Origin of the sequence: Vibrio sp. TMPB1044, assembly GCF_030442075.1 — a bacterium.
GTDB lineage: Bacteria > Pseudomonadota > Gammaproteobacteria > Enterobacterales > Vibrionaceae > Vibrio > Vibrio satsumensis.
Window position 1 is genome coordinate 230,685 of record NZ_JAUJED010000015.1, and the last position, 57,671, is coordinate 288,355.

Consider the following 57,671-nt stretch of genomic DNA (forward strand, 5'->3'; position numbering starts at 1 on the left):
CTTGGCAAGATGCTTTAGATGATGAACAATTCCGCTACGTTATCAAACTCATGTTTTTCCATGCATCTCAGGTTAAAAGCCCTGAAGAGTTCGACCTCAGCTCAAATGGTGAATTTCGTGAGAAGATGTTTGAGAGCTTTGGAACAGACTCCATTAGGATTATTGAAACCGTGGTAGGACGTTCTATGCTCTACCTTACGAACTTCAAGCAGCACTAAACCAAATGCTCTGAAGTAGAAAAAGGGAACCATAAGGTTCCCTTTTTTGTATTTCGACTACGTGAATTATATTACGAATTCAGCTTATAGAATACCGTCGATAGCGGCGGTAAACGCAACTCAATCGATGTATCCAGACCTTCGCTTTCTAGTGATTCGATCTCAGCAGTCTGCTTCACTTCAAAACCACTGCCGGCGTAGTCAGTCGAGTCAGTATTCAACAATAGTGAGTACTTACCTTGTACTGGTACACCTAAACGGAAGTGCTCGTTAGGAACTGGCGTAAAGTTAGATACCACCAATATACGCTCACCAGATTCACTGATACGTTCATGCGCTAGAATACTCGCTTCTGCGGAATCTTGAAGACGCCATTCAAATCCTTTCGGATCAAAATCAAGATCGTGCATTGCAGCTTCAGAGCGATACAGGTTATTCAGGTCTTTCGTTAAACGCTGAACACCTTGATGACGTTCGTAATCCAGCAAGAACCATTGCAGTTGGTCATCATGGTTCCATTCGGCCGTCTGACCAAATTCTGCACCCATGAAATTCAGCTTCTTACCCGGCTGCGCATACATGTAACCCATATAAGCACGCAGGTTAGCGGTTTGCTGCCATTCATCACCCGGCATCTTGTTGTGGATAGAGCCCTTACCGTAAACCACCTCATCATGAGACAGAGACAATACATAGTTCTCACTGTGTGCGTAAACCAGTGGGAACGTAATCGTATCGTGGTGATATTTACGGTTAATTGGGTCTTCTTGAATGTAAGACAAACTATCGTGCATCCACCCCATGTTCCACTTAAAGCCGAAGCCTAAGCCGCCCATAAAGGTTGGTGCAGAAACGCCAGGAAAAGCGGTCGATTCTTCCGCAATGGTCATTGCATTCGGGAAGTGTTTGTACACTTCTTCGTTCATCCATTTAAGCGTTGCAATAGCGTCATAGTTTTCGTTGCCGCCGTCTGCGTTCGGAATCCATTGATCATGGCTGCGCGAGTAATCGAGGTACAGCATCGAAGCTACTGCATCAACACGGATGCCATCGATGTGGAATTGCTCGAACCAGTACAGTGCATTAGAAACTAAGAAGCGACGAACATGTTCACGACCTAAGTCATAGATGTACGAGTTCCAGTCTTGGTGCCAACCACGACGTGGGTCTGGATCATGGAATAACGGCGTACCATCAAAATTAGCTAAACCGTGATCGTCACTTGGGAAGTGAGCTGGAACCCAGTCAAGCACAACGCCAAGGCCCGCTTGGTGACATTGGTCTACAAAGTATTTGAAGTCATCCGGTGAACCGAAACGGCTGGTTGGTGCGAAAAGGCCAACAGGTTGGTAACCCCAAGAGCCGTAGAATGGGTGCTCTGAAACAGGCATCAATTCAACGTGCGTATAGCCAAGATCCGTTAGATATGGAATCAGTTCTGCCGCTAGCTCACGGTAATTTAGGAATTCGCCTTCAGCATTACGCTTCCATGAACCGGCATGCAGCTCATAGAACGAAAGCGCTTCTTTACGCTTTTGCGTTACTGGGCGATTCTGCCACTTAGCATCTTGCCACTCGTAACGAGCGTGATCGTAAGTCACAGAAGAAAATGATGGGTATTGCTCAGAGTAGAAACCCCATGGGTCAGCTTTATGCGGTAAGCCTTCGCCATCAGGTCCTTTTAATTCAAACTTGTATTGAGCGCCCTCTTCCAGTTCAGGAATGAATAGGCCCCACATACCATAATCGAGACGCTGCATTGGGTGGCGACGACCATCCCAAGCGTTGAAGTTACCTACCAAGCTTGCCGCTGTTGCGTGCGGAGCATATACCAAGAAACGAGTACCTGAAATCGTCTGTCCATCACGCTCTAACGTAATAAACTGAGCCCCCATGTGATGGTACATATCCTTAGGTGTGTGAAGATCTTCATAGCTCGCGTACAAATCATGATACTGGTATGGATCATCAATGATCTGCTCTACTCCAGCCCAATCAACTGCAAGCTTATAGTGAGTGAAACGTAAGTCTCTCTCTTGCTTAAGAATGAAACCACTTTCACCCTCTCGCGCTAACTCAATACGAGGTTCCTTTCCAACTATCAACTCGACTTTATCTGCCCCAGGAATCCAGACACGTAATGCACCTTGCTCAGAAGGTAAGTATGGCCCTAAAAACGCAAATGGGTCTGTGAAACAAGCCTGTGATAGTTGGGTATATATTTGTTTTTGCTTTGAAATCGAACTTAGTTCCAAAACGTTTCTCCCTAACCAAACATCCAAAAAACATAATACAAAAATGCCCGCTATTAGTGCGGGCAATATAACGACGGTTTATTCTACCAGATGAGCATTCATTATTGAGTGACCGAGGTTGTAGTTTCGTACGGCGTAAGCAAAAAACCACCTAATTTCAAGTCACTCAACGTCATTACTTACCTGCTTTTTCTCGAACTTCTGTGAGCTTAGAAGCGATACGATTAACGCCTTCGTGAGCAAAGATTTCGTCCAAGTTCATTGATAGTTTACGACGCCAGTTAGGGTACTCATCGACCGTGCCAGGAATGTTTACCGGCTTATCCATCTCTAACCAATCTTCCAGCTGAACACTCAGTAGTGTTGAACCACCAGCTGCTACGTGCAGTTGAAGAGCTTCAGCAAGGTAAGAATCCATCGGCACTTGGCTCGCATCGCGACCAACACCTTCAGGTAGGAAACCATGCCATGCCACTGAGTCTAAGATACCTTGTTTGCACTCAAGACGGTCATCGAACAGAGTTTCTAGCTGTGCTGCGTCTGGGTATAAACCAATCTCTTGCCCCATCTTCAAGTCATCACAGTGCCAGAAGCCACGCAATGTTGGCATATCGTGCGTACACAGTGCCGCCATTGATTGTGATGCATAGTGTTTCGGTGAGATGAAACCACCGTCTTCTTCTGATGTTTCAAAGAAGAACACTTTGTAAGAGTGCACGCCAGCATCTGCTAGGATGTCTACGATCTCATCAGGTACCGTACCTAAATCTTCACCGATAACGCTACATTGGTAACGGTGAGATTCGAGCGCAAGAATCGACAGCATATCTTGCACTGGGTAGTAGATGTAAGCGCCTTTGGTTGCGTTTTCACCCTTTGGAATCCACCACAAACGCAGTAGACCTAAAACGTGGTCAATACGCAGTGCACCACAGTGCTTCATGTTCGCACGAAGTAGCTTGATATAAGCGTCGTAGCTTGTTTCTTGAAGCACTTCTGGGTTTAGAGGAGGTAGACCCCAGTTCTGACCCAAAGGACCAAGAATATCAGGTGGAGCACCAATGCTCGCATCCATAACTAAGTTGCCTTCGTCAGCCCAAGTTTCGCTGCCTGAATCTGCAACACCTACCGCTAAGTCACGGTACAGACCAACTGCCATGCCCTTCTCTTCTGCAAGAGACTGTGCATCGTTGATCTGGCAATCTGCTAGCCACTGTAGGTACATGTACAGATGAACGTTTTCTAGGTTCTCTTTGATGTACTTCTGTGTCGCTGGGCTGTCGAATGTACGGTACTTCTCAGGGAATACCGGCCATCCCCACATGCCAGAATCTTCAGCGTGTAGTTCACCATGTAGAGCATCAAACGCGGCTTGATGCATTAGGCTGTCGCCACCCTCTTCTACGAAGGCTAAGAACGCTTGAGCACGGTCGCTGTTCTTGTCTAGATGACGAGTCTTAAATTCTGCGAATAACAGAGGCAAGATACTCATCTTAAGTTCAGACACTTCGGTGTAGTTTACCCAGTGTGCTTCACGCGCTTTTTGTAGACGTTGTTGGAACTCTGCGCTGCCTACCGTTTGTTGTGCTTCTGCACTTAGTGCGAATTCAGGTACTGAGCTCACATCAATGTATAGGATGTTCAACCAGCGACGAGAAGACGGGCTGTATGGGCTCGCGCCTTCAGGGTTCGCAGGGAACAATGAGTGGATTGGGTTTAGACCAACGAAATCCCCACCGCGAGAAGCGATATCAGCAACAAGCTGTTTTAGGTCACCGAAATCACCAATACCCCAGTTGTGCTGAGTTCTTAGTGTGTAAAGTTGAACACTTGGTCCCCACAGCTTTTTGCCTTGCTCGATTGGTGACTGCTTGAAACACGCTTTTGGCGTAATAATCAGTGTCATCTCGTAAGGCTTCTTACGGCGCTTACGGCTCACAATTAGCTTGTGATAACCCCATGCCAAATCACTTGGCAATGCAAACACTAAAGGGCCACCCTCGGCACGCTCGTCACGAACGACTTGAGATTGAAGATAGCCTTCAAGTACCTCTCCTTGCTCGGTTTCTAAGCGCCAGCTGAACTCACTTTCACGAGCACTCACACCTAGATTAAGCGCCACTTCTACTGGCTCACCGTCACGCAAGACAAGAACTGGGTCTAGTACATCTTTTTTGTGTTTTCTTTCTGCTGACTTAAGCAGTGCATCATCGCTGCTTGTATCGTAGCCCAACGAAGCCAATAGAGACGTAATCGTCTCGTCTGATACTTGTGCTTCATCGCCCCACGCACTAACGTAACTGTCGGCAATGTTTGCCATTTCTGCGACTTGTTTTAATACGGTCTGTTCTTTCATCGCTCTCTCCGAAAACGTTCTGACGCTTTCTATTTTGTAGGGTTGTTATCTAATTTGTTACTAATCAATTAGCTTGTGGCAATCAGTTTGTAAGCATTGCTACCGGATAAGCCATCTGTTTGCTCACAAGCTAATTGAGCCAAGGCAGAAACTGCCTTGGCTACTTTTGGAACTATTAACGGTTAACCGCTTCAAGTTTCCAGATGTTGTTCACGTAGTCGCGGATAGAGCGGTCTGATGTGAACTTACCAACCAATGCTGTGTTAAGAATCGCTTTCTTAGCCCAACCTGCTTGGTCTTTGTATTGCGTGCCCATGTCTTCGTGCGCTTTCACGTAAGATGCGAAGTCAGCAAGACATAGGTATGGGTCACCACCGTCTAGCAGGCTATCAAACGTTGCACGTAGAAGACCTGGTTGACCTGGAGTGAACTCATCGCCAGTCAATAGATCTAGAGATGCTTTCAGTAGTGGATCTGCATTGTAGTAGTCGTATGGGTTGTAGCCCTGAGCTTTCAGTGCTTGAACGCCATCAACGTCTAGGCCGAAGATGTAGATGTTCTCATCGCCAACTTCTTCACGAATCTCAACGTTCGCGCCATCCATCGTACCGATAGTTAGAGCGCCGTTTAGAGCCATCTTCATGTTGCCCGTACCTGATGCTTCTTTACCAGCCAGTGAGATTTGCTGAGAAACGTCTGCTGCAGGGATGATGATTTCAGCCATGCTTACACGGTAGTCAGGGATGAATACCACTTTAAGCTTGTTGCCGATGCGAGGATCGTTGTTGATCTTCTCTGCAATCTTGTTAACTGCGAAGATGATCTCTTTCGCTAGGTGGTAACCCGGTGCTGCTTTCGCTGCGAAGAAACATACGCGAGGCTCACACTCGAAACCAGGTTCGTTAAGAATACGGTGGTACAGAGATAGAATGTGTAGCAAATCTAGGTGCTGACGCTTGTATTCGTGAAGACGCTTGATTTGAACGTCGAAAATAGCGTTAGTATCTAGCTCGATACCCATGTTCTCTTGAACCCAATCAGCAAGACGCTGTTTGTTTTCTTTCTTAACAGCCATGAATTCTTTTTGGAATTTCGCGTCTGTTGCAAACTTAGCGATGCCTTCTAGCTGCTCAAGTTTTGCAGGCCACTCAGTACCGATCTTGCCAGTAATTAGTGTAGATAGACCTGGGTTACAGAACTTCAACCAACGACGTGGCGTGATGCCGTTTGTTACGTTAGTCAGTTTACCTGGGAAGATTTCGTTGAACTCTGGGAACAAGTCTTTCTTAACCAGTTGAGAGTGAAGTGCAGCTACGCCGTTTACTTTGTAAGAACCAATCACACATAGGTTTGCCATGCGAACCATGCGGTGGAAACCCTCTTGGATGATAGAAAGCTTCGCTTGCTTCTCACCGTCACCAGGCCACATCTTGCGAACTTCTTGCATGAAGCGGTGGTTGATTTCAAAGATGATTTCCATGTGACGTGGAAGAAGACGATTGATCAAAGATTCAGACCAAGTTTCTAGCGCTTCTGGAAGTAATGTGTGGTTCGTGTAAGCGAACGTGTGAGCACTGATTTCCCATGCTTGATCCCAAGATAGACCTTTCTCGTCAATCAGGATGCGCATTAGCTCAGGAATCGCAATCGTTGGGTGCGTATCGTTAAGCTGAATCGTTTCTTGCTTAGGCAGATCTTCTAGAGCAAAACCTGCTGCTTCGTGGCGACGTAGAATATCGCGAACCGATGCTGCTGAGTGGAAGTACTGCTGCATTAGACGCAGTGTTTTACCTTTCTCGTGGTTGTCATTCGGGTAAAGAACCTTAGTAATGTTACCTGCATCGATTAGCGAGTGTTGCGCTTCGAAGTAATCACCGTTATTGAAGCTTGCTAGTGAGAATGGTGCGATTGCCTGACATTCCCAAAGACGCAGCGGGTAAACCGTGCTTGACTCGTAACCTACGATTGGTAGATCCCAAGGCATTGCTTTTACTTCCATACCTGGAACCCAAGTACGTACTTCTTTACCGTCGATGAATTCAACTTCTACATGACCGTAAAAACCAATGTGTTGTGCTAGTTCTGGACGAGCAACTTCCCATGGGTAACCTTCAACACCGCGCCATGCGTCTGGTGCTTCTTGTTGGCGACCGTCTTGGAAAGACTGTTTGAATAGACCGTATTCGTAGTGAAGACCGTAACCTACTGTTGGGTATTCTTGAGCGGCACAAGAATCCATGAAACAAGCAGCTAGACGACCAAGACCACCATTACCTAGTGATGGGTCGCGTTCTTCTTCTAGAAGGTCAGTTAGGTTTTGACCTAGTTCTTCCATTGCATGAGTGATTTGCTCATACAGGCCCATGCTGATTAGGTTGTTACCTGTCAGACGGCCAATCAAGAATTCTAGCGAAAGGTAGTTAACACTCTTCGCGTTTTTGATTTTTTCATCGTTTTCTGTTTCTAACAGATCGAATGTCGTTAGCTCAGCAAGAGCACGACCCATTGCTAAATACCATGAACGGCTGTCAGCGGTTTCTACTGTTGTTGCGTAGGTTGCAGATAGATGTTTCTTAACACTCTCTTGGAATGACACTTTATCGAAAGTTTTTTGCTGAGTTGGTTTCATTTCAGAAATCTCGCTTTTAATAGTTCTAATTCATCTGTGACATATCGTGCATGGTCACCATAAACTAAACATCCTCCCGCTAACGCGACTAACTAGGAGTAGATGGGAGGGCGTAGGGGGCGTACCGACTTAGGGTTAGTGATCTGACTCTCATGTTCTGACTTCGAACAAAAACTTGAAGTGACTAAGATCACAAGCTCCCGTTCGATAACTTAACTTCAATTAATGTGACTTTTATTTAACCAGATTAAAGTCATTGTCAAATCTGAGTTTCAGATCACGAAAATAATTTCCAGCTCTCATCTTTTGCATAGATCCCCGTGTAGGTAGGAACGAAGTCACATTCACAAACCAACCCACAACGTGAGCAAAGTCTCAAATAAAGGGCGTAGACACCCAAAAACATGCAGGAGCGCAAGGTTTCTGAGGAGGATCATAGTCGGTAACGTTTTGCTTCACGTAATATGAGTAAAGACTTAAGTAATTAGGCTAATGTCATTGGAATGCACTCAACAATAGATTGGGATATTCCAGAACATAGCCACGGAATAGGTGTAAAACTTCGATATGTGGATCCCTTCGAAACTGACTCGTCCCGGCCGCTTACATAATGCAATCCTACGACCTAGGGTTCTCGATCTGCTTCACAATGCAGATTGCTATAAGCTTGTGTTGTTCCGCTCTCCAGCGGGCTACGGTAAAACCACCATGGCTGCACAATGGCTGGTAGATAAACCCAATGTGGGTTGGTACAGCATTGATGATAGTGACAACGATGCCTTCCGCTTTATCAACTACCTACTTCAATCACTTAATAAAGCGACTCAAAATGCCTGTCCGAATGCCCAAAAACTGGCAGAAAAACGACAGTTTTCATCGCTGCATTCTTTATTGAGTGAAGTGTTCGCCGAGATGTCGGAATTCCATCACGAATGTTTTCTGGTGTTGGATGACTATCACTTGGTCAACAATGACGACATCCACGAAGCCATGCGCTTCTTCCTCAAACACATGCCCGACAACCTAACGTTGGTTGCTACCAGTCGAGGTACCCCACCACTTGGTACAGCAAACCTGCGCGTTCGTGACTTAATGATCGAATTAGGTAATGACTCGTTGGCGTTTGATACCGAAGAAACCACACGCTTTTTCAACCAACGCGTAGCTGACGGCATTGATGACACCACTGCAGACAGTATTTGTAGTTATGTAGAGGGTTGGCCTTCTGCATTGCAACTTATCGCGCTACAGGCACAACACCAAAAACGCACCCTGGCACAGTCCGCAGAGTCTTTCTCTCACTTTAACCACGCCCATCTTTGGGACTATTTGGTTGAAGAAGTATTCGACCTGCTAGACAAAGAAACCCGACAGTTCTTGATGCAATGTTCTGTGCTTGATCACTTCAACGATGAGCTTGTGTGTGCACTTACACAGCGTGAAGATGCGTTAGGTATGATCGAGTCACTCAACCGTTTTGGTTTGTTCATCTACCCGCTTGAAGGTGAAAAGAACTGGTATCGCTTCCATAACTTGTTTGGTGAATTCCTCGCACATGAGCGTCAAGCTCGAATTCCTCAACAGGAAGCTGAACTGCATCGAAGTGCTGCAAAAGCGTGGATCAAGCAAAACACTCCACACCAAGCTCTGCGTCACGCACAGCGCGCTGAAGATCCAGAACTGATCATTCAAATCCTGACTGAGCACGGTTGGCCGATGTTCAACCAAGGTGAGCTTTCATCTTTAGAGATGGCGATCAAGCAACTGACTACTGATCAACTCTACAGCGAGCCAAAGCTTTCAATGCTGCGCGCATGGTTGGCACAAAGTCAGCACCGCTATGACCAAGTGGGTACTTTGTTGGAAGAGGCTGAGACTCAATATCAAGCTCGAAACATTGAACTCGATACTCAACAGCAAGGCCAATACAACGCCTTACGTGCACAAGTTGCCATTAACAGCAATGAGCCTGAAAAAGCATTGGAATTGGCTGAGCTTTCGTTGAGCCAACTGAACACCACCGTTTATCGTAGCCGCATTGTCGCAACCTCAGTTGTGGGCGAAGTGAATCACGTAATGGGTAACCTAAGCCGTGCGCTACCGATGATGCAACAAACCGAAAAACTGGCACGTCAGTATCAGGTTTACCATCAGGCTCTATGGGCGATTCTGCAACAAAGCGAAATCTTGATTGCTCAAGGTTATGTTCAAGCTGCATTTGAACTGCAAGACAGTGCATTCAAATTGATTGAAGAACATCAGCTTCAATACGTACCTCTGCACGAATTCTTATTGCGTGTCCGCGCTCAGATCTTCTGGTGTTGGAACCGATTGGATGAAGCGGAAGAGTGCTGCTACAAAGGCTTAGATATCCTTGGCCACCACTCTCCGAGTAAACATCTGCACAGCTATTCTATGCTGGCTCGTATTTCACTAAGTCGCGGCGAGATTGATAAAGCGTCGAAATTTATTGACCAAATCCAACACCTTCTGCGTCAATCGACTTACCACGTAGATTGGACAGCGAATGCGTCACTTTCTCTGATCTTATTCTGGCAAGTGAAAGGCGATAAAGACGCAATCCGCGACTGGTTGAGCGTTGCTGTTCGACCTGAATCGGCAAGCAACCACTTCTGCCAGCTTCAATGGAGAAACATCGTTCGTGCTCACATCATCCTTGAGCAATACGAAGAGGCCGAAGAAGCGCTGACTTTCCTTAAGAGTGAAGCCCAGCGTTCGCACCTGATTACAGACACCAACCGCAACTTGATCGTTGAAGCCGTGTTACGTACACAAATTAACGATGAAGACAGCGCACGTGTACTGCTTGAAGAAGCGCTTCATATGACTAACCAAACCGGTATGGTCGGTAACTTCTTAGTAGACGGTGGGACTATCGGGCATATCTTGGATAAGTTGAGCAACAAGCCTGGCTTAGGTGACTTAGAACGTCACCGCGCACAACAAATCATGAAGGATATCTCCACCACCCAGCGCAGTCGCTCGGTTCACTTCGATGAAGACTTTGTTGAGAACTTGGTTAATCACCCGAATATTCCTGAGCTTGTGCGCACTAGCCCACTCACCCAGCGTGAATGGCAAGTACTTGGTCTGATCTATTCAGGGTTCAGTAATGAGCAGATCGCTCAAGAACTCGATGTAGCAGGTACCACGATCAAGACTCACATCCGTAACCTTTACCAAAAGCTCAACATTGCTAACCGTAAAGAAGCGATCAGCACAGCGGAGAACTTGCTGCAGTTGATGGGGTACTAAAACAGGTTCACGATTCGAGATTGATCCGAGATTGATTCGAGAAAGCATAAGCTAGTCACCGATGGTGGCTGGCTTTTTTTTCGCTTGGAAAATGAGGGATAACCGATAAAAACTAGAGATAACCAAACGACAGGCAAAAAAATAGCCAACCGCAATAATCGCGATTGGCTCTATATATTTGTGAACAAATCATAAGTTCACTAACAACGTCAGTTGGCTAGGTGACCCTCGGCTTAAGAAGGGTCAATATACATAATGCAGTTAGCGTGCCAACTTTTATTCGACGTTTTATAAGCCCTGCATCGCATAAAAACCATGAATTTGTCATGCGAATTGCAAAGTGCATTTGCATAATGCAACCAAGATGCAATATCGATAAGAGATCAGTTTCATCTCTGCTGTTAATGACAAATTACTAAGTGGTTGTATTTTAAATGTTAGGCAAATGTTCACTTCAACTTATTGCCTTACAGTTAAGAGAGTAATAAAAGCCCTTCCCCAATGGCATATTCATACTTTTTTTACACTAAAGTTTGTATACTGCACAAAATCACCCTCAACTCTATGAAGCAATGAACTACTTAAGTACTTTTTTCAAAGGCATGGCGATGGGCGCAGCAGACGTTGTTCCTGGCGTGTCGGGCGGAACCATCGCATTCATCACTGGTATCTACGATACGCTGCTAGAAAGCATTCGAAGAATTAACCCTAGCGTACTTGGCTTATGGAAACGTGAAGGCTTCAAAGCCGCGTTTAATCACATCAATGGTTTCTTCCTAATTTCACTGTTCGCAGGCGTATTCACGAGCATTGCGACATTTGCAAAACTGATTTCTTGGTTGTTGGTCACCCACCCCGTTCCACTGTGGTCTTTCTTCTTTGGCCTGATATTGGTGTCGGTTTTCCATATTCTTAAGCAAGTAGAAAAGCGCGATATGATTCGATTCGTGTTTTTACTGCTTGGCATTGCTTTCGCTTACAGCATTACCGTGCTTAAGCCGCTGCAAATGGAACCAACCAGCATCAATGTTCTGATTGCGGGTGCGATTGCGATCTGCGCGATGATTTTACCGGGTATTTCAGGCAGCTTTATCCTGCTTCTAATTGGCATGTATGGCCCAGTACTTGGCGCCGTTAAATCGTTTCAAATCGATGTGCTTGCCCTATTCCTTGGCGGCTGTGTGATTGGTCTACTGACTTTCTCACATGTACTGTCTTGGCTATTGCGTTCATTCCGCGACTTCACGCTTGTGTTCTTAACCGGTTTGATGATCGGTACGCTACCTAAGATTTGGCCGTGGAAAGAGACCATTAGCTGGCGCATCAACTCGAAAGGTGAGCAAGTACCACTTATTCAAGAGAACCTATCTCCGTTCAATTTCGAAGCGGTAACCTCTCAACCTTCTCAGTTGGTGTTGGCAATTGTGATGATGCTTGTAGCCATTGCCTTAGTTCTAGGGCTAGAGAAATTTGCAGAGCGTAACGCTGACTAATCATTCGGCGTACTTCTGGAACATGTTCAGAACGGATAGAACTTAGAAATACTAAGTTCACCTCTCTATTAAGCAGACAAAAGCGAAGCCAATGGCTTCGCTTTTTTAGTTCTACCATACGCACAAAATTGCTTTTTGATACAAGCACGTATTGAGGGGTATGATAACATCGCCGCTCTTATAAAATTAGATGAGAACACGACATGCACTCTGCATTAAAGGTTGCTGCTGTTGGGATCGCTCTCGTGGCAGGCTTTTATGGGCCGCAAGCAATTCAGCAATTTAAATCAGCGATGGAGCAAGCCTCTGCTGACGTTAACTTAGATGATTACTGCATGCTTTCAACCACATCGTGTGAGCAAAATGCGGTTGCGATGACACTCGATAGTGAAACGGCTCAGCCACTCGTTCCAAGCAAAATCAAAGTAGTTTGGGAAGGCGCAGCTTCTGACACATTAATGCTGTCGCTTATTGGCTTAGAAATGGAAATGGGATCTGCTCGTTTTCAATTAAAGAGCATTGGCAATAATACCTATGAAGGTGATGTGATTTTACCTGTATGCACTTTAGATAAGATGACATGGATCGGTGAGCTCACTGATGGTGTCGATACTGTAAACCCTGCAATAAGGATGGCAAGATGAGTAGAAATTGGTCGTTAGCATTGGTTGTTGCTTTTGTACTTGGCTTTGGTATCAAAAGTTATCTTGATGGGCAAAACGAAACTCAAGAAAAACACGCTGCAAAACAAGAGTTCTCCGCAACGACTCTTTTCGGTAAAGATAACCAGCCAACGGAAATCTTTGACCAAACCGATGACAGAATCCGTATCGTTTACTTCGGTTTCACACGCTGCCCAGATGTCTGCCCTACCTCACTAGCAATGTTAGCTGGCGCACTTAACCAAGTCTCTGACGAAGCAAAAGCGAAGATTCGCCCGATGTTTGTCTCGCTTGACCCTGAGCGTGACGCCGCAGAAGCTTCTTACGAATACGCACAATACTTCCACCCAATGATGGAAGGGTTAAGTGGCCCGTTAGATGTGACAACAACGCTTGCACATAACTACGGTGTTATTTTCAGAAAGACCAAGCTTGAAGGTTCAGAGTTGGAATATACCCTTGACCACAGCTCATATTTTTATTTTTTAAAGCCCGACGGTACCTTGATTACTAAAGTACCGCACACGTTAACACCTGCACCAATTGTTGACGCTATCAACAAGCTGACGCAGTAAAACGTAACAACAAAGAACTTAACGAATAAAGTTCAAACCTAAAGTCAGGTCCCAGACCAAAACATAAAAATTAAGGACAACAACATGAAGTTAAAAGCACTTGCTCTAGCAGGCTTATTGCTCACTCCCTTTGCTCACGCGAATAGCGACATTATGGTTCACGACGCGTACGCACGTGCAACACCGCCTTCAGCAGTGAACAGCGCGGTATTCACGACTCTGATGAACCACAGTGACAAAGATCGCGCTATTGTTTCTGCGACTACACCCGCAGCAGGCAAAGTAGAGCTTCATGATGTTATCGTTGATGGCGACGTAATGAAGATGCGCCAAGTTCATGAGATCACAATTCCTGCGAATGGTGAAGCGGTACTTAAACCTGGCAGCCTGCACATTATGTTGTTCGACCTAAAAGATGGTCTAAAAGAAGGTGAGCAGATCGAGATGACTCTGACTTTCGCTAACGGTGAAACGCAAACCTTTGAAGCGCCAGTTAAGAAAGTAATGAGCGGCATGAAAAAGATGAATCACGATCATCACTAATCGGATTCACAATCAATGAAATAAATTAAGCCACGATGACTTCTCGCCATCGTGGCTTTTTGCTAAACTGAGCTCGCTTTTTATTCAAAGCCTGACCACATTAATAACCAAGGAGAATAGAAGATGATTGTAATGAACACACTAAAACTGGCAGTAAAAGTAACGCGTTAATTTGTTTGGTTAATCAAACTTAAACACCGAGCTACCAACTTATCGTCATCCATTGACGACCGCACACTTTTACCCGGTTTACACTTGCTCGCACATGATCAAGGCATGCACATGACGCATGAATCAATCCGGGGTCCTATCTATTTGAATTCGACCCAAACTCTAAAGCATTTTTGACGTTTCGACGCTTTTAAATTCATACCATCAAAGCTCGCACGTCTGGGTAAATAGACATGAATTCACAAAACGCATTTTCTCATCCAATGTCACTTCAACAACTTGGATGGCAACCTGTATTCCAACAACAACTGACACTCGAAGACTATGACCATTCCGCCATTGCTCGTATCGTCGCACATCACCGCAGTGGCTATACATTAGCATCAGAGCAAGGTGAAATTGTTCTACCCATCCACCAAAACCAACCGGCAATGACCGTTGGCGACTGGGTGATTTTGAACTCTGATCTGCAATTCGACCGCTTACTAGACCGTCAATCGCTCTTCCGCCGTAAAGCTGCTGGCAGTCGCGTAGCTGAACAATATATTTCAGCCAATATCGACACCGTTTTTATCGTGGTTTCGTTAAATAACGACTTTAATCTAAGCCGCATCGAGCGTTATCTCGCTCTCGCGAATGAGACGCACGTTGAAGCCGTTATCGTACTCACCAAGAAAGACTTGTGTGACGACTACCAATACAAAGTACAACAAGTGCAAAGCTTAGATTCTATGCTAATGATCGAAGCGGTAAACAGCCTAGACCAAGACTCAACTCAAGTATTGTCACCTTGGTGTAAAACGGGCAAAACTGTTGCTTTGATGGGTTCGTCTGGCGTCGGAAAATCTACGCTCGTCAATTCATTGCTCGGTGAAACTCAGCAAGCGACCGGTGGTATTCGTGAAGACGACAGTAAAGGCCGTCATACAACTACATCACGCTCACTCCACTTGCTAACATCAGGTGGTTTACTGCTCGATACTCCAGGAATGCGAGAGCTACAACTTGCAGACTGCGCTGAAGGCGTGAGTGAAACCTTTTCTGATGTCGAAGAGTTAGCCATGCATTGCCGATTCTCTGATTGTCATCATGAATCAGAGCCAGGGTGCAAAATACGCAAAGCTATTGAGAGTGGTGAGTTGTCCGAACGACGATTTAATAACTATCAAAAGCTATTGCGAGAGCAAGCCAGAAATGGCGCCTCATTGGCAGAGCAACGCGCGAACAGCAAACAGCTTTCCAAGATGTACAAAACCGTGCAATCAGAAAGCCGCAACATTAAAAAAGCTTCTGACTAAACCCTTGAGGTAATCACAATAAGCTTTATTTAAACAACTAAGCCCCACCTTATTAAAGACGTGGGGCTTTTTGTTTCAACTTGGTCGTAGTGTGACTATTTATGCACACAATGTTCTTATTAGTAGTGATTTACATTTCGATGTTTTCACTATAATGAGTTAACCAAATGCCACATTGCAGATTTATAGCCCATTAAGAATACATTTATTTAACATTTAGCTCTAAAAACACCACGTAGCGCAAACAATCACCCTAAAAGTAAACTATTCCTAGACACCCTCTTAGATCCCGCTAATATGACCGCCCATTCCACTAGTGTATAGTCGGATTTGGTACAACTTTATAAAAAGATACATCACTATAATAAATTAACAATTGCAGGTATTTTATGCAAAATCACAACATGCTCGCCCGCATCGCTCGTGGAAATCTCGTTCTACAGATCCTTGCTGGTATTGTTTTCGGTGTCGTTCTCGCCATGGTTTCTCCTTCAACAGCTCAAGACGCAGGCCTACTAGGTAGTCTGTTTGTTGGTGCTCTGAAAGCTGTTGCCCCAATTTTAGTATTCATTCTTGTTGCAGCTTCTATCGCAAACCAAAAGAAAGGTCAGCATACCCATATGCGTCCAATCATTGTGCTTTACCTGATTGGTACGTTCTCTGCTGCACTGACCGCAGTAGTATTGAGCTTCATGTTCCCGACCACTTTGACACTGGTTGCTGGCGCTGAAGGTGCTAACCCACCTCAAGGTATTGCGGAAGTTCTTCATACCCTATTATTCAAACTTGTAGATAATCCAGTTAGCGCGCTAATGAACGCGAACTACATCGGTATTCTTGCTTGGGCAATCGGCCTTGGTCTTGCACTGCACCACGCATCTGCAACAACCAAAGCAGTTTTCGAAGACCTTAGCCACAGTGTTTCACACATTGTTCGCTTCATTATTCGTCTTGCGCCATTCGGTATCTTCGGTCTTGTTTCGACAACATTCGCAACAACGGGCTTCGATGCACTTGCAAGCTACGGTCAACTTCTAGCGGTTCTACTAAGCTCAATGCTGATTATTGCTCTTGTGGTTAACCCACTGCTTGTCTTTGTAAAGACAAAACAGAATCCATACCCACTTGTACTGCAATGTATTCGTGAATCTGGTGTAACGGCATTTTTCACTCGTTCAAGTGCTGCAAACATCCCAGTGAACATGAACCTTTGTAAGAAACTAAACCTAGACGAAGATACTTACTCTGTATCTATCCCACTAGGTGCAACAATCAACATGGCGGGTGCTGCAATCACCATCACTGTGTTGACACTTGCAGCTGTACACACAATGGGTATTGAGATTGATATCTTCACGGCGATTCTACTAAGCCTTGTTGCTGCAGTATCGGCATGTGGCGCATCGGGTGTTGCTGGCGGTTCACTACTGCTTATCCCACTAGCATGTGGCCTATTCGGTATTTCTAACGATGTAGCGATGCAGGTTGTAGCGGTTGGTTTCATTATCGGTGTGATTCAAGATTCAGCTGAAACAGCGCTTAACAGCTCAACTGACGTCGTGTTCACTGCGGCTGTATGTAAAGCTGAACAAAACAAAGCTTAATAAGCTCTTAGGTATTAGCTCTAAGCTCTAAGCTCTAAGCTCTAAGCTCTAAAAGCAAATAGCACATAAATAAAAAGGGAAGCATCAGCTTCCCTTTTTGTTGCCTTGAGTTTCTCGATTAGAGCTAAAGCTATATGTCGACTAATCGCAAGTTGCTCCATAGAGAATCGTACACAGCTAATGAGCACAACTTACTGGTTTCTGTTCCAGCTAGAGTCAACCGCAGACTGACTAAAGTCTAGAGAACCACTATTCTGACTAGCTTGTTTATCTGTTGGTACCTGCTCGATATTCACCTGTTGGCTATAATCAACGTTAGTCTCTTGCTCACTAGGCGCTTGAGTCTCTATGCGACTCGTATCTACATTCAACTCGTTACCTTCTTCATCGAGCACTTCTTTCACTTTCTTAGGAACAGGTACATTGCGTTTGTAGAGCTTATTGAGCGCTTTAATTATTGAGTGCTTAGTGATTGCTTCTTGTGTCAGCTTAGTCATTATCGGCTTAGTCAGAGCCTGCAAGCCCACGACGGCATCCACACCAAGCTCCCCGCCGACCTTATCCCTTAAATGCTTTGCTTCTGAGTAACCAAAATGAGCTGAGAGGAATAACCAGATATAAGCGATGGCATTACCGTGTTCGCCATGGTCGATCCATGCTTCGCCCGCTCTAAACATCGCTTCTGCACTGTTCTTTTCTGCAGCCGTCTCAAACCAGTAAACAGCCTCGCCATGGTTAGGCTCAACACCCACACCGTTCAAATAGCTCATACCCAGTTTGATCTTGCCGTCTAGGTTATTTTTTTCGGCGGCTTTTTGGTACCACTCAACAGAGCTCTCAGCAGAATAATCTGGATTTTCTTTATCTAGACACCAGTCACCGATAAACAACATCGCTTCGGTATTACCACCAGCCGCAGACTCTTCGATATAGGTATAGCCTTTAGGGATGTTCTTATCGGTTCCACGACCAAAGACGAGCGCTTTACCCATCTCGAATTTCGCCGATACATCATTGTCTAAAGCAGAGATTGCTAGCTGCCAAAAGTTGGCTTTCTCTCTTAAAATCAGGTCTTCTTTGCGCTTCATGCTTAGGCGTACAATGCCGTACATACCATTGATATTATCGAGTTGCGCCGCTTTGTCGTACCAATACAGAGCTTCCTTAATATTGTTACGTTCAGCTTCTTTAGCCAAATACAGAATCGACGGTACATGCCCAGTTTCGGCTTTAAAGTGACGCTCTTTTTGCTCTTGTATGCGCGCTTTTTCAATCGCTTTTCGGTAAGCGACAGCACGAGCCTTACGTTCTTGTTCCAAGCGCTGCTTTCTTAGCGATAAAGAGATCAGCCACACCGCGACAAGTATTAACGAAAGAGCCGTCGCACCAATTGCGATTCCCATTGTACTCATAAAATATTTTAACCTAACTCGGCTGATATCAGCCTCGGTATCGAGGAGTTATCAACCTATAGTGAATGTTTCGAATTACAGGGAAACGCGCCGTTATTAAAACGTTCCGCCCTAAAATGAACTTAGTTCAGTATCTCAGGAATACATAGCGATAAAAAGCCTCCTAAGACCCATCCTTATGCACTCCATAAATGGTGTGATCTTGCTTCAATATCGATTACTGATGAAGACCACCTGTCATCAGAGAATCAGTGGTAAAAGTAATGATTCCCCATCCCTAATACCTTACATCTATGCTTAGGTAAGCTGCCCATAAATGTATGCTAGCTCAGCAACTGTTTTCGCAGAAAACTTCTTCATCAAACTCGCTCGGTGTACTTCCACAGTTCTCATGGCGATGCACAATTCATCAGCAATTTTCTGGTTACGCTTGCCGTCGATAATTTGTTTGAGGATGTCTATCTCACGCTCGGTTAACGATGCGTACGCTTGGCGATACACATTCATTTGTAAGTGCTTTTCAGAAGCGTCCAAACCTTGTTTGATTGCCTCGGCTAACTCATTACCTTTGACAGGCTTTTGAAAGAAGTTAACCGCGCCAGCTTGTAGGGCTTCAACCGCCATTGGCACATCACCATGGCCCGTCAGGTAAATCACCGACAGTGGGCTCTGCGCTTTCACCATAAACTCATGAACTTGCTGCCCTCTCATCTCTGGCATTCGGCTGTCTAATACCACACACCCCGGTGCACTCAAATCTACTGAGTCCAAAAAACTCGGGCCATCTTCAAAAGCTGACACGGTGAAATCATGCTCTTCTAATAGGAACACCAACGAGTCGCGCATCGACTCATCGTCATCAACCACATAAACAGGAAGCCTTTGATGAAGTTCAGACATAACAAGATTCCTTATGAATCACGTGAAAGAGAGAAAGGCAGTGTCACCGCAACATGACATCCATGTGGGGTAAGTGACGTGATCGTCATTTGCCCACTGTGATCTTCAATGACATCTTGGCAAATCGCGAGCCCTAACCCCAAGCCGTTTTCTTTGCTGCTCACAAAAGCTTGAGTCACTTCTTGTTCAGTGAAATCTAAGCCCGTGCCGTTGTCGATAATCGACAACATCATTTTATCCGGTTGATACTCGGTAATCACTTTAATTGTCGATGGTTCGTTATTTTTGTTGCCAATATCAGACATAGCGCTTTGTTCGCGATGCATCTGAGCATTACACGCATCAGTCGCATTGTTGATCAGGTTTACAACTACCTGTTGCAAGCCCACTGGGTCAACATTTAGCTTGATAGGTTTGCCCACCGCATAACGTTCAATGCTGATCTTGTGCTTCTGTAATCGGAATTGCAGTAACTCAATGGTGTCTGTTAGTAACTGCTCAATATCTGTCTGAGACTTCTCTGCTGAGCGTTTTTTTATCATGTTTCTTAGGCGCTGAATGATCGCGTCTGCACGATCCACTTGTGATTGGATCTTCTCAAAGACAGGCTCAATGTCGGTGATTGGTTTGTTTTTGGAAATACGCAGCAGACCACCTTCACTGTAGTTTCGAATAGCCGCCAAAGGTTGATTGATCTCATGTGCGAGGCTGCTCCCCAGTTCGCCCACGACTGCAATGCGTTGAGAATGTTCTAACTGTTCACTCTTACTCTTTAGCTTGTTAAGTGTCGCTTCTAACTGCTTTTTGCTGCGACTGAACTTGTACTCCAGCCAAAAGTGGTAAGCATTCAAGAACACCACTAGCAAGAAAAACGCCCATGCCCATTGCTGATTGTACTTGAGCCAGATTAACGCTTCTTTCCACCAAGGTTGTTGTAGTGGATGCATGTCGAGTTGTTGGTAGAGCTTGTCGATAGGCAGCAAACTGGTTGGTGAAGTCCAGCCTGAGGCATTCGCTGCAATGGCAGGCGCGCTGCTTTTCGGCATCGCAAATAGCACCTGACTCATTTGCTTAGCCAGTGAAGAAGAGGCTCGCTCTGTTTTGGCAAACGACCAGTTAGGGTACAAAGGCGTAGACACCTGACATCGGAACCCTTCTGGTGCTTCATTGTCGATAACACGATATTGACTAGCCACCAGTAAACCTTCGCTGATCATGCTCTCGACCAAACACGCAGGCACCACCGCAGCTTCAATGTGCCCTTCACGCAGTTGATACAAGCTGGCATCAATAGGGAAACCTAAGAACTGAGTATTAGAGAAAAAGTGATTGGGGTTGAGCCCTTGTTGCATCACTTGGTAACGCATAGTGAGGTAACCACCAAAAGCATTTTCAGATACTGCCGCAATCGGCTTACCGCTCAATTGTTCTAGAGAGATATAAGGTGACATTCTTCTGACCACTAATGCAGACCCGATACTACGCGTGCTGCTCACACCTTGATCGTTGTAGTTGTGGCTAGTCATAGTCGCCATCCAAGAGAGGTCATACTGACGTCCTAAACGAACCGCCTGACCTGGATTAGTGATTACAAAATCGACCTCGACCTTCTTTACCGCTTCGGCCATCTCTTCCAAGTTAAAGGGCTTGAGAACAAAGTGTTTTCCCGGGATACGCTCAGACAACCAGTCCATCGTTGGTTGCCAGCGTTGTTGCGCTGCAAGTTTGCCCCTGATAGCTAAAACACCCACTTCAATCGTCTGTTCTGATTCAATCGTATTTATCGCTACCGAAACGGGCTCCGTTTGAGCAGCGACACAATTACCTGCACTCAAGCTCAGCCAGCACGTACTGATGAATGTGATGAGGTTGCGAGCGGTCATGGACATCTCTTTATTCAATCGGGTTACCTATTCAATGATTTATCAACGCGTTGAAGCACTTTTAAATAAAGCATAACAGCTAGATAGCGAAAACCACATTTGTTCTAGATCAACTTTGATCTGGGAATGTGGAAATCCACAATACCCCGTGTAGGGTCAAAATCTGACAATGAACTCAACAGAACCAATACCCATTTATAGGTACCAATATGGACTCATTGAAAAGACGGTTTCTCAGCCAGTTCGGCAACGTTTCCGCGGGTGCTGCACTCATTCCCATTACCGGAATCAATACCGCAGTCGCAAGCACAGCCATTCGCAATAACAACCAACCTGACCGCAAAGGCGAAATAGGTAAACGCTACGCCATGGCGGTTGATTTACGTAAATGTGTGGGCTGTCAGGCATGTACAGTGGGTTGTAGCGTTGAAAACCAAGCACCAATCGGCCAGTTCAGAACCACCGTAAAACAGTATGAAGTCTCCCTTGATGATGGTTCGACTGCTCAACAAGACGTGAAATCTTTCATGTTGCCTCGCCTCTGTAATCACTGTGACAACGCTCCCTGCATCAAGGTTTGTCCAGTTCAAGCGACCTTCCAACGCGCAGATGGCATCGTGATGGTCGACAATGAACGCTGCGTAGCCTGTGCTTACTGCGTTCAAGCCTGCCCTTACGACGCTCGATTCATCAATAACGACACCCTTACCGCAGACAAATGCACCTTCTGCGCACACCGCCTTGAAGATGGCTTGCTGCCCGCCTGTGTAGAAACCTGTGTTGGTGGCGCGCGTGTCATTGGTGACCTCAAAGACCCAAACAGCGAAATTAACCGCCTGCTCAATGAAAACCAAGACGACATCAAGGTGCTTAAACCAGAGCAGAATACCAACCCACATGTTTTCTATATCGGCATGAACGAGCGATTCGTTAGTCACATTGAAGGCCAACCTGCGATTTATGATCCTGCCGCCATTGATAACTCATCTTCTAGCAAACAAGGAGAGACAGCATGAATATCACCGAGGTGTTAGTTCCCGCTCAAGAGATTGCTTGGCTACCGTGGGCGGTTCAATATTTCTTCTATATTGGTTCAGCTTACGCAGCGGCTATTCTGTTTTTGATTGCACTGTTCTTCAAAAACTCTACCAGCCATCAATTCCGTTCTGCCCTTGTGCTTGTGATGGCGATTAGCGCGATTGTTGGACCATTAGCCCTTACTGGTGACTTACACCAACCTGGACGGGCGTGGCACTTCTACGCTCACATCACGCCTTGGTCGTGGATGTCTCTAGGTTCTCTGTTTCTCCCTCTGTTCTCTGGTCTGGCTGTCGCGACGGCTTGGGTTTACTTGCGTGATGACATCGCACAACTTAAAGAGAGTGAAAACCCACTTCTAAAACGTTTGTCTTGGCTAACCCTAGGTCAATGGCAGGTTTCAACAAAACTGATGATTGCACTCGCTGCTGCGACGGCTATTTCTGGCTTAAGTATCGCGCTTTACACAGGTGCCGAGATTGCAATTTTGGCAAGTCGCCCGCTTTGGCATCAACCGGCCTCTCCGCTGCTTTGGTTTACGACCGCATTCTTTGCTGCAACGGGTTTAACGTTGTTGATTTGGGCTCTGCTGCCTTCAAGCAAGCCTAGCTTGAAACCAACAGACCTCGCTCTAGTACAAAGAACCATTACCTTAACAGGCGGCCTTGCCATCATTCTTACGTCGATTTGGGCATCTAACCATGGTCACTTCAACCTGTATGAGGACGACGCTTGGGGCATTAATTTAGGCATCATGACCACCAGCATTTTGCTGTGCATGATCTTAGTTCTTCCGCTGCAGCGCTTATCTCAAAGCAAGCTAGGAATTATCTGTGTCGCACTTGCCACCATAGTTTCAGCATGGGCAGTACGCTGGGTAACCATGATGGAAGTTCAAACCATTCCACGTTTTGATGTAGGTGCATTCCCTTATGAATTGCCAATGGGCAGCGCTGGTTTACTTGGAATTGTCGGTATGTGTGGTCTCTGGTTAGCACTTGCGTTGTTCGCTTCTGAAATCGTGTCTGTTGGATCTACAAGAACAACTGGCTCTGCACCAAAGACAACATCGAAGCCAAACCAAAATACATCGTCACCACTTAACCGCTCACATAGCTTGTAGTCTGAGGAATCATCATGGATAACAAACGTCGTCAATTTTTGAAAACAGGCCTTGCTGCCGGTGGTGTTGGAGCTTTTGCTGCAGGTTATGCGACAACCACAAAACACATGGTTCACGGTGCTATCGATGGCACCGCGGGTAAGAAAACCAACCACATCCACCACGGTAATTCGTTAGAGACGGAATACAGTGTCGATAAACAAGGTAAGATCTCGCCGAATCCAAATCAGCGCGTAGCACCATCAATGTGTTTCGGTTGCTGGACACTGTGTGGCTTGCGTGTACGTATCGATAATCGCAATGACGAAATTTTGCGTATCTCGGGCAATCCCTACCATCCGCTATCAAGTGATCAGCAAATCCCGTTCAAAACACCGGTAAAAGACGCCTACATTGGCTTGTCTGGAGAATCCGGTATCAATAACCGTTCGACAGCCTGCGCCCGTGGTAACGGCATGTTAGAGATTCAAAACAGCCCATACCGAATCACTCAACCGCTCAAACGTGTCGGTAAACGTGGTGAAGGCAAGTGGGAACCGATCAGCTACGAGCAACTAATCACTGAGATCACCGAAGGTGGTGACTTGTTCGGTGAAGGCGAAGTGGAAGGCTTACGATCGATTCGCGATATCGAAACACCACTTGATCCAAACAACCCTGAATACGGCCCCAAAGCCAACCAATTGTTGGTGACTAATGCCGGTAATGAAGGCCGTGATGACATCTTGAAGCGCTTTGCATTCAACAGCTACGGTACACGAAACTTCGGTCACCACGGCTCTTACTGTGGCTACGCATTCCGTGCAGGTTCTGGCGCGATCATGAATGATTTAGACAAGTTCTCGCACTTAAAACCCGACTTTAATAACGCTGAGTTCATTCTTTTCATCGGTATGTCTCCAGCTCAAGCAGGTAACCCGTTTAAGCGCCAAGCAAGACAACTGGCAGAGGCTCGTACCAATGGAAAACTCAGCTACACCATTGTGACACCAAGCCTTCCTGCAGGTTCATCAAGCCTTTCCGCGGGCGATCGCAACAACTGGCTTCCGATCAAACCGGGCACCGATTCAGCATTAGTATTGGGCATGATCCAATGGATCATCGAGAACCAACGTTACAACCATGATTTCTTGTCTCGCCCAAGTGCGCAAGCGATGCAGAAAGCCGGCACCACCCACTGGTGTAATGCATCTCACCTCGTGATCAGCGACGAAGCACACCCACAAAACGGGCGCATGCTTCGTGCATCGGATATTGGTTTGCTAGAAACAGGTGAGCCGATGTCTGACGATGATGGATTCATCGCACTAGATATGACAACGTCACTATTATCATCGCATATTCAGGTGAATGAAGCGGCTATGTTCGTCGATCAAGACGTAGAAATCGATGGTCAAACCGTTCGTGTTAAGTCTTCTCTACAAAGATTGAAGGAAGAAGCCTTCAAATATGACCTTGCATACTACAGTGAGCAGTGTGAAATTCCACAAGACCAAATTATTGCACTGGCGAAACGCTTCACCAGTTACGGTACAAAAGCAGTCGTCGATACTCACGGTGGCAACATGCACACCAATGGCTTCTACAACTCGTTCTCTATTCTGATGCTGAACGCGCTGATAGGTAACATCAACGCCAAAGGTGGTGCGATGGCAAAAGCGGGCGGCTACCCGACTTCTGTTGCTGGTCCACGTTACGACTTTACCAAGTTCAAAGGTAAAACTAAGCCTCAAGGCGTGTTCTTGTCTCGTAGCAAATTCCCGTATCAAAAAACTAGCGAATACAAACGTCGTGTTGCTGCCGGTGAATCACCCTATCCGACTCGCGCGCCTTGGTACCCAATCTCAGCGCCGCTTTTGACCGAGCACTTGTCGGCTGCAATTGATGGCTACCCTTACCGTGCAAAAGCGTGGATCAACCACATGGCTAATCCACTTTATGGCGTGCCAGGGTTAGATAACCTGTTGGGTGAAAAGCTTAAAGATCCAAAACAGCTTGGCTTGATCGTCTCTATCGATGCTTTCATTAATGAAACAACAGCATTATCAGATTACCTTGTTCCAGACACAGTAACCTACGAAAGCTGGGGCATGGCAACACCGTGGCATGGCGTTGCGAGCAAAGCGATCACCGCTCGTTGGCCGATAGTTGAGCCTAAAACCTCACGCACTCAAGATGGACGCGCGATCAACCTTGAGAACTTCTTTATTGATGTCGCGAAAACACTTGGCTTAGGTGGCTTTGGCGATAACGTAATTAGAGACAGCCAAGGTAACTGGCACGGCATCCATAGTGCGGAAGATTTCTACCTACGCTCTGCGGCTAATCTAGCGTTCGTTAAAGGCGGAGTGCCGAATGTAGATGCCGAAGATATCGTTTGGTCTGGTCTAGAGCGCCTAGTGCCTGTGATGAACAAAACGCTTAAGCCAGAAGAGATGCTCAAAGTGGCGTATATCTTCGCACGTGGCGGTCGTTTTGAAGACGCAACCAATGCCTACACCAATGAAACCATGAAGTACAAATGGACCAAACCATTGGCAATCTGGAATGAAAAGCTAGGTACTTCTCGCAACACCATCAGTGGTGAACAGTACATGGGTTGCCCGACATGGTATCCACAGAAACTGGCAGACGGCACACCTTTAGCAGAGCAATTCCCGACCAAAGAGTGGCCATTTACTCTAACCAACTTTAAATCCAACATTCACAGTGCAGTATCAAACTTGTCACCACGTTTGGAGTCGATCAAAGGCGTGAACCCAGTTTACATTCACCCGCAAGACGCCTCTTCTGCTGGCATCAAAACAGGCGACGTATTTGCCATTGAAACACCGAGTTCAACCACACACGCGTTGGCGATGGTGATTGATGGCATCAAACAAGGCACATTAGGCTTTGAACACGGCTTTGGACACAAAGAGCTCGGCGAACGTGCGCACTGGATTGGGGACATGCAGCAACCGGTAAAAATGAAGTCAAACGATGGCGTTAACATCAATGATATTGGTTTAATTGACCCGACGAGAAAAGGCAAAGGCGTCATGCTGGATTGGGTGGTGGGCGCAGCAGCAAGACAAGCGCTTCCCGCTAAGATCTACAAAGTTTAATTTAAACTCCGTAAGATCTCACTTAAGCACTTATCCAACCATGTCCCTACTCATTCGTAACTAGGAACACAACAGAGTAACTTCGTCCTTCGAGGTTGCTCTGTTTTTCGAACGGCAGCCCTACCCCAAGCAATCAGTCAGTCAGTCTTCACTACGCCACAATTTTTAGCCAGTCTCCATAAAGTCACTATACTTATATAATCGGTGCCATAAAAGAGCCTTAACAAGCAGTTACACCGAGGCGAACATGGCAGCTCCCTTGCATTTCGTTAACGGCGATTTGAATCAGCTTTTTGGGACTCACTAAATACCACCATGATGATTAAGGTTGTTAATGTGAGATTTACCTCAAGTTCCAAGCGAATTAATGTGGAAATCCACAATAGCGTAAGTGCTCAATTATGCCGAAAATGCGTGCATTACAACCAATAGCGACGCCTCATGATTAAGCTGAATATAAAAACTCAAACTCTCACGCTTTGCATCGCTGCTTTAGGAAGCCTTTCTTTATCCGGTTTTGCACAAGCAGCGCCTAACCCTATGCCCGAAGCCGCAGAAACCTGTAGCGGGTGCCATCAAGCTGACGGGAAAGGTATGCCCAACATCGCCCCTATGCTTGCTGGGCTCAATGCCGATTACCTCGAACATCAACTGATTCTATTCTCTAATGGTGAACGTCAAAGTGCGATCATGAAAGGCATGGCCGATGGTGTGTCTGATCCTGCTATTCGTCGTGAAGTTGCCGAATACTTTGCCTCTCTCCCTTCATACGAATTCACGGACTTAGAACAGCGTGGCTCGCAAGCGGATATCGAGAACCCGTATCGCAAGCTTGTATTTCAAGGCGATTGGGACCGAAACATTCCAGCATGTGCTACCTGCCACGGACCAAGCGGAATGGGCGTAGACAAGTTTCCACGCCTTGCGAGCCAGCATGCCGACTACATTCAATCTCAGCTTAACGCATGGAAAAACGGCACTCGCAAGGGTGATGACTTGAACATGATGGGCAACATCGCAGGCAAATTGACCGACGATGAGATCAAAAACCTGTCTTACTACTTCGCATCTTTTCGATACTAAAGGGCTAGCATGAAAACACTACTTTTAATCACCGCAACCCTTGCCTCTGGACTCGCTTATGCCGATGGTGAATTACCTGATCGTCAAACCGAACTGCCAGCCGTCGAAAAAGTGAAAGACAACAAGTACCTAGTGCCACGCGACTTAGTGGATATCCCAGCAGGAGAATTTGGCGACAAAGTAAAATTAGGTTACTCACTGTTTGTTGACTCGCAACAGATGCGCGGCGAATACGTCGGCAACGAACAAAACTGTGTTAACTGCCACATGCAAGCAGGCATGAAGCCCAATGCAGCGCCACTTTGGGGGGCGTACATGGCCTACCCCGCTTACCGTAAGAAAAACGACAAGGTCAATAACTACGCTGAGCGTATTCAAGGCTGTTTCACCTATTCAATGAACGGAATCGCACCAGCCTTAGACTCAAAAGAACTGGTCGCACTCAGCGCTTACTCCTACTGGTTGGCGATGGGTGGCATCTTAGATAAGAACGGTATGCAAGACACCCCCGTCCCTGAGATCAGCGATGCAGAGTTACAAGTCGGTGGTAAAGCAGAAAGCTTCCCTCTTCCTCAAGAGCTGTTAATCAAATACCCAATCGATGACAGAAGCAAATTGGCAGGCCGTGGCTACCCTAGGATCGCCAACCCAGAACAAGAACCTTCTATTGCACGTGGCGAGAAGGTTTACCAAACCAGCTGTCAAACGTGTCATGGTCAAAATGGCGAAGGCATTAAAGGAGCTGATGGTCGCTCTTACTTCCCACCATTATGGGGTGAGAACGCGTTTAACTGGGGCGCAGGAATGCACCGTATAAACACAGCGGCTTATTTCATTTACGAAAACATGCCGCTTGGTAAGAGTCAGCAACTTTCAATTCAAGATGCATGGGATGTGGCAGCTTTTGTGAACAGCCATGAACGCCCACAAGACCCACGATACAAGGGTGATGTTGCCGGCAATGCTAAGCGTTACCACAACCACCAAGGTTACTATGGTAAAGAAGTCGACGGTCATGTACTGGGTTCAAAAGCGTACCCAAGTGGCAAGGAAGCGATTCACAACCACTAACTTCAATCAAAGGGCACTCTTTGTGGGAAAAGAGACGCTCACGCCAGCTATAGCTGAACTTTACATTGTAAATTAGTGAGCGTTAGAAAAGTAAAAAGAAGCCAGTTCGTGTGACGTTCTGGCTTCTTTTTTGATTTGATATGGCAGAGAACTCGTTAATCTTGCTGCATCTTCTCCCAAATCGTTGGTGACCCAATATAATCTTGCACTGAGGTGATGAACTCTTTTACTAGCTTGGTCTGCTTACGGTGTGGGTAGACGGCGTATATAGCAGTATCCGCTGTTGAGATGGCGTAGTCAGGAAGCAGTGTCATTAAGCCCAACTCTTTCATGGAGGCGTAAAGATTTGATTGATCAAGGAAGCCATAACCTAAGCCATCTTTCACACAAGACACCATAGTACGAACATCACTCACCTTGTAGTTACCACGAATCGTCAGGCTCTGGAAAGTGTTGCCATGCGGCTCTTCACTGATACGCAGATGATCGACCGTCATATCGCCATTGGTATAAATTACAGCGGGTAACGCGAGCAAATCTTGTGGTGTCTTCGGCTCACCATGCTGCTTCACAAAGTCGTTCGAGGCGACCAACATAAAGTTACTGTCGGCAATCTTCTTGGCAATCAAGTTCGATTCAACAAGCTTACTGAAGCGAAACGCGATATCAAACTGCCCTGCAATGATGTTGGCGATCTTATCGTCCAGTGAAAGTACGATCTGAACATCTGGGTACTTTCTCATAAACTGAGTGATGATAGGTTGCAGATATTGCTGACCAAAATAGATAGGCGACGTAATTCGTAGCACACCTTTGGGTTCAGATTGGTACGAGTCGGCAATACCTTGGATTTGATTGATAGTATCTTTCAGCACATAGGTTTGCGCGAGAATATCTTCCCCTGCCGACGTCAACGAGAACGAACGCGTAGAACGGTTGAGCAACTGAACACCTAAGTCTTGCTCGAGTTTTTTTATCTGTTTAGAGAGTGATGAATTGTCCATATCATGCAAGGTTGCCGCTTTGGTAAACGACCCTTGTTGAACGACATCTAAGAACAATAACAACTGATTAGTATTTGGCACTACGCCTCTCCTGAAATAAAACTCGACTAGCGTTCATCTTTGGGGGTATCCATCACAACCATGGTCGTTATTGATTGAACCTGAGCGCACTCCCCAAGCACATCGGCATGAAACTTCTTATAGCCCGGCAGATCTTTGGTTTCTACTCTCAGCAAGTACTCGTTAGCACCGGTAATGTTGTGGCATTCCACTACCTCTTTTTCCATGCTGACATGTTGTTCAAACTCTAGTTGAGCCGATTTGCTGTGACTCGATAAACCAATCGAAACATAAGCAATAAAGCCGACACCCATTAGGCCATTATCCAAAACTGCGCGGTAACCTTGAATGATACCTTTACGTTCGAGATCTTGTACTCGCCTTAGGGTCGCTGAAGCCGACAAGCCAATTCGTTCTGAAAGCTCAATGTTGGAGATTCTGCCGTCCAATTTAAGCTCTTGCAATATCCTTTCGTCAAATCTATCCATAGGTACTTATTATTGTGCATTTAGTGATAATAAGTGAAATAAAAGCACATAATTGCCTCACTTTCCACCTACTATGTTTCTCAACACGTGAAAGTCATGACCGGTCAGTCACTTCGTTCATTTTACTGCTGGAGAATCACAATGCCTTTAGAACAACTTAGCGCACTTGCCTTGTTTGCGTTTGTCTCGACCTTCACACCAGGTCCAAATAACATCATGCTCATGACATCAGGAGCCAATGTTGGCTTTGCCCGTACCATTCCGCACATGCTAGGAATTGCTCTGGGATTTGCAGCCATGTTACTGCTGGTTGGTTTCGGCTTGATGGGCATTTTCAACGCTTACCCTGTCTCTCACCAAATATTGAAATACCTGAGTCTTGCTTACCTCGTGTACCTTGCGATTAAGATAGCATTGAGCGGTAAAGCCAAAAGCACCGAAGCTTATAAGCCGATGACCTTCATTGGCGCAGCAAGTTTTCAGTGGGTAAACCCTAAAGGTTGGTCAATGGCACTGACTGCGATTTCAGTGTATAGCAGTGGCAGTTCATGGTGGGAGCTTGCAATCATCGCCGCTATTTTTACGCTAGCTAACTTGCCATCCGTGACCTTCTGGACGGCAGCAGGCAAGCAACTGCAACACTGGCTAACAACACCAGTACGTATCAAGAGTTTCAACTATGGCATGGCGGGATTGCTGTTAGCATCAACGATTCCAATGCTCTAATCGACTCACTATAGCTATTGATGGTTAGTACACAGTTACTAGCCATCATTACCGTTAAAGAAACCCAATAATTTCACTAACCCAACGACCAAACATCGCCTGCCCGCTCGGCGTTAACGTCCATATAAACACTGCTACATTGATTACCACAGTCAGCCAATAAATCGCCCTAAACGGCTGCTTTTGCGTTTTATGGCGTAGCTTATCTTGAGCAATCAAAGCCCCTAACCAACCACCAGCAACAGACAAAATGTGCAGGGTTTTCTCAGGCACACGCCAATTGCCATTAATCGCGGCTTGCTTGTCCTTTGCGTACACAAAAAACGTCACGACACCGATAACGAAATACCACACCAACAGCGCTTTAGAACTTCCCGCAAACAACACAGACACCGCCACCAGAACCAGATAAGTGGTAGCGATTTGAATAGATGAAGACAACATCAACTCCTTTGGGCAACAGCTCACATACTGTAGCTTACGCCCTGTAGATTTTGATAAAGATGGATAACTGGTGGTTTCGCTCACAAGAAACCTACCTTCTCCTTAAATGCACTGTGGAATTTATAGGAATTGCAAATATCTGCAAATGAAACTGACGTAATCTACCTACTTTTTTGCTTCTCCTTGAGTGCAGCTATCGTCCCTAATACATAAAAATTACTAATATTGATATTAAGAACAAATAGAACATGAAAACTTTATTACTCTTGAAAAATAAGAACATTACAAAGTGATATTAATCTCACATTAATAAGGATGAGCTCTCATCCTTATTAACTACGCCTAGCTTCTACGCCCTATATTATTGATATTAAACAAATGAGTGATTGATCCAATTAATTTAACCACAACCAGATACAAAGCGTGATACTGACACTAGGTTTCCTATATTTACTAATTAAAAATAACTTTATACATTGCCATCACAAATAGTTGACCTTAGTTAAAGCTAGGATATTCATCTTCATAAAAAGTGAAATATGGATATCAAACGTGAACAACATAAATATTAATAAGAACATCACTCTACAACGCACCTTCAACATTACAAAAAAGAGAAGCTTCAAACGCTCAACACTAGCCAAAGCGATATTGCCTCTCTTCACTGCCACCCTTATCGCAGGCTGTGGTAGCGATAACGACAGCGACACGGATGCTGGCAACAGTGGCTTATACAAAGCTGGCGAAAACGAAGTCGTTGTTTACTACAAACGTGATGTCGCGGCTGCGAGCACGTCTAGCTCGACCTATGATGGCTGGGGGTTGCACCTTTGGAATGGCGAAGGCTGCACCAGCACTGACTTAATCGCAATGGGTCTTAGTGAAAGCGGTACCAACTGGGACGCACCATATGAATTTGACGGCATCAGCGATACCTACGGTGCCTACTATGTGTTAAAAGTCGATCCTGATGCTTCTGACCCGCATAAATGCATGAACTTCATCTTACACAATGGCGACGAAAAAGCGTTTGGTAGTGCAAATTCGAAAATCGAGTTAGCCAAGCTTGGTGATTCGCAAGGTGTATTCGGATTCCATGGCAGCAGCGAGTTGTACTACGACCCAATTTCAGAAAGACCAGTCAATATTGATGGCCAAAAAGCACATTGGTTAGACGCGACCACCATTGCTTGGGAAGCCGCTAGCAATGCCGATTCTGTCAAACTCTTCTATGCATTAGATAACAGCATCACGATGAACGACGACAAAGAAATTGTCGGCGGAACTGCAATTGAACTAAGCAAAGACGGGGAGCTATCTTCTGAATTGAAAGAGCGTTTCCGCCACCTTGCAAGCTTACCAGCCCTTGCTATCGACGTTGACGACAACACGTTACGCACCATCTTAAAATCTCAGATAATTTTTGTTGCCTACAATGCTAATGGCGATGTTATCTCTTCAACTGAGGTTCAAAAACCAGGTGTACTTGATGCGGTATTTGCTAGTGAAGATACTGGTAATGCGATGGGTGAAGAACTAGGTGCTATTGTTGAAGGCAGTGCGGCTACCTTCAAGCTTTGGGCACCAACAGCGCAAAATGTAGAACTCATCCTATACAGCGAAGATCTGCAAAGTTCCCAAGTGATCCCAATGACGGAAAGCACTGAGACGGGCATTTGGGCGACTGATGCTGTGTCTAATGCAGTCAACAGTTACTATCGTTACCAAGTGAAGGTTTACCATCCAACCACAGGTAACATTGAAACTCGCCTAGTAACCGACCCTTACTCACTCAGTTTGTCGAAGAACTCTGCATACTCTCAAGTCATCGACCTTAATGATTCAACCTTGAAACCAGCGAACTGGGACGACTACGAACGACCAACCGTAGAGAAAGACGAAGACCATGTACTTTACGAGTCTCACCTTCGTGACTTTAGTTTTAGCGATAAGCTAGGTACAGCGAACCTAAATGGAAAATACCTCGCTCTCACAGAAGCAGATCGTGAGTCAGTCAAACACCTAAAAGAATTGAAAGATGCGGGCTTGACGACGCTACATATCTTACCGGCATTCGATATCGCTACCGTTGATGAAGATGAAGCGAGCCGTGTCGATATTACTGACACAGTTGGTAAGCTATGTGATGTAAAACCTACCGCTGCGTTGTGTGGAAGCGAAGACGAAAACAAAATCATCGAAAAAGTACTCGATGGTTATGATCCTTCAACAGGCGATGCACAAGCGTTGATGAATGACCTGCGCATGCTGGACAGCTTCAACTGGGGCTACGACCCATTCCATTACACGGTTCCAGAGGGGAGTTACGCGACAGATCCTAATGGTTCGAAGCGCATTCTAGAATTCCGTCAAATGGTGAAAGCCACGCACGACATGGATCTCAAGCTGATCATGGACGTGGTATACAACCACACCAATGCGTCTGGTGTGAACGATAAGTCGGTACTGGATAAGATTGTCCCTGGGTACTACCACCGTCTTAACGTCAACACTGGTGGCGTAGAAAACTCGACTTGTTGTGACAACACTGCGACCGAAAACCTGATGATGGGTAAATTGATGGTCGACTCTCTTAAGGTGTGGGCTGACGACTATAAAGTGGATGGTTTCCGTTTCGACTTAATGGGCCACCAACCAAAAGACGTGATGGTCGAAGCGCTAGAAGAAGTACGTAAAATTGACCCGAATACTCTGTTCTACGGGGAAGGCTGGGACTTTGGTGAAGTCGCCAACAACGCCCGCTTCGATCAAGCGAACCAAGTAAACATGGCGGGTACAGAGATCGGCACATTCTCAGACCGTTTGCGTGATGCAGTTCGTGGCGGTAGCCCATTTGATGGTGGCGTCGATTCAGAAGGCAACCACCCACTTCGCTTTAACCAAGGCTTTGGTAATGCAGCGATTGCCAACGAAGAAACCAAAGTTGATCAAGATTCGATCAATGGTCGTTTACATAACCAAGACCTTGTTCGTTTGGGTATGGCAGGTAACCTCGCAGAATACGTACTGATTGATTACAAAGGCGATACAAAACTGGGTAAAAACGTTGATTACAACGGTGCTCCAGCTGGTTACACCAAGATGCCTTCAGAGAACATCTCTTACGTTTCAAAACACGATAACCAAACGCTTTGGGATAACAACGCATACAAAATCGCCACTGGTACTAGCTCTGCAGAGCGTGCTCGCATGCAGTCTGTATCGCTCTCTACAGTGATGTTAGGCCAAGGCATACCATTCATCCATATGGGTTCTGAACTGCTACGTTCAAAGTCTATGCAGCGTGATTCTTACGATTCAGGTGACTGGTACAACCGCGTCATGTTTAATGGTACTGATAACAACTGGAACGTTGGATTACCACGTGAAGACAAAGATGGTGCGAACTGGGATCTGATCAAGACTATCATTGCTGACCCAGCGGCTAAACCAGACGAAGACGACATTGAACTGACTAAACAGCAATTCCTAGAGCTATTAAAAATCCGTAGCTCAAGTGAACTGTTCCGCTTAGACACTGCAGACGAAGTCATGAAGCGAGTCGACTTCCGTAACGTTGGCGAAGATCAAGTCGAAGGCTTGATTGTCATGTCTATCGATGATGGTGTGTCTGCGGGCGAAGACCTTGACCCTGCAAATGATGCGATTGTGGCAGTTGTAAACTCAACGAATGAAACTCAATCGTTCAAAATCACAGGAGCGACAGGATTTGCGCTTCATGACGTTCAACAAAACTCGGCTGACGATACAGTGAAAGGCGCAAACTTTGCCGCTGAAACCTTCACAGTCCCTGCATTAACCACAGCAGTATTTGTGCAAGCCCAAAATGGCGATGTACAAGGAGCTGGTCTACCGGTTGATAACTCAGACAAAGATGTGTCGAGCATCCCGCCATACGGCCAAACGACGGTTTACGTTCGTGGTGACATGAATGGATGGGGTTCAACTGATGATTGGGCGATGAGCTTTGTTGCCAATGGGGTTTATTCTGTAACAAGCAACTTGGAAGCTGGCGATTATGGCTTCAAATTTGCGGATGCAGATTGGAAAACACCTAACTTTGGTTGTGACTCAGTTGAGCTTGCTGATGGGTCTATCGACCTAGGTAGTGATGGTAACTGCCAACTAAGCGTAACAGAAGCTGGCACCTACACATTCACTCTGAATGCGATTCATGAATTAGATGACAATGTAGAAAAAGCAGTCGTTTCAGTAACCAAGAATTAAGCCTTAAAGCTTATGATTCTAATAAACAGATAATAAAACCAGCGCAAGCTAGCCTTTTGGGAGACGTCAGTCTCCCTTTTTTGTCCTCAATAAACTCCAACCCAGATGCACCACATCACTCCCTTACCCTCATTAACCAAACCATCAATGTAAAGAGGTAACGAACTCCCTGAATTCTTAGCCCTTAGTAGAAAGCATAACAACTCCGCGTGAGCGTCTAATTTAAGTGTATGTAAAATTTAGGAAGCGAGCTTAGGTTGGTAAATGAAATGGCGATTCGTCAATAGAGCTCGTATTCAGCTTTTTGAGAAGAGTAAAATAGACGAGAGTGTTTTTTAGTAGTTAGTAAATCAAAACTATAAATAACGAATCACGCCCATTTATATTAGCTATTGGTTATTGGTTATTGGTTATTGGTTATTGGTTATTGGTTATTGGTTATTATGTGCAAGTCTGAGGTTATTAACATTCAAGTATTCGTTGAATATCAGTATTACTTTTAATTTATTACAAGCAATAAAAAAGGCCCCTAACTAGGAGCCCTTCTTTTCATATCATTCAGTATTTTGATTACTTTTTATTGACGGCTTTTACAAAGACTTCTTGCGCGCCTTCAATACCTAGTGCTTTTGCTTCATCTAATAAGCTCAGAGCTTTAGGAATATTGTCTTCAGTTACAGCCGTTTGAATCGCATTGTGATAGTAGGTTTGCGTTTCAGGTTGAATGGTATCGATCTTAGTCGCAGCGGCTGGTTTAGCGTTAGATTCGCTGCTCGATGAACCAATAGAGAAGAAGCTCGCTTTATCGATTGTAACTTCTATTTTACCAACGTTAGCATTTGGAATCGGGATATCTTTCACTTCAGGTAAATAATTACCACGGCCTTCCGCGTCCAAACGAGCAGGATGGATCACATCAGTAAAACCTTCCAGATCGTTTTGATCTGTATAGATAACTAAATAAACTGATTTTGCTGTTGTCGGTGGGTAAAAATCGTTCTCAGTAACGAGGCGGTTCCCCAAGTGCAATCTTGGTTTCGCGTATTCGAAGCTCTCTTTACCATAACGCTCTAGCTCACGACCATTTTCGTCATAAATGACCGCATTTGGAACAAACGCTGTGTCGCCGATAATGCTCGTGATATTAATCGAATACTCACCACGGTCTGCAGGCAGCTCAATCGCTACTACAGGGCTGTTTATGCCTTGATAGTTTAATACTTGACTATTTGGTGTCACATCAAAAATTGCCGAGCTTGGTAGCTTCATAGGAGCAAATTGAAGACCAGCAATCGAGTTAACTTGTTCAGCTTGTGCAACTTGCACTTGCTCGACTACTTGTGCAGATTGACAACCGGCCAATGCTACACAGCCACTCAACATCAGAGCTTTAAAATACATAACCCTTCCTTTTTTTATTTTTTTAAGAAATTTACTAACTTTAATTACCACAAAGAGAACTATTCACCTAGGGAACGATCAACTTAATCGTACATTCCTTAAAAAAATAGCCGACACGAGCCGGCTATGAATTAGGACAGTTTAGGATTTGTTACGCTAGGTGTTTACCACCAAGCTTCAACTTGGATACCAACAACGAAGTCGTTATCTGCGCCTTGACCAGTAACAACACCGTTTTCATCTTTAACTTCACCGAATGAATCGTTTTCTAGATCCATCAGGTAGCTACCGTATACGCGGATTTCAGGACGAGCCCAGAAGCTGTCACCCATTGCCCATGCTTGAGCAACAGTAAATTTAGCGCCACCGAAGTCAACGTTGTCTACTTCACCAGCGTTATAGCCTGCTTCGAAGATAGTACGCATTGTGTCGTTCCACTTATACATTGGACGAGCCACGATAGAGTATTGGCTTGAATCATGCTTATCAACACCTAGGTCTGAACCTGCTAGGTATGCAAGTTGGTGACCCATTTCCCAAGATTCGCCTAGGTTCATTACACCCCAGTTAAGGATACGGTAGCCAAAGCCATCATCTTGAGCACCAGAGCGATCATAGTATGCACCAGAACCCCAGAAGTTAGCCATTTGAACGCCGTAACCAGCAGTACCTAGCTGAACAACTGTTTGGTTAAAACCATTGCTCATATTTTGGTGGATAATACCTGTAGCAAGTAAGCCGTCATCACCATCGTATTTGCCATTCTTATTTTCAGTACCGAAGTTGTAAACAACGCCAAGCTCTAAACTAGCATCTTCCCATAGACCGATATTCGCTAGGCGAGCATCAGCCATGTAACCAGCACCGTTCTCATCTTCGCCATCTTGAATAATTGCTAAAGAAAGTTTTTGGTTACCAACTGAAATGTTTTCGATACCACCACCAGTACCCGATGTATTTAGGAAGTAGAAGTCAGTAATGTGGATGTCTTTACGTTGGTAGTATGTTTTACCAGCCCAAAGAGTCGCTTCTTCATCGAAAGATAGAACGCCTTTTGCTTTAACAGCGAACTGAGCAACGTTAAAGTCACCGTCTTCCCAACCATTTGCGCCATCAGCACCAGAAGCAATCATTGACTCTAAACGCCAAGTTTGCTCACCAGTTTTTAGTTCTTCAGCCAAGCCAAACTCAGAGTAGTTGTCGTTTTCATTGCCTAGACGACCAATACCATTCTTCATGAATGAAACGTCACCACCATCATTTCCGCTAATACCAGTACCAGCACGCATGTAGCCATTAAAATCTACAGCGAACGCAGAGCCAGCAGCTAATGTAGTTGCCACTGCAGCAGCAATCAAACTTACTTTTTTCATTCTTAACTCCATTAAGGACGATTTATTTTAGGTTTTTATATTTTTGCTCTCTTGCGGCAACCAAAGGCAGTAATGGTAGTCGTAAGATAGAGAGGTTTAGGGTTTCCCCTGATTCGTTTCAACGGGGTCAATATTAAGAGGGGATGACAAGTTTGACTTCCTCCACCCCTAAGTTAATTAAGGGGGACTAGAGGGGAGTAGAAAATATACAGAACGGTGTTTTAAAGAGGTAGATCACTTAATCTAGGAGGAGTAGACAGCACACAGATCTAATTATTCACCTTAAGTGAGATCTACTTCAAATATATAATTTGAACCTAATCGGTAAATTATTTTTTTAACAATAATTATTCTGTGAAGTTGCTTGACCTTACTGTGACAAAGCTTTTTACTTATAGTTCACTGATGTCGATAAACGAACAAGAAATCAAGCAATGACTAGAACGCTCGCTCGCCCTTATCCACTAGGCGCAACGCTAGGAAACACTGGCTGTAACTTCTCAATTTATTCTCCTGACTGTAAATCCCTCTCTCTCGCTCTTTTTGACGAGAACGATGAATTCACTACTTATAAGTTGGAAAATGAATACGCTGATATCAGATATGTTTTTATTGATGGTATAAAAGCGGGGCAAAAATACGGCTTCATTGCTGACACTGACAATGGGCCAATCCTACTTTCAGACCCGTATGCCAAAGCAATCAGCGAACCGCTCGATTACGTCACGCCGTATACCAATGAGAAGAGCTTTGCTATGGCGAAATGTGTTGTTATTGATGACATCTTCGATTGGCAAGGCGTAGAAAAACCACGAATTAGCCGCGAAGAGACCGTTCTTTTTGAAACCCATGTAAAAGGCCTATCTCAACTTCATCCTGAAGTAGCGACCAATACTAAAGGCCGTTACTTAGGGTTAGTTAGCCCTGAAATGCTTGCGTTCTATAAACAGCAAAATATCAATTCTCTACAACTTTTACCTATTGCCGCGTGCATGCATGAACCCCACCTATTGGATATGGGGAAAGTAAACTATTGGGGTTACAACCCATACCTGTTCATGGTGCCAGACCCTCGCTATGCAGAAAAAGACGCTGTTACTGAGCTCAAAACCGCGATTCGTGAGCTGCACCGCAATGGTATCGAGGTCATCCTTGACGTCGTATACAACCACACAGCTGAAGGTGGTGAAGGTGGTACAACGTTCAATCTAAAAGCGCTGGATAGCAACTCCTACATCAAACATGGCTGTCATTATGCGAACTTCACAGGCTGCGGTAATACGGTCGATCTAACCCATCAACCTGCACTCAACTTAGTAATGGATACGCTTCGTTACTGGGTAAGTGAATTCCAAGTCGATGGCTTCCGTTTTGATTTAGCAGCCACGCTGGGGCGAGAAGGCGATAACTACAATCCAGAGGCCGCTTTTTTCAAAGCCGTTGCTCAAGATCCTGTACTTAAAGAAACTAAGCTCATCGCTGAACCTTGGGACATCGGCCCGAATGGCTACCAAGTTGGTAATTTCCCGTTAGGTTGGAATGAGTGTAACGACAAGCTCAGAGACATCACTCGTAGCTTCTGGCGCGGTGACCAAGGATACCTTAAAGAGTTTGCAACGCGCCTAATGGGCTCTCGCGATATCTACAGTGCGGCGCACTGGCCTTACAAACTCACCGTAAACTACATCACTTACCATGATGGTTTCACTATGCAAGACCTTGTTTCTTACAAGCACAAACACAACGAAGAGAATGGTGAAAACAACCGCGATGGACACGGTGACAACCGCTCTGAGAACTATGGTGTTGAAGGAGAAACAGAAAACCTGTTGGTTATCGCCACGCGAGAGAAGCAGAAACGTAACTTCATGGCGAGCTTACTGTTTGCTTTTGGTATTCCACATATTCTGACGGCAGATGTGTTATCTCATACTCAAAAAGGTAACAACAACGCTTACTGCCAAGATGGCGTAACCAGCTGGCTTAACTGGGAAGATTCCGAGCGTAAGAGTTACTTCAAGACTTGGCTGTCTGAGATGATCTCCGCACGTCAGCAATACATGGTGCCATTTATTAAAGCATTCAGTGGCGAAAAGCGTAACTCTAACCGCATCTTCTGGAGGCGTGTCGATGGCACACTCATGGAGCATGATGACTGGAATCGTTTAAGCTCAGTTGCGCTGCATTTAGGCATTGGTAAAAATGGTGACGAGTTGATTTATCTGATCAACCAAACCAACGCACCAGCACGTTTTTCTTTACCTAGTGATCGTGATCAAAACTGGGTGAAGATCTGCGATACTAACCTACGAAATGTAAAACCAGGTCATGCTGAAGGTGAAATGTTATTGTCGCCAACTTCGATGGCGATTTTGCACTATTCACCAGGCAAAACTGAGTTAAGTTAAAAGTTAAGCCAACGTAATAAAACACCGAAAACCATAGAAGCCAGTTATATTTATGACTGGCTTTTTTGTTAGCCTAATATCACAAAACTCATTCATTTATATGGAATCATTTGCATTGATGTGATTACGAAAACTGTTTAGTATGGCCGTACTATAAAAATGAATCTATAACGTCTTTGGATATCATGGCTTTACCTAAAACATTAATTCGGCTTTTTAAACCATACATTATTTTATTAACTGGAGGGATGCTCTATCTAGCTGTGGCTCAGCTTGAAAAAGTAGAAACAGCAGCAACTGAACAATCATCGTCAAACATTCGTATCGCAAGCTCCACTATTCGTTCCAACATCGAAGCGACATTCGGCAAGCTCTATTTTTTAGAAACCAGTCTAGGCCTACCTAAAACGGCTCCAATCGGTGATAAAAAATTCAGAGAATTGAGCGATAATATTCTAAAAAGAACGCCAAACTTCTCCGATATCGTTCGATACCAACCACAATCCCAACAATATATATCAAGTCGTGGATTACCTCTTTCCCATAAACAAATCGATTCCATAAAATGGAACTCAATAGACAGTGTGGTTGAGGATTTCTACATCTCTTCGATTTACCAAAAAGCAGATGGTCGTTGGGTGTTCGCAGTTAAACATACAGCGGAAAGATTGAATGAAGAAATATGGATTGAGTTTGACCTTTTACACACCACACAAGGATTAAGAGACTTAAAAACGCTTAATCACGGCTATGTGTTTGTAGTTGACCGAGCAACAGAACGACTGGTCTTCCACCCAGACCCAAAGCGTATCGGATCTAAATCAGTCAGCTATCACGCAGGTATCAGCCATCAACTCGCACAAGGTGAAACCGTTGGTAAGCACGAATATTACTATCAAGATAACTTCAAAATATCGGTATTTGACGCTGACAACAGCTTGAACTGGGTATTCATCGCAGGCACCGATCGCCATGATATCTTAACCAGCTCACACCAATTTACGTTAACTGGCTTGGTACTTGGTTCACTGCTTCTATTATGGATTGGCGCAAACTATCTGGCTTATCGTTTGAATGTGTCCTTGTCACAACTGAATAAAGTCGATGACCTTGTAAGCTTTAAGCGAGAGTTAAAATCCATACTGGACAGCTTCACCTACCAAAAAGGCATTCAATTCTGTCTCTATCAGCCTGAGAACCACGCATTCAGTACCATCGACTATTACGGAAACAAGTCAACGGTACATTGTGACAAAGCCCTCGCAGAGCAATTTACACCGGACACCATGGCTTACAGAAGCGGAAAATACGCCGACCCATTAGCGTGTAAACTCAAAATACACCAACGTCATTACTGTATTCCTTTGCACTCTCGTAAGCAGTTGATCGCAGTGTTGTACGTAAACGCAAACTTACCGATCAGCCAGAGTATTCTGCGAATGATCCGGGATTACACTGAGGTCTCTTTGTCTAACTTACTGCTTCAACATCAATTGAGTAGCAAAGATCTGATGACGCAGTTAGACAATAAGAGCAGTTTCAGTATCGCCATCGAAAACTACGCGAGCGAGCCCGATACCTATGTTGCTCTGCTTGATATCGATAACTTCGACCACGTAAACCGTGCCTACGGTGAAGCAGTCGGTGACAAGATGATCAAACTGACTGCAGAATCGATACGTTATTACTTCCCGAAACCGAAAGGACTTTGCTTGGCGCGTGTTGGAGGAAAGGAGTTCGCGGTATTGTTCAAAGCCAATGATGTGAAAGATGCCAAATTCCAGCTAGACCAGTGCCGAGTCGGAATCGCGGAGAAAACCATCGTCACTCCAGATATCACCTTATCGCTAGGGGTTAGCGTGGGGTACTCACAAATAGAAGGCGAAACAGACTCAGCTTTAGCGCTAGCGGAACAGGCAAAGCTTATCGCGCAACAACTTGGTAAGAACCGAGTGGAAAGCCACATCAGAGCCGTTGCCAAAGCATCTTAAACGCATTCCAACAAGCCTGTAGATTATCACACACGACAAAGCACCTAGGGTTCCAAATTCAAGGTGCTTTTGTTTTTCCAGAAAGTCATTACAATGCGCCTTCGATAAGACAATATCCCCTTTTCTAACGACACGAATCTTATGAAGCTAAGTAACCGACTGCAAACTCTCCACTCCCTTGTCAGCAATGACTACCAGCATATTTGGGACTGTTGCTGTGATCATGGCTTTTTGGGTGTTCAACTGTTGTCGGATAATAAAGCACCTCAGATTCACTTTGTCGATATTATCCCGTCTCTAATGAGTGAACTTGAAGACAAGCTAGCGCACTACTTTCCACAAGATAATAAAGCTGAACAAACGGTTACCAGTCAATGGCAAGTCTACTGCATGGATGTCGCCGCTATTCCGCTTGAGAAACATACCGGCAAACACCTAGTTATTATTGCAGGCGTCGGTGGCGATCTCACTCAGAAACTCGTCGATGACATTCATCGTCAACACCCAAACAAAGCGATCGATTTCTTGCTTTGTCCGGTGCATCAGCAATTCGAGTTGAGAAGCCATTTAAAGGCGCTCAATTTTGGTCTTATTGATGAAATGTTGCTCGAAGAGAACCGTCGTTACTACGAGGTGTTATTGGTGAGTAATAACCAAGGTGATTCAGAAAATAGCCAAAACATTAGCGAGATATCAAACGTAGGTGACAAGATCTGGACACCAAGTTGTGATGAACAAATGAAGGTATCACAGCAATACAAAGCCAAAACATTGCAGCATTATCTTCGCATTCATCAAGGCCAAGAGCAGCAAGGTAAACCCAGCGAAGTGAAGCACATCATTGATGCATACCAAGCGATTTAGTCCTCACCTGTTCTGCATATAGCATTGATTTTACTACCACTAGATTATAGTAAGTACTAACTTTATCGCTTACCGTTAGTAAAGCCGATTAAATAAAAAAGCCGACAGTTCAATGAACTATCGGCTTTTTTAATGCTATCAATTTGGTTTAAGCTTACTGCTCTTATTTCTTATGAACCGCATCAGGCTCACCAGTCGTTTCAACCTCAGAGGGCGTATCAACACCATAAACTGTATCAAGATAGTCGTCTTTCTCTTTCCACGTATTGTTCAACCAACTGTGGAAGCGACGTTTAAATGCCTTATCTTCAAAGTAGTTACCATTCACGTTCTCATCCATTGCATGCAGTTTAATACGCACGACTACCTTGGTCATTTTGCCTTTCAGCATATCTTCAAATGGAGAAGTCTGGTTTTCCGGATAAGCCAAAGTAACATCGACGATACCATCTAAGATTGGACCCATTGCCGATAGAGCAAACGCCACACCGCCGGTTTTAGGCTTGAGTAAGTGACGATAAGGTGTTTTGACTGTCGCTAGTTTCTCATGATTGGCACGAGTCCCTTCAACAAAGTTCACCAAGGTTGTCGGTGCAAGTTTGAACTTAGTACACGCTTTGTTGATTGCATCGAAGTCATCATTACGACGCTCTGGGTTACGCAGCAAAAACTCACGAGAATGGCGTCTCATAAAGGGCATATCTAGCCCCCAACATGCCAACCCAACAAATGGGACGTACAGCAGTTCATGCTTAAGGAAGAACTTAGTCATCGGCATTTTGTCTTTCAAGATAGAAGACAAGATCACGATATCCGCCCAACTCAGATGATTCGACATCATCAAATACCACTGTTTGGTCGAGATATCTTCCCCGCCTTCCACTTGCCACTCGATGTCGTTGTTCACGTTCAACATCCAAAGGTTGAGCGAAGCCCAGCACCAAAATGTGAAGTTAGCTAAACGAGTACACGACTTCTGTACAACAGAGATTGGCAGAATCAGTTTGATGAGGCCAAAGAAACTCACGGTAAACGCAGTCATTGCAGTATTGATGGTCACGAACAGTACGTTCAAGGCTATACGAAGATTATCAAGCATAAAACACGGCTATATTGAGATCGAAAGCCGCCATTATACTCATCTACAAAATATTCTCTTTAGTAATTGGTTGAATATCCGAGGGGTCAAACCACTGTACTGATTTAGCCTATGTCCAAAGACCAGCTCATTGTTCTGAATCAACAAAGTCAGCATCAAAAAACACCAGCAGTGTCATTTAGACTTAAGGTGAATCATGTCCATTTGACACAATTAAGGTTTGTTTTTACTACAAACTAAGTATTGATAAGCATTCTCATTATTGGCATGGTACATGCAACTCCAAAATGTAAATAGTTGAGTATCCTTAATGAGATAACTTCTCTACGTAAAGGTGATGATATGACAGATATTCCTCATGGTTTGGTAGCCGGAAAAGTCTTACATAAAACACAATGGACAGCCCAGCTGTTCTCACTTCAAGTCAGTGCTCCTGTCTCTCCTTATCAGGCAGGTCAGTTCACGAAACTGGGCTTGGTAAATAGTGAGGGTGAGTTCGTAAGACGCGCCTATTCCATGGTAAACGCGCCAGATCACGAACAAGGACATCAACATCTGGAGTTTTTGATTATTAAAGATCAGAACGGTCAGCTTTCACCTCAACTTCATGAGTTGAAGGTAGGCGATGACATCTTTGTCGGTAAAGACCCAAGCGGTTTTATGACCTTAGATGAGATCCCAGAGATCGCCGATGATCTATGGATGCTTTCGACCGGAACCGCGGTTGGGCCTTTTATCTCAATGCTCGAAAGCATGCAGATACAGCAGCAAAACGGCTCTGAATCTGAAAAAGTCACCTCATTCAAAAACCTTGTACTGGTTCATACCGTAAGAACAAAGCAAGACCTGACTTATCGAGACCGTATCACTCAACTCGTCGATCACTTTCAAGGGAAACTCAAGTATGTGCCAATTATTTCTAGAGAATCAGTCACCGGAACTTTGCGCGGACGAATACCAAGCTTGTTACTTGGAGGCGACCTTGAGCAAGCCGCGTCTGTCGCTTTCAATCAAACCCGCAGTTTCTTCTACCTTTGCGGCAATCCGCAAATGGTTCGCGATACAAGTGAAGCACTAACCAGCTTAGGTTTCGAGAAGCACTTACGCCGAAAGCCTGGCCAATTCAGCAGTGAAAACTACTGGTAATCACAGTCACCAACTCCATCAAAGCTAAAGCTTGTATTTAAAATACAGACAGATAAGAGGTTTTATATGAGTCATTTACGTATTCCGTCACACTGGAAAATTCAACGTTCAACGCCATTTTTCACCAAAGACAACATACCGGCTGCATTACTTAATCACCATAACACCGCAGAAAGCGTATTCGGCCAAATCTGCGTAATGGAAGGGACGGTCACCTTCTATGGTTTTGCTGATGCCGACGCGACAGAACCAGAAAGTGTTATCACGATCCAAGCAGGGCAATTTGCCACAAGTCCACCTCAATATTGGCATCGAGTAGAGCTGAGCGACGACGCGCAATTCAACATTAACTTCTGGTCAGAAAAGGAAACTAAGAAGACGCTCAACACTCGTAAAAGCAGATAGAGAGCTCAATCGGCTAACCTTGTGCTGAAATTAGTAATTGTAACTAAATAGAAAAATAACCTTAATAATAACAATGACTAATGATGATAGACAAGATTATAAAACTCTAGCACACTGCACAAAGTTATTTGTTTTACTCCCGTTTCAGATAATGAATATGTGGGGTTCTTTATATTTTAGGTAAGAGAGGAAGCCATGCTCAACATTGCTTTTTTTAGCTCAAAATCATACGACGAAAAGTCATTTAACCTTGCAAAAGGTGAACTCAACGCTGAGTTTCATTTTCATGATTTTCGCCTCACCACCACAACCGCAAAAATGGCGCACGACAACGAAGTCGTTTGTGCATTTGTAAACGATGACCTATCTGGAGACGTACTAGAGATTCTTGCACAAGGCGGCACAAAGCTGATTGCAATGCGCTGTGCAGGCTTTGATAAAGTCGACCTAGACGCAGCCAAAGAGCTTGGTTTACAAGTGGTGCGCGTTCCTGCTTATTCACCAGAGTCAGTAGCAGAACATACGGTCGGCATGATGATGTGTTTGAACCGCAAACTACACAAGGCATACCAACGTACTCGTGATGCAAACTTCTCCCTTGAAGGCTTAGTAGGCTTTAACTTCCACGGTAAAACCGTTGGTGTGATTGGTTCAGGTAAGATTGGGCTAGCAACGATGCGAATCCTGAAAGGCTTGGGCATGAACATCCTATGTTACGACCCATACCCAAATCCTTTGGCAAAAGAACTTGGTGCTAAATACGTGGAACTGGATGAACTTTACCAAGAATCTGACGTGATTTCCTTGCATTGCCCAATGAGTAAAGAGAACTACCACCTATTGGATGCAACGGCATTTGGCAAAATGAAAGATGGCGTGATGATCGTCAATACCAGCCGTGGTGAACTACTGGATTCAACCGCAGCGATCGAAGCGCTGAAACAGAGTAAGATTGGCGCGCTTGGTCTTGATGTGTATGACAACGAGAAAGAGCTGTTCTTCCAAGACAAATCGAATGACGTGATTGTCGATGACGTATTCCGTCGCCTATCTGCTTGTCACAACGTCTTGTTTACAGGTCACCAAGCTTTCTTGACCAAAGATGCACTGTTCAACATTGCCAATACAACGCTAACCAGCGTTGACGCTTTCTTTGCAGGTAACACCAGCGGCAACGAACTTGTTCAATAACGGCTGAGTTAAAAACAAACTAGCTCTACAAATACAAAGCCACGCTATTCCAAAGTGAACAGCGTGGCTTTTTGGTTTGTATCTGTATCGTAAACAAAACTATATGCAGAAGTGGCAATCCTCGATGTCTAATCCGTAAGTACCTTTTCTAATCGCCAGATGCTCTTCCCCTGCCTTCACACCCATCTCATAACCTGCATCCAAGATGCTTTGATCCATCGTCAGCCGCTTAACCGCGAACGTTTCCGGTGGCGCAATCACCTTGATGGTCGCATCTTTTGGAGGGTTACGAATGAACTCTAAAGACTGGTTGTAGTTTTCAGCACGTACCACCATCGACTCCGCAATGTTTGGGAATTTCTTTAACAGTTTTTTCAGCATCCACTGATACTTCTGCGGCTTCATGCGGTAGCTAAGTGGGTGAGATAGAATCACGGTAATATAGCGCGCACCACGGCGATAAGCTTCACGAACTGGAATTGAATCCGCGACACCACCATCGGTATAACAGCCACCAGAGAAACACGGAGTTTCACGGTAAGCGATAGGCAAAGCCGTTGTTGCTTCAACCACATTAGAAAGGTTTTCTGGCTTAATATGATAGTAATCGGCACTGCCTGTATCCACATTAGTCACCGCGGCAATCAATGGAATGCTTGAAAACATCTCGCCACAATCAAGCGGGTAGCGTTGGTTTGATTCATTCCATAACCACTTTACGTCCACCAAGTTGCCACCCTTGGCAAACCGAGCTGGGTTGAAGAAAGTTTTATCCGTCGCCATCGTGGTAATCACGTTATAGCTGCGTTTTGGCGCTTGAGATAAGTAACCAACCAAATTGGACACACCTGCAGATACGCCAATGGCAAAATCATAAGGACGGAAATCGTCTTCCATAAAGGCGTCTAACACTCCAGCTGCGAAGATGCCTCTCATTGCCCCACCTTCAACGATTAATGCGCTTTTACTCATCTCAAACTCTACTACTTTATAAACTGGTAGCCGTAGGATAATCCCGTCCACCCTATAAAGATAATGGGATAGATTTATCATTCTGATAGGTAAAGACTATCAAGAGAATTCGGCTATAAAAAAGGCCGCTGAGTGATTAACTCAGCGGCCTTGTTACTATTTAAACGAGTTTATTGATTACGACTTAAATTCGCTCACATCGATTTCAAGCAGTTTACCAATGCCTTCGCCATATGCTGGGTCGGCTTTGTAACAGTGTCTTAGGTGACGTAGTTGAATCTCTTTTGGCACGCCGCCTAGGTTACGAGCTGTGTTATCGAACAGGATTGCTTGTTGTTCTGGTGTCATTAGACGGAACAAATCACCTGGTTGTGAGAAGTAGTCTTCATCTTCGCGATGATCCCAGTGTGCTGCCGCACCATCCAAGTTCAATGCTGGTTCTGCAAAGTCTGGTTGCTCTGCCCATTGGCCTTCATTGTTTGGCTCATAGCCTAGTGTGCTACCGAAGTTACCATCAACACGCATTGCACCATCACGGTGGTAGCTATGTACTGGGCAACGAGGTGCGTTCACTGGAATATGCTGATGGTTAACACCCAAACGGTAGCGCTGCGCATCACCGTAAGCAAACAAACGGCCTTGAAGCATTTTGTCTGGTGAGAAACTGATACCCGGAACCACGTTCGCCGGGTTGAATGCCGACTGCTCTACTTCTGCGAAGAAGTTTTGTGGGTTACGGTTTAGCTCAAATTCACCCACTTCAATCAATGGGTAGTCCGCATGTGGCCAGATCTTAGTAAGATCGAATGGATTGTATGGTACTTTCGCCGCGTCCGCTTCCGGCATCACTTGTACTTTCAGTGTCCATTTAGGGAAGTCTTGATTGTCGATGCTGTCTAGCAAGTCACGTTGGTGACTTTCACGATCATCGCCGATCAGCTTCGCTGCTTCTGCATCAGATAGGTTTTTAATACCTTGCTGAGATTTGAAGTGGAATTTAACCCAGAAACGTTCATTATCGGCGTTGATGAAGCTAAACGTGTGACTGCCAAAACCGTGCATGTGGCGGTAAGTTGCAGGAATACCGCGGTCACTCATCACGATGGTAATTTGGTGCAGAGCTTCCGGTAAAGAGGTCCAGAAATCCCAGTTGTTCTTCGCACTACGCATGTTAGTGCGCGGGTCACGTTTCACCGCATGGTTTAGGTCTGGAAACTTCAGAGGATCACGAAGGAAAAATACTGGGGTGTTGTTGCCCACCATATCCCAGTTGCCTTCTTCAGTATAAAACTTCAATGCAAAGCCTCGGATATCACGCTCTGCATCAGCCGCGCCACGTTCGCCCGCTACTGTCGTAAAACGTGCAAACAAGTCGGTTTTTTTACCCACTTCAGAGAACAGTTTTGCCTTGGTGTACTTTGTGATGTCGTGTGTAACTGTAAATGTGCCGTAAGCACCAGAGCCTTTCGCGTGCATACGGCGCTCCGGAATCACTTCACGATCAAAGTGTGCCAATTTTTCTAAAAACCAAACATCTTGAAGCAATTGAGGGCCACGTTTGCCCGCCGTTTGAACATTCTGGTTATGAGCGACAGGACAACCCGCAGCTGTGGTCAGTTTTTTACTCATGGTCTATTCCTTAAGGTTAAAGATATCGCATCGTTGCCACATCTTAGATTTAAGTGGATTCAATACTTTAAAAACCACTGAAATAATATGGATAAAGAATAGACCTGAGTTGGCAGAAAATATAATCGTTTATATTTATCGTTGCTATCTATAAAACCTATCAAACTGCATCATTAAGTAAGCGTCTGTTTGATATTGGTTTATTGTAAAATAGAAGCCCCTAATTTAAGCGTCGCAGCAATGTTTCTCGCCGTTCTTGTTAGGTTCACTTCTGCTTCTTTTAACACCTGATTAAGTAGCTGAGGAGAGCGTACTGTTCCAAACAAACTACTCATTTCACCATACAAAGCCTCTACTTCAGTACCCAGTGATCCGGCAATACCTATGGTTGGAATACCTTGTAAACTTGCACGCTTGGCAATGCCATAAGGTGTTTTTCCTTGCAGGGTTTGGTTATCCATCTGTCCTTCACCAGTTATCACAAGGTCTGCGCCTTTCAGCACGTCATTGGCTTGTAAAACATCGAGTACCATCTCAATACCGGGTTTAATCTCCATATCAAATAACAAACCTAGCCCCATCGGAGCACCACCCGCCGCGCCATAACCCGTACGATTTTGAACGGGAACATCCCCACGAACACAACCTTGCGATTCAGCAATTTCTGCAAAATTCGCAAGCGCCTTATCAAGCATTAATACCTGTTCTGGGGTTGCACCCTTTTGTGGGCCGAAGATATGGCTGGCACCATTATCACCACACAGTGGATTATCGACATCGCACGCGACGATAAGCTTTATGTCAGCACAGCGAGAATCTAACCCTGTAAGATCAATAGATGCTAACTCCGCTAGCACAGCACCACCTCGGCTAAGATCTTGTCCATTATCATCTTGCCCTTTACTATCTAACAAGCGACCACCTAGAGCTTGAACAATACCCGCGCCACCGTCATTAGTCGCACTGCCACCCAATCCAAGAATGATCGTTTGAGCACCCTGCTCTATCGCTTCTAACATCAGTTGCCCAGTACCAAAAGAAGAAGCAACCAAAGGATCTCGTTGGGCTGGAGTCAGTAAATCCAATCCAGATGCGGCAGCAATTTCAATCAGTGCGGTTTTGTTTGGATTACGCTCTGACGGTTCAAGCATTGCCCATTCTGCGTTTACAAGTTCACCCAGCGGCCCTTCTACTTGGTGGATTCGCTTCTGCCCTTTTAAGCCTTGCAGTAAAACATCGACCGTACCCTCGCCGCCATCGGCCAGAGGTAAAGTCACATAGTCAGCGTCAGGAAAAATTTCACAAAAACCCTTTTCAATACACGCTGCCACCGATACCGCCGATAAAGATTCTTTAAACGAGTCTGGTGCAATAACAATTTTCATACTGAGAGATCCAAAAGATTAGTAATTTTGATGAGTGCCCGATCCAAAAATGCCCCTATTGAAGATCAGCAAAGCTAATCACTTAATAGGGGCAGTATATAAAGGTAAGCAGTATTAGTTAGTAACGGCTGTCTTTACTTGTGATTTCTCTTTGCTTTTTAGCCACACAAATACAGCACCTAGAACCGCAATTGGAATCAGTGGGTCGATCAACGTGCCGCCTTTACCAAACACTAGGTTAAGAATCATGATGATGCTTGCACCAATCGCCCATGCGATAGTTGAAGACACAGACCAGATCTTAATTTGGTCAGCAAGTTCAGTAATGCCTAACGTACGGTTGATGATGTGGAAGTATGAATCGTTCAAGTGAGAGAAGCCAACTGGACCTACCGCACAAGCAAGCGCTACGAATACAGGATCTAAGCCTAGTGTCTCAACCAACGGTAGCGTCATTGTCGCTGCAACCATCATAGAAGCCGTTGCTGAACCTTGGATTAGACGTAGCATAGATGCAATCGCTAAAGGAACAAGTAGTGGTGGGATACCACTGCTTGCAATCGCTTCTGCAACTTGAGGGCCTGCACCTGATGCTTTAAGTACGGCACCCATTGCGCCACCACAGCCAGTTACTACAAGAATTAGACCTGTAGTAGACAGAGCATCGTCCATAGAGCTAACCATGTCTTTACGCTCAATGTGGCGAGTAAGACCGTATAGCGCCATAAGAACACCGATACCAACAGCAACCACAGGGTTACCAATCAAAGAGATCACAGTGTGCATCGCACTGTCACCTTGACCAACAAGCGTGTTGATTAGGATGAATGCGATTGGTAGCAAAATTGGACCGAATGATAAAAAGTTACTTGGTAGCTCTTTGTCATCTGTTTCTTTTACTTTCTCTAGGTTCGCCCAGTCAGCTTGGTTTGTGATCCAGTTTTCACCATTTGGTACGCGGTAGTACTCATTGCCTACGCGGCGGATGTAAATCATAGAAAGCAACATCATAGGGATAGATACCATCAAGCCCCACAGCATGTATTCACCTAGATCGACACCTAGAATACCTGCAACCGCAACCGGACCCGGTGTTGGTGGCACAAGCGCATGAGTGATCAGTAGGCCAAGCGCCAGAGTCACACCTAAGCCAACCGCTGATTTACCTGTGTCACGTGAAATTGCGCGAACAAGAGAGTGTAAAATAATGTACGCAGAGTCACAGAAAACTGGGATAGCGACAAGTACACCGGTAAAACCTAGTGCTAAGTCTTCACGACCTTTACCACACAGCTTTACAAACGTTTTTGCCATTCTAACAGCCGCACCAGAACGCTCGAAACACGCGCCCATGATAACGCCGAACGCGATAATCAAACCAATACCACCAAGCACGCCACCAAAGCCGGCTTTAATTGCGTTGATCAGCTCTGTTGGTGCCATACCAGCGAATAGCCCCATGATGATACTTGCAATAATCATCGCAAGCGCCACTGGGATTCTTGTTTTAATGATCATGCCCATCATGGCTAAAATGCCAATTACGATGCCTATCAGTGCTCCATCCATTGTGTATTCCTTTCTGTACTATTTTTGTTGTGTAGGGTTTGCAAGCGGGAGACATACATTCACCTCCCACTGCACTTTGTATGCTGCGGTTTTTTATTTTGACCGCTTTATCGTATTTTTAAGTGTTCAAGAGTCAGTCTTAGTGCTCAAAAAGGCTGCCTTTATAAATAAGGTTTAACCCACCCCAAGCCTGCTTCAGTTGAGGCTCTCGGGTTGTATTCACAGCCAATCCAACCTTGGTAACCTGAATCATCCAAAACACTAAATAAATGTGGGTAGTTCAGTTCGCCTTCCGATGGTTCATGCCTCTCTGGTACAGAAGCAATTTGGATATGACCGGTATAAGCAGCAACTTCACGAATCAAAGTACTTAAATCACCATCCATGATTTGCGCGTGATAAAGGTCGAGTTGAAGTTTCACATTTGGTCTATCGACCAACTTAATCAGTTCGACAGCTTCACGTTGATGCGCCACAAAATAGTTCGGAACATCACGGCTATTAAGAGGTTCAATCATCAATTCGATGCCTTGCTCAGTAAACTTATCAGCCGCAAAACGAATGTTTGAGATGAAGGTTTCAACGTGTTGTTGCTTAGTAAAGTTCTCATTCAATATGCCTGACATTGCATGGACTTTTTTACAGCCCAGAGCTGTCGCGTACATAAGCGCCGTATCAACACTAGCTTTAAATTCCTCTTCACGATCTGGAATAGCGGCAAAACCACGCTCACCCGCATCCCAATTACCTGGAGGCATGTTAAAAAGCGCCTGCTCAAAACCGTATCTGTCCATTTTCTCTGCTAGTTCTTCTGCTTCAAACGCATAAGGGAATAGATATTCCACCGCTTTGAAGCCCGCTTGGTGCGCTTTTTCAAAACGCTCTAGAAACGGCACTTCAGTGAATAACATGGTTAGATTTGCTGCGAACTTAGCCATTATTTACCTCTCCCTTTTAGGTCCATGACTTCTTCGTCTGTCAGGTAACGGATATCTTTATCTTTCAGCAGGAATGCCAATTTAGCGGTCTCTTCTAATTCTTCAGCATTATCCACGGCATCAACAAAATCAGTGCCAGTGACAACAGGTCCGTGGTTTGCCAATAAAAAGGCTCGATAGTCGCCAGCTCGTTTTGCCAACTCTTCTGCGATTTGTGGATCCCCCGGACGTAAGTAAGGAATCACAGGTAATTCACCAATTCGCATCACAAAGTACGGCGTAAACGCCTTAATCGCGTTGTTGCGATCAAGCCCTTCAAGGCATGACAGCGCTGTAAGGTACGTAGAATGCAAGTGAACAATGGCATTGCATACAGGATTATTACGGTAAATCGCTAGGTGGAACGCCGCTTCTTTCGAAGGTTTCTTACCTGAAATGTGGTTGCCGTCGATATCAACAACAGACAATTCCTCAGCGACAAGGCGGCCAAATGAAGAGCCTGTTGGTGTTGCCAAGAAGTGTCCATTTGGCAATTTAATCGACAAATTGCCCGCCCCACCTGTCGCATAGCCTCGTTCGAACATTGAACGAGCGAGCGTCACCATTTGCTCTCTTAACTGTTGCTCGTTCATCAAAATTTCACTCATCTGAATCTCGCTTATGAAAAGAATGATTGCGCTTTAGCGAAGAAGTTTTCATCTCCGAAATTGCCCGATTTAAGCGCCAGTGAAAGCTCACCTTCAACCGATTTCACCCAAGGCACACCTGGTGCAATTTGAGGACCGATGTGAAAACCTTTCACCGCTAAGCTCTGTGTCACTACGCCTGATGTTTCACCACCAGCAACGATGAAGTTTTTCACTCCATGCTGTTGTAGTTTGATCGCTAGTTGGCTAAAGAACTGTTCAACGGCGTGGCTTGAAGCTTGCGCGCCATACTCTTCTTGAATAGCTTTAAGCACGACAGCATCTGCGGTTGCGTAAACTAAAGGTGCAAACTCGCCTTGGTTATTGGTCATCACCCAATCGAAGACTTCATCGGCATATTGGTCATTGGTTAAGCAGGCCTTTACATCGATAGCAAAGTGAGGAGCAAGTTGCTTGTATACCGCAACTTGTTGGTTAGTCATCACTGAACAAGAACCTGAGAACACAACGGTTGGCGCTTTTGCTGGGGTACCGGCGTGTTTTGCATCGCTTTGGTCAGCAAGATGTTCTGTCCAATTTTTAGCGATACCAGCAGCTAGTCCTGAGCCACCTGTGATTAGTTTCAGAGATTTAGCCGCTTGACCTAACGTCACCAAGTGCTCTGTATTAAATGCGTCTACCACGGCGTAGCGACTACCTTGAGCTTTGAGTTCGTTAAAACGAGCGGTAACCGCATCAGAGCCCTGTTCAATCGTTTGAAAGTTAACTAAACCGGAAACACCTTCTGATTGTGCGTCCATCATTCGAACCACACTTGAATCCGTCATTGGTGTAACAGGGTGATTTCGCATACCTGAATCACTGAGCAACTCCCCAAAAACAAACAAGTGGCCGTTGTAAACCGTGCGACCATTTACTGGTAATGCAGGGCAAACGATAGTGAAAGACTCACCAAGCTCAGCCAAAAGCGCATCTGTTACAGGACCGATATTGCCCTCAGCGGTACTGTCGAACGTTGAGCAATATTTAAAATAAAACTGTTGGCAACCTTGAGATTGAAGCCATTTAAGCGCAGCAACAGAATCCGTTACCGCTTCGTCAACTGGGCAAGAGCGAGATTTAAGGCTGATCACTACAGCATCTGCTGATGCGTCAAACTCTCCCGCTGGAATCCCATTCAATTGGATAGTGCGCATACCGTTTTCAACCAAGAAACCAGCAATATCTGTTGCACCTGTAAAGTCGTCTGCAATAACACCTAATAACATGATTATTTCTCTCCTTTTGACGAGTCAACGCCCGGAAGGTCAATGCCCTGGAACACTTTAATCACAGCACTATCATCTTCTTGGCCAAAGCCTGCATTACTCGCACTAACGAACATGTTCAATGCTGCACTTGATAATGGAAGTGGGAATTTTAGGTCTTGAGCGGTATCCGATACCAAGTTCAAATCTTTTACGAAGATATCGACCATAGATTTTGGAGAGTAATCACCATCAACAACGTGCTTCATACGATTCTCGAACATCCAAGAGTTACCCGCTGCGTTAGTCACTACGTCATACATCAGGTCTAGAGGGATATTCGCGCGAGCAGCTAGTGCCATTGCTTCTGCACCCGCCGCAATATGAACACCTGCAAGTAATTGGTGAATGATTTTCACTGTCGCACCAAGGCCAATCGCTTCACCGATGTTGTAAACTTTTGCCGCTGTCGCATTGAGTACAGGAGCTAATGCCTCGAATGTGGTAATCGCGCCTGAAGCCATGATGGTCATTTCACCGGCTTCTGCTTTTACTGCGCCACCGGAAACGGGCGCATCAAGCATCACAAGATCATGTTCAGCTAGCTGAGTTTCGATTTGTTTAGCGTCTTCTGCTGAGATCGTTGCCGAGACCATAACTGGTGTGTTCGGTCTAAGTGCTGCCGCAAGGCCAGTCTTAAACAGTACCGTGTTAACTTGAGCGGCATTCACAACCAATACCAAAACAGAATCCAGTTTGTCTGCAAACTCAACGGCATTCGCCGATACCGCTTTCGCACCATATTCACCCAGAGTTTCAAGCGCTTGCGGATTCAAATCGAAACCATATACATCAAGCCCTGCACGCACGCATGACTTAGCTGCGCCCATACCCATAGAACCTAAACCGATCACACCAACAGATTGAACTTCATTCATAGCAAGATGCCTTTCACGTAATTATTGAATTCTAGATTTGTTAATTCTTGTTTATGTTTGTGATTATATGTGAAGCAACCGAGTGCGACTTAGTGATAAGTCACACTTTTAACAAAAGTTAACACTCATGGGTGATTTACCCCTTTCGAGGCATTAGATAATGGTAATTTCCGCAACAATCACAGTTCTTATTGCTATATCACAACAGATATTCACAGATATTCACAAAACAACGAAAGGTTGATAGGATGATGAAAAATAAGAACATAGAAGAAGAATCATGATTCCAGCAGAACGTCAGAGAACCATTTTGTCACTATTATCACACCAAGAAGTGATCAGTATTTCTGAGCTTGTTGATCACCTAGAGGTGTCTCATATGACTATTCGTCGAGATATCGTAAAGCTAGAGACATCAGGAAAAGTGATTTCAGTTTCGGGTGGTGTTCAGCTGACCAAAGCACTTCACAGCGAGTTATCACACGACATAAAGGTAGAGCAACAAGCAAGTGAAAAGGCTCAAATAGGTCAACTAGCTGCTCAGTTGGTTCCTGAGTATTCAACTATCTACTTAGATGCTGGAACAACCTCTTTGGAGATCGCCCACCAACTTGCAGGGCGAGATGATCTGCTTATCATCACCAATGACTTTGCAATTGCCGCGTACCTAATGAACAACACACAATCTGAGATTTACCATACTGGGGGCAAGATTGACCGTGAAAATCAATCGAGTATTGGGGGCAAAGTGGCTGAGTTCTTGGCAGGGATGAATATTGATATTGCGTTTATCTCTTCTTC

At 45.1% G+C, this 57,671-nt stretch carries 42 protein-coding genes (2 of these 42 cut by a window edge); 22 read left to right on the top strand and 20 right to left on the bottom strand.

The window, feature by feature from the left end; genetic code table 11:
• Positions 1-218: the 3' end of a TetR/AcrR family transcriptional regulator gene (locus tag QQ041_RS10410; protein WP_210454463.1), read on the top strand. It extends 253 nt beyond the left edge of the window; the window shows 218 of its 471 coding nt (coding positions 254-471); its start codon lies beyond the left edge, outside the window; it ends in the stop codon at positions 216-218.
• Between the two features lie 71 nt (positions 219-289).
• On the opposite strand, the gene glgB is transcribed toward QQ041_RS10410, so the two are convergent.
• The 3 genes from glgB to QQ041_RS10425 form a co-directional block, all read right to left on the bottom strand.
• A complete protein-coding gene (gene glgB / locus QQ041_RS10415; protein ID WP_285953838.1) occupies positions 290-2,473 on the bottom strand; it encodes a 1,4-alpha-glucan branching protein GlgB in 2,184 nt (727 codons plus the stop codon).
• Positions 2,474-2,648: 175 nt separating this feature from the next.
• Entirely contained in the window at positions 2,649-4,829 is a 2,181-nt protein-coding gene (malQ, locus tag QQ041_RS10420) for a 4-alpha-glucanotransferase (protein ID WP_285953839.1), read from the bottom strand.
• A gap of 175 nt (positions 4,830-5,004) precedes the next feature.
• The gene (locus QQ041_RS10425) at positions 5,005-7,458 is read right to left on the bottom strand and encodes a glycogen/starch/alpha-glucan phosphorylase (protein WP_146491011.1); all 2,454 of its coding nucleotides are present in this window, start codon (positions 7,456-7,458) and stop codon (positions 5,005-5,007) included.
• Positions 7,459-8,025: 567 nt separating this feature from the next.
• Here QQ041_RS10425 and malT point away from each other — a divergent pair.
• The 7 genes from malT (at position 8,026) to sstT (ending at position 17,080) form a co-directional block, all read left to right on the top strand.
• Positions 8,026-10,734, top strand: coding sequence for an HTH-type transcriptional regulator MalT (gene malT / locus QQ041_RS10430; protein WP_285953840.1), 2,709 nt, complete (start codon positions 8,026-8,028; stop codon positions 10,732-10,734).
• 572 nt (positions 10,735-11,306) lie between these two features.
• The gene (locus tag QQ041_RS10435) at positions 11,307-12,227 is read left to right on the top strand and encodes a DUF368 domain-containing protein (protein ID WP_285953841.1); all 921 of its coding nucleotides are present in this window, start codon (positions 11,307-11,309) and stop codon (positions 12,225-12,227) included.
• 203 nt (positions 12,228-12,430) lie between these two features.
• Positions 12,431-12,871 (top strand): hypothetical protein, encoded by a 441-nt coding sequence (locus tag QQ041_RS10440; protein ID WP_285953842.1) that lies wholly within the window; start codon positions 12,431-12,433, stop codon positions 12,869-12,871.
• A complete protein-coding gene (locus tag QQ041_RS10445) occupies positions 12,868-13,464 on the top strand; it encodes an SCO family protein (RefSeq protein ID WP_285953843.1) in 597 nt (198 codons plus the stop codon). Before QQ041_RS10440 ends, QQ041_RS10445 begins: the two co-directional genes overlap by 4 nt.
• Positions 13,465-13,548: 84 nt before the next feature.
• Positions 13,549-14,007 (top strand): copper chaperone PCu(A)C, encoded by a 459-nt coding sequence (locus tag QQ041_RS10450; RefSeq protein WP_146491016.1) that lies wholly within the window; start codon positions 13,549-13,551, stop codon positions 14,005-14,007.
• A 404-nt stretch (positions 14,008-14,411) separates the two neighbouring features.
• Positions 14,412-15,476, top strand: a complete 1,065-nt coding sequence (rsgA, locus tag QQ041_RS10455) for a ribosome small subunit-dependent GTPase A (RefSeq protein WP_285953844.1) — start codon at positions 14,412-14,414, stop codon at positions 15,474-15,476.
• 389 nt (positions 15,477-15,865) lie between these two features.
• A complete protein-coding gene (gene sstT, locus QQ041_RS10460; protein WP_285953845.1) occupies positions 15,866-17,080 on the top strand; it encodes a serine/threonine transporter SstT in 1,215 nt (404 codons plus the stop codon).
• Between the two features lie 191 nt (positions 17,081-17,271).
• Here the strand turns inward: sstT and QQ041_RS10465 are convergent, their stop codons facing one another.
• The 3 genes from QQ041_RS10465 to QQ041_RS10475 all read right to left on the bottom strand — a co-directional run bounded on the left by QQ041_RS10465 (position 17,272) and on the right by QQ041_RS10475 (position 21,275).
• Positions 17,272-18,483: a tetratricopeptide repeat protein gene (locus QQ041_RS10465; protein ID WP_285953934.1), complete on the bottom strand. Its 1,212-nt coding sequence runs from the start codon at positions 18,481-18,483 to the stop codon at positions 17,272-17,274.
• A 306-nt stretch (positions 18,484-18,789) separates the two neighbouring features.
• Positions 18,790-19,392 (bottom strand): response regulator transcription factor, encoded by a 603-nt coding sequence (locus QQ041_RS10470; protein ID WP_146491018.1) that lies wholly within the window; start codon positions 19,390-19,392, stop codon positions 18,790-18,792.
• Positions 19,393-19,403: 11 nt separating this feature from the next.
• The gene (locus QQ041_RS10475) at positions 19,404-21,275 is read right to left on the bottom strand and encodes a sensor histidine kinase (protein WP_285953846.1); all 1,872 of its coding nucleotides are present in this window, start codon (positions 21,273-21,275) and stop codon (positions 19,404-19,406) included.
• Between the two features lie 209 nt (positions 21,276-21,484).
• Here QQ041_RS10475 and dsrO point away from each other — a divergent pair, with 209 nt between their 5' ends.
• The 5 genes from dsrO (at position 21,485) to QQ041_RS10500 (ending at position 28,697) form a co-directional block, all read left to right on the top strand.
• Positions 21,485-22,291 carry a sulfate reduction electron transfer complex DsrMKJOP subunit DsrO gene (gene dsrO, locus QQ041_RS10480; RefSeq protein WP_285953847.1) on the top strand — a complete coding sequence of 269 codons (807 nt, stop codon included), beginning with the start codon at positions 21,485-21,487 and terminating at the stop codon, positions 22,289-22,291.
• Positions 22,288-23,436, top strand: a complete 1,149-nt coding sequence (nrfD, locus tag QQ041_RS10485) for an NrfD/PsrC family molybdoenzyme membrane anchor subunit (RefSeq protein WP_285953848.1) — start codon at positions 22,288-22,290, stop codon at positions 23,434-23,436. Before dsrO ends, nrfD begins: the two co-directional genes overlap by 4 nt.
• A gap of 14 nt (positions 23,437-23,450) precedes the next feature.
• Positions 23,451-26,543 (top strand): tetrathionate reductase subunit A, encoded by a 3,093-nt coding sequence (locus QQ041_RS10490; protein WP_285953849.1) that lies wholly within the window; start codon positions 23,451-23,453, stop codon positions 26,541-26,543.
• A gap of 441 nt (positions 26,544-26,984) precedes the next feature.
• Positions 26,985-27,626, top strand: coding sequence for a cytochrome c (locus QQ041_RS10495; RefSeq protein ID WP_285953850.1), 642 nt, complete (start codon positions 26,985-26,987; stop codon positions 27,624-27,626).
• Positions 27,627-27,635: 9 nt separating this feature from the next.
• The gene (locus tag QQ041_RS10500; RefSeq protein WP_146491024.1) at positions 27,636-28,697 is read left to right on the top strand and encodes a c-type cytochrome; all 1,062 of its coding nucleotides are present in this window, start codon (positions 27,636-27,638) and stop codon (positions 28,695-28,697) included.
• A gap of 155 nt (positions 28,698-28,852) precedes the next feature.
• On the opposite strand, the gene QQ041_RS10505 is transcribed toward QQ041_RS10500, so the two are convergent.
• Together QQ041_RS10505 and QQ041_RS10510 are read right to left on the bottom strand one after the other, a co-directional pair.
• Positions 28,853-29,782 (bottom strand): LysR family transcriptional regulator, encoded by a 930-nt coding sequence (locus QQ041_RS10505; RefSeq protein ID WP_285953851.1) that lies wholly within the window; start codon positions 29,780-29,782, stop codon positions 28,853-28,855.
• A 26-nt stretch (positions 29,783-29,808) separates the two neighbouring features.
• Positions 29,809-30,249, bottom strand: a complete 441-nt coding sequence (locus QQ041_RS10510) for an Lrp/AsnC family transcriptional regulator (RefSeq protein WP_010431662.1) — start codon at positions 30,247-30,249, stop codon at positions 29,809-29,811.
• A 141-nt stretch (positions 30,250-30,390) separates the two neighbouring features.
• Between QQ041_RS10510 and QQ041_RS10515 the strand changes: the two genes are divergently transcribed.
• Positions 30,391-30,975, top strand: a complete 585-nt coding sequence (locus QQ041_RS10515; protein WP_146491027.1) for a LysE family translocator — start codon at positions 30,391-30,393, stop codon at positions 30,973-30,975.
• A 54-nt stretch (positions 30,976-31,029) separates the two neighbouring features.
• Here QQ041_RS10515 and QQ041_RS10520 read toward each other — a convergent pair whose 3' ends face one another.
• Entirely contained in the window at positions 31,030-31,419 is a 390-nt protein-coding gene (locus tag QQ041_RS10520; protein WP_285953852.1) for a DUF1294 domain-containing protein, read from the bottom strand.
• Between the two features lie 603 nt (positions 31,420-32,022).
• Here QQ041_RS10520 and pulA point away from each other — a divergent pair.
• Positions 32,023-35,667 (top strand): pullulanase-type alpha-1,6-glucosidase, encoded by a 3,645-nt coding sequence (gene pulA / locus QQ041_RS10525; RefSeq protein ID WP_285953935.1) that lies wholly within the window; start codon positions 32,023-32,025, stop codon positions 35,665-35,667.
• Positions 35,668-36,237: 570 nt separating this feature from the next.
• On the opposite strand, the gene QQ041_RS10530 is transcribed toward pulA, so the two are convergent.
• Positions 36,238-37,068: a MalM family protein gene (locus tag QQ041_RS10530; protein ID WP_285953853.1), complete on the bottom strand. Its 831-nt coding sequence runs from the start codon at positions 37,066-37,068 to the stop codon at positions 36,238-36,240.
• A 164-nt stretch (positions 37,069-37,232) separates the two neighbouring features.
• The gene (gene lamB, locus QQ041_RS10535) at positions 37,233-38,441 is read right to left on the bottom strand and encodes a maltoporin LamB (protein ID WP_048660984.1); all 1,209 of its coding nucleotides are present in this window, start codon (positions 38,439-38,441) and stop codon (positions 37,233-37,235) included.
• 434 nt (positions 38,442-38,875) lie between these two features.
• Here lamB and glgX point away from each other — a divergent pair, with 434 nt between their 5' ends.
• The 3 genes from glgX to QQ041_RS10550 all read left to right on the top strand — a co-directional run bounded on the left by glgX (position 38,876) and on the right by QQ041_RS10550 (position 43,704).
• Positions 38,876-40,849, top strand: coding sequence for a glycogen debranching protein GlgX (gene glgX, locus QQ041_RS10540; protein ID WP_285953854.1), 1,974 nt, complete (start codon positions 38,876-38,878; stop codon positions 40,847-40,849).
• Between the two features lie 248 nt (positions 40,850-41,097).
• Positions 41,098-42,840, top strand: coding sequence for a diguanylate cyclase (locus tag QQ041_RS10545; protein ID WP_285953855.1), 1,743 nt, complete (start codon positions 41,098-41,100; stop codon positions 42,838-42,840).
• A gap of 141 nt (positions 42,841-42,981) precedes the next feature.
• Positions 42,982-43,704 (top strand): tRNA (adenine(22)-N(1))-methyltransferase TrmK, encoded by a 723-nt coding sequence (locus QQ041_RS10550; RefSeq protein ID WP_285953856.1) that lies wholly within the window; start codon positions 42,982-42,984, stop codon positions 43,702-43,704.
• A 163-nt stretch (positions 43,705-43,867) separates the two neighbouring features.
• Here QQ041_RS10550 and QQ041_RS10555 read toward each other — a convergent pair whose 3' ends face one another.
• Positions 43,868-44,803, bottom strand: a complete 936-nt coding sequence (locus QQ041_RS10555; RefSeq protein WP_285953857.1) for an acyltransferase — start codon at positions 44,801-44,803, stop codon at positions 43,868-43,870.
• A gap of 342 nt (positions 44,804-45,145) precedes the next feature.
• Here QQ041_RS10555 and QQ041_RS10560 point away from each other — a divergent pair, with 342 nt between their 5' ends.
• From QQ041_RS10560 to QQ041_RS10570, 3 genes are all read left to right on the top strand, one after another.
• Positions 45,146-45,949, top strand: a complete 804-nt coding sequence (locus QQ041_RS10560) for a ferredoxin--NADP reductase (protein ID WP_285953858.1) — start codon at positions 45,146-45,148, stop codon at positions 45,947-45,949.
• A 66-nt stretch (positions 45,950-46,015) separates the two neighbouring features.
• Positions 46,016-46,354, top strand: a complete 339-nt coding sequence (locus QQ041_RS10565; RefSeq protein ID WP_285953859.1) for a DUF1971 domain-containing protein — start codon at positions 46,016-46,018, stop codon at positions 46,352-46,354.
• 195 nt (positions 46,355-46,549) lie between these two features.
• Positions 46,550-47,545, top strand: coding sequence for a 2-hydroxyacid dehydrogenase (locus QQ041_RS10570; RefSeq protein WP_285953860.1), 996 nt, complete (start codon positions 46,550-46,552; stop codon positions 47,543-47,545).
• A gap of 99 nt (positions 47,546-47,644) precedes the next feature.
• Here the strand turns inward: QQ041_RS10570 and QQ041_RS10575 are convergent, their stop codons facing one another.
• The 8 genes from QQ041_RS10575 to ltnD form a co-directional block, all read right to left on the bottom strand.
• On the bottom strand, positions 47,645-48,517 hold the full coding sequence (locus tag QQ041_RS10575; RefSeq protein WP_285953861.1) for a patatin family protein: 873 nt from the start codon (positions 48,515-48,517) through the stop codon (positions 47,645-47,647).
• A gap of 177 nt (positions 48,518-48,694) precedes the next feature.
• A complete protein-coding gene (locus QQ041_RS10580) occupies positions 48,695-50,146 on the bottom strand; it encodes a catalase (protein WP_285953862.1) in 1,452 nt (483 codons plus the stop codon).
• Positions 50,147-50,346: 200 nt separating this feature from the next.
• Entirely contained in the window at positions 50,347-51,531 is a 1,185-nt protein-coding gene (locus tag QQ041_RS10585; protein WP_285953863.1) for a glycerate kinase, read from the bottom strand.
• Positions 51,532-51,645: 114 nt separating this feature from the next.
• Positions 51,646-53,100: a GntP family permease gene (locus QQ041_RS10590; RefSeq protein ID WP_146491041.1), complete on the bottom strand. Its 1,455-nt coding sequence runs from the start codon at positions 53,098-53,100 to the stop codon at positions 51,646-51,648.
• A 161-nt stretch (positions 53,101-53,261) separates the two neighbouring features.
• Positions 53,262-54,038 carry a 2-oxo-tetronate isomerase gene (gene otnI, locus QQ041_RS10595; RefSeq protein WP_285953864.1) on the bottom strand — a complete coding sequence of 259 codons (777 nt, stop codon included), beginning with the start codon at positions 54,036-54,038 and terminating at the stop codon, positions 53,262-53,264.
• On the bottom strand, positions 54,038-54,685 hold the full coding sequence (locus tag QQ041_RS10600; protein WP_179946885.1) for an aldolase: 648 nt from the start codon (positions 54,683-54,685) through the stop codon (positions 54,038-54,040). The genes otnI and QQ041_RS10600 overlap by 1 nt, the downstream gene beginning before the upstream one ends.
• A gap of 11 nt (positions 54,686-54,696) precedes the next feature.
• Complete coding sequence (gene otnK, locus QQ041_RS10605; RefSeq protein ID WP_285953865.1) at positions 54,697-55,953, bottom strand: 3-oxo-tetronate kinase; 1,257 nt, start codon at positions 55,951-55,953, stop codon at positions 54,697-54,699.
• A gap of 2 nt (positions 55,954-55,955) precedes the next feature.
• On the bottom strand, positions 55,956-56,870 hold the full coding sequence (gene ltnD, locus QQ041_RS10610; protein WP_285953866.1) for an L-threonate dehydrogenase: 915 nt from the start codon (positions 56,868-56,870) through the stop codon (positions 55,956-55,958).
• A 280-nt stretch (positions 56,871-57,150) separates the two neighbouring features.
• Between ltnD and QQ041_RS10615 the strand changes: the two genes are divergently transcribed.
• A protein-coding gene (locus tag QQ041_RS10615) for a DeoR/GlpR family DNA-binding transcription regulator (RefSeq protein WP_285953867.1) crosses the window boundary here: on the top strand, positions 57,151-57,671 show its 5' portion. 238 nt of this gene lie beyond the right edge of the window; the window shows 521 of its 759 coding nt (coding positions 1-521); it begins with the start codon at positions 57,151-57,153; its stop codon lies beyond the right edge, outside the window.

What these genes read in the sequence shown, in the direction of transcription:
- QQ041_RS10445 (WP_285953843.1), top strand. Translation starts at nt 12,868, where the DNA reads ATGAGTAGAAATTGGTCGTTAGCATTGGTTGTTGCTTTTGTACTTGGC.
- otnK (WP_285953865.1), bottom strand. Translation starts at nt 55,953, where the DNA reads ATGTTATTAGGTGTTATTGCAGACGACTTTACAGGTGCAACAGATATT.
- QQ041_RS10570 (WP_285953860.1), top strand. Translation starts at nt 46,550, where the DNA reads ATGCTCAACATTGCTTTTTTTAGCTCAAAATCATACGACGAAAAGTCA.
- QQ041_RS10465 (WP_285953934.1), bottom strand. Translation starts at nt 18,483, where the DNA reads ATGGGAATCGCAATTGGTGCGACGGCTCTTTCGTTAATACTTGTCGCG.
- nrfD (WP_285953848.1), top strand. Translation starts at nt 22,288, where the DNA reads ATGAATATCACCGAGGTGTTAGTTCCCGCTCAAGAGATTGCTTGGCTA.
- malT (WP_285953840.1), top strand. Translation starts at nt 8,026, where the DNA reads ATGTGGATCCCTTCGAAACTGACTCGTCCCGGCCGCTTACATAATGCA.
- QQ041_RS10500 (WP_146491024.1), top strand. Translation starts at nt 27,636, where the DNA reads ATGAAAACACTACTTTTAATCACCGCAACCCTTGCCTCTGGACTCGCT.
- rsgA (WP_285953844.1), top strand. Translation starts at nt 14,412, where the DNA reads ATGAATTCACAAAACGCATTTTCTCATCCAATGTCACTTCAACAACTT.
- QQ041_RS10555 (WP_285953857.1), bottom strand. Translation starts at nt 44,803, where the DNA reads ATGCTTGATAATCTTCGTATAGCCTTGAACGTACTGTTCGTGACCATC.
- malQ (WP_285953839.1), bottom strand. Translation starts at nt 4,829, where the DNA reads ATGAAAGAACAGACCGTATTAAAACAAGTCGCAGAAATGGCAAACATT.
- QQ041_RS10530 (WP_285953853.1), bottom strand. Translation starts at nt 37,068, where the DNA reads ATGTATTTTAAAGCTCTGATGTTGAGTGGCTGTGTAGCATTGGCCGGT.
- QQ041_RS10590 (WP_146491041.1), bottom strand. Translation starts at nt 53,100, where the DNA reads ATGGATGGAGCACTGATAGGCATCGTAATTGGCATTTTAGCCATGATG.
- QQ041_RS10490 (WP_285953849.1), top strand. Translation starts at nt 23,451, where the DNA reads ATGGATAACAAACGTCGTCAATTTTTGAAAACAGGCCTTGCTGCCGGT.
- QQ041_RS10440 (WP_285953842.1), top strand. Translation starts at nt 12,431, where the DNA reads ATGCACTCTGCATTAAAGGTTGCTGCTGTTGGGATCGCTCTCGTGGCA.
- QQ041_RS10575 (WP_285953861.1), bottom strand. Translation starts at nt 48,517, where the DNA reads ATGAGTAAAAGCGCATTAATCGTTGAAGGTGGGGCAATGAGAGGCATC.
- QQ041_RS10470 (WP_146491018.1), bottom strand. Translation starts at nt 19,392, where the DNA reads ATGTCTGAACTTCATCAAAGGCTTCCTGTTTATGTGGTTGATGACGAT.
- glgX (WP_285953854.1), top strand. Translation starts at nt 38,876, where the DNA reads ATGACTAGAACGCTCGCTCGCCCTTATCCACTAGGCGCAACGCTAGGA.
- QQ041_RS10510 (WP_010431662.1), bottom strand. Translation starts at nt 30,249, where the DNA reads ATGGATAGATTTGACGAAAGGATATTGCAAGAGCTTAAATTGGACGGC.
- QQ041_RS10600 (WP_179946885.1), bottom strand. Translation starts at nt 54,685, where the DNA reads ATGAGTGAAATTTTGATGAACGAGCAACAGTTAAGAGAGCAAATGGTG.
- QQ041_RS10550 (WP_285953856.1), top strand. Translation starts at nt 42,982, where the DNA reads ATGAAGCTAAGTAACCGACTGCAAACTCTCCACTCCCTTGTCAGCAAT.
- QQ041_RS10475 (WP_285953846.1), bottom strand. Translation starts at nt 21,275, where the DNA reads ATGACCGCTCGCAACCTCATCACATTCATCAGTACGTGCTGGCTGAGC.
- sstT (WP_285953845.1), top strand. Translation starts at nt 15,866, where the DNA reads ATGCAAAATCACAACATGCTCGCCCGCATCGCTCGTGGAAATCTCGTT.
- otnI (WP_285953864.1), bottom strand. Translation starts at nt 54,038, where the DNA reads ATGGCTAAGTTCGCAGCAAATCTAACCATGTTATTCACTGAAGTGCCG.
- dsrO (WP_285953847.1), top strand. Translation starts at nt 21,485, where the DNA reads ATGGACTCATTGAAAAGACGGTTTCTCAGCCAGTTCGGCAACGTTTCC.
- lamB (WP_048660984.1), bottom strand. Translation starts at nt 38,441, where the DNA reads ATGAAAAAAGTAAGTTTGATTGCTGCTGCAGTGGCAACTACATTAGCT.
- QQ041_RS10495 (WP_285953850.1), top strand. Translation starts at nt 26,985, where the DNA reads ATGATTAAGCTGAATATAAAAACTCAAACTCTCACGCTTTGCATCGCT.
- ltnD (WP_285953866.1), bottom strand. Translation starts at nt 56,870, where the DNA reads ATGAATGAAGTTCAATCTGTTGGTGTGATCGGTTTAGGTTCTATGGGT.
- QQ041_RS10545 (WP_285953855.1), top strand. Translation starts at nt 41,098, where the DNA reads ATGCTCTATCTAGCTGTGGCTCAGCTTGAAAAAGTAGAAACAGCAGCA.
- QQ041_RS10585 (WP_285953863.1), bottom strand. Translation starts at nt 51,531, where the DNA reads ATGAAAATTGTTATTGCACCAGACTCGTTTAAAGAATCTTTATCGGCG.
- QQ041_RS10425 (WP_146491011.1), bottom strand. Translation starts at nt 7,458, where the DNA reads ATGAAACCAACTCAGCAAAAAACTTTCGATAAAGTGTCATTCCAAGAG.
- QQ041_RS10435 (WP_285953841.1), top strand. Translation starts at nt 11,307, where the DNA reads ATGAACTACTTAAGTACTTTTTTCAAAGGCATGGCGATGGGCGCAGCA.
- QQ041_RS10580 (WP_285953862.1), bottom strand. Translation starts at nt 50,146, where the DNA reads ATGAGTAAAAAACTGACCACAGCTGCGGGTTGTCCTGTCGCTCATAAC.
- QQ041_RS10565 (WP_285953859.1), top strand. Translation starts at nt 46,016, where the DNA reads ATGAGTCATTTACGTATTCCGTCACACTGGAAAATTCAACGTTCAACG.
- QQ041_RS10560 (WP_285953858.1), top strand. Translation starts at nt 45,146, where the DNA reads ATGACAGATATTCCTCATGGTTTGGTAGCCGGAAAAGTCTTACATAAA.
- QQ041_RS10515 (WP_146491027.1), top strand. Translation starts at nt 30,391, where the DNA reads ATGCCTTTAGAACAACTTAGCGCACTTGCCTTGTTTGCGTTTGTCTCG.
- QQ041_RS10520 (WP_285953852.1), bottom strand. Translation starts at nt 31,419, where the DNA reads ATGTTGTCTTCATCTATTCAAATCGCTACCACTTATCTGGTTCTGGTG.
- QQ041_RS10450 (WP_146491016.1), top strand. Translation starts at nt 13,549, where the DNA reads ATGAAGTTAAAAGCACTTGCTCTAGCAGGCTTATTGCTCACTCCCTTT.